A 57,035-nucleotide genomic window follows, 5' to 3' on the forward strand; every position below is an offset into this window, starting at 1 on the left:
CGTGGTCGCGTACTCCGACAACGCGAAGATGACGCTCCTTGGCGTGGAAGCGCCCACGTTGCAGCGATACGGCGCAGTCAGTGCGCGAACTGCCGAGGAGATGGCGGCCGGCGCATGTCGCGCGCTCGGGGCGGATGTCGCGATCGCCACGACCGGCATCGCTGGTCCCAACGGCGGCTCGGAGGAGAAGCCTGTGGGGCTCGTGTGGTTCGCGATCGCGGGCGCCGAAGGCGCGACATCGTGGAGTCTCAACCTGTTCGGCGACCGCCACGGTGTGCGCACGCGTGCAACGCTGGCGGCACTCGATGGGCTTCGACGCCACCTCAGGGGTCGCTGACCGTGCGCGCGTTCTTCGCGGTGGAGCTGTCTGACGCCGTTCGCGAGGCACTCGCAGGAGTACGCGACAGCGTGATCTCGGCAGACCCGCAGTGGCGCAGCGCTACCTGGGTAGCGTCCGAGAACCTGCACGTAACGGTGAAGTTCCTTGGCGACATCGACGAGGCGACAGCGAGCGGCCTCTGCGACTCGCTCGCCTGGCAGCTTGCCTGCGAGCTCCCTCCTCGGCTGACGTTCACGGGCCTGCGCGCGGTTCCCGGGGCGCGTCGCGCGCGGATGCTGTGGGCCACCCTCGACGACGAGGACGGTCTCCTGGCGCGCGTTGCGGCCGTCGTGGAGGTGGCGTCTCCCGCAACGGATGTCGAGTCGGGCCGACGCCCTTTCTCTCCGCACGTCACGCTCGTTCGTGCACGACGCCCGATGTCAATGTCCGAAGAGCCGCTCAAGCTCGCCGAGAATCATCTCTTCACGATGCTCTCCGCAGGTAGGAGAGCAATGTCAGTGCCGTCGATTACGCTTGTCCGCAGTACGTTGACGCGAAACGGGCCGATCTACGAGACCATCTCGTCGATTGCAGTCGGCAGCGATTGACATCGAACACCTGTTCGTGTACGTTCGCGTCAGCCCCGCAGGATCGCCCGATGATCAGCGAAGGAGCACGGGAGCATGGATTCGGACAAGGCCAAGATTCTCGAAGTCACAAGGGAGCAGATCGACCGCAAGTTCGGCAAGGGCTCGCTCATGAAGCTCGGCGAGCACCCCGCCGTCGCGGCCATCCAGGCCATACCGACCGGGTCCCTGGCGCTTGATGCAGCCCTCGGGATCGGGGGAGTGCCGCGAGGCCGGGTCGTCGAGATCTACGGCCCGGAGGCGGGGGGCAAGACCACGCTAGCACTGCAGATCATCGCCGAGGCACAGGCGCTCGGCGGAGTAGCGGCCTTCATCGATGCCGAGCACGCACTCGACCCGGCCTACGCCGCGCGTCTGGGCGTCGATATCGAAGAGATACTCATCAGTCAGCCTGACACCGGAGAACAGGCCCTTGAGATCGCGGACATGCTCGTTCGCAGCGGTGCCGTCGATGTCATCGTCATCGATTCGGTCGCCGCGCTCGTACCTCGCGCGGAACTCGAGGGCGAGATGGGCGACGTCTCCGTCGGCCTCCAGGCCCGGCTCATGAGCCAGGCTCTGCGCAAACTCGCCGGCTCCCTCAGCAAGTCCAACACGACCTGTATCTTCATCAACCAGCTCCGCGAGAAGATCGGCGTCATGTTCGGCAGCCCCGAGGTCACACCCGGAGGCCGCGCCCTCAAGTTCTTTTCCTCGATTCGCATCGACATCCGGCGGATCGACTCGATCAAGCAGGGTACGGATATCGTCGGCAACCGGGTCCGCGCGAAGGTCGTCAAGAACAAAGTCGCACCACCCTTCCGTCAGGCTGAGTTCGACCTCATGTATGGCCAGGGCATATCCAAGGAAGGTGGTCTCGTCGACCTCGGCGTCGAAGAGGGCATCGTGGCCAAGTCCGGCGCCTGGTACACGTACGGCGAGGAACGCCTTGGCCAAGGACGCGAAGCGGCGAAGGAGTTCCTCAAGGAACACATCGAACTGCGCAACGAGATCGAGACGCGCATCCGAGAGGCACTCGGGTTGCCACTACCCGGTACTGCACCAGTCGACCCCGAACCTGCGGACGACGGCGACTGACGGGGAGACCCGCCGATGCTCCGATGATCGAGATCCGCGACACCAAACCGGGTTCGAAGAGGCGAGAGCTTTGGGTCGACGACGAACTCGTGCGAGCTATCCCTGTAGATGTCCTCAGGGCATCCGGCATACGAGACGGCCATGCCGTCGAGCCGGATGCCCTGCGCGACGCAATCGAGGCTGTAGAGAAGTCCTGCGCCCACGAACGTGCCCTGAGACTCATCGGCTATCGGGAGCGCTCGGTGCACGAGATCAGGACGCGCCTCCTCGATGACGGCTACGAAGCCGGTGTCGTCGTCGCTATGGTCGAGCGCTTCGCAGATGTCGGGTTGCTCGACGACGCACGTTACGCCGGAGTCTATGTCCGGACCAAGCGCAGCGCCGGATGGGGGAGCCGCCGAATCGCCCGCGCCCTTGCCGACGCTGGTATCGATGAGCCCATAGCACTTGACGCGATCACCCAAGAGCTTCCCCCAGAGGAGGAGCTCGGGCGTGCCGTCGCCATCCTTTCGAACCTCCGTCTGGACACCGTTTCCGGCCGACAACGCGCTCTTCGCAGACTCGTCGCGAGGGGTTTCGACTACCAAGTCGCACGAGAGGCGGTCAGGGCCGCCTCAGACCGGTTTCCGTCCGGAGACGCAACTACCTGCGATTCTTGACGCTTTGCGCTGGTAGGACGTACTATTGCGTCGGCAAGTGTGATTCTCCGCCACGGGATGCGCGCCATGCATAACGGCGGTTTTGTGTGTTAGTGATATGAACTCGATAAGTCGAACCGGGAGTCCGGTTCGGCTTATGGCGTCCCGTATGACGCACAGCCACACCGTGGCGACATCACATCTGCCGGGCGCATGTCGTCCGGTTTTCGCATGTCACGGGCTCGGTGAACGGACTCATGCGAACTCGGAAGCAACAGTAGCGCGCGCCCAAACAACGATGCACCGCGACTGAAAGGAGGGCGCGCACCATGCAGGTATTCGGCATCATCATCGCCGTCGTAGTAGGCGTCGCCCTCGGCTTCGCTATCCAGAAGTACCTGGTTCAGGACAGAAGCACACGCTCACGCGAAGGTGCCCAGCGAATAGTCCAGGACGCGGAGAAGCAGGCCGAGACGCTCAAGAGAGAAGCCTTGATAGAGGCGAAGGACCAGAACTTCCGCATGAAGGCCGAGGCGGAAGAGGAGCAGAAGGAACGCCGCAAGGAGCTGACCGCACTCGAGAACCGGCTCGGTCAGCGCGAAGAGACCATCGACCGTCGCGCCGAGTCCCTCGACAAGAGGGAGCACCAACTGTCCAGCATGCAAGGGCAGATCCAGAAGAGCGAGAAGGAACTCGAAACGCTGATCGCCGAGGAACGCGAGCGCCTGCAGGCGCTTGCCGGCATGACCACTGACGAGGCCAAGGCCGTACTGATGTCCCGCGTCGAGGACGAGGTCAAGCGCGATGCCGCGGCCTACATCCGCGAGGCGGAGACCCGTGCCCGTGAAGAGGCCGACAAGAAAGCACGCAACATCGTCGGAATCGCCATACAGCGCGTCGCCGCGGACCATACGGCTGAGTCGACCGTATCCGTCGTGCACATCCCGAGCGACGACATGAAGGGCCGCATCATCGGCCGCGAGGGGCGCAATATCCGCGCCTTCGAGGCGCTCACGGGGATCAATCTGATCATCGACGACACCCCCGAGGCAGTCATCCTGTCCAGCTTCGATCCCGTTCGCAGAGAGATCGGCCGACTCACGCTTGAGAGCTGCATTCAGGACGGTCGCATCCATCCGGCCCGCATCGAAGAGATGTTCAACAAGGCCGAGGGTATCGTCTCTCAGCAGGTGCAGGAGGCCGGCGAGCAAGCGGCATTCGATTCGGGCATCCACGGCCTGCATGCCGAGCTGGTACGCACGCTTGGTCGCCTCAAGTACCGCACCAGCTACGGCCAGAACGTGCTGAAGCATTCGCTCGAAGTCTCGCATCTTGCCGGTGTCATGGCCGCGGAACTTGGCGTCGACGTCAAGCTGTGCAAACGCGCTGGTCTGCTACACGACCTCGGCAAGGCGATCGACCACGAGATCGAAGGACCGCACGCGGTCATCGGTGCCGACCTTGCGCGCCGCATGAACGAACCCAAGACGATTCTTCACTGCATCGAGGCACACCACGGCGATGTCGAGGCCTCCACCGTGGAAGCCGTCCTGGTGCAGGCTGCGGACGCCATTTCGGCCGCTAGGCCGGGAGCTCGTCGCGAGACCCTCGAGAGCTACATCAAGCGCCTTGAGAAGCTCGAGGCTGTCGCAGAGTCTCATCAGGGCGTCGAGAAGTGCTACGCGATGCAGGCCGGGCGCGAGATCAGGGTCATGGTCAAGCCCGACCAGATCAAGGACAGCGATGCAGTCGTGCTCGCGCGCGACATAGCCAAGCAGATCGAAGAGGAGCTTGAGTATCCCGGTCAGATCAAGGTGATGGTCATCCGCGAGAGCCGGGCGATCGACTACGCCAAGTAGGCATTGCGCGATACACTCATAGGTGGCTACCAGCCATGCAGGAAGGCCGCTGTCAGCGGCCTTCCTTGGTAAGGGGACCAAAGTGGCAGACCACGATTCACTCATAGACTTCGTCTCGGCTGTCTCGGGCGATTCATTCCTCAAGGTCGAGGAGAACCTGGGGGATGGGTTCGTTCGCCTCCGGATAGCCGAGGCAGAGCGCAGGCAGGCCAAACACGACATCCGCAACTTCGAGGACATCGTCGTAGAGCTGCTGCGAAATGCCCGTGACGCTCATGCACAGCGCATCTTCATTGCCAGCTCCCGCGAGGGCGACACTCGGACGTTCACGATGATCGACGATGGCATCGGAGTGCCCGAACAGATGCAGGAAGCGATCTTCGAGCCCCGCGTCACTTCCAAGCTCGAGACGATGGTCATGGACCGTTGGGGAGTCCACGGGCGCGGCATGGCGCTGTTTTCGGTACGCTCTAATGTCTCCTCGGCACGGGTCGCCGCGTCAGGACCTCACAAGGGCACTTCCGTGCAGGTCGTGGCATCAGCCCACGAGCTCTCCGAACGCAGCGATCAGTCAACATGGCCGCTCGTGGAACGTGGAGAGGCCGGGTTGTTGGTTGTGAGCAAGGGGCCGCACAACATCATCCGCCGTATCCTGGAGTTCGCATGCGAGCATCCCGAAGTCGACATCTACCTCGGCTCTCAGGTCGAGGTGCTTGCCACTCTCCACGAGCTTGCCCGGGACACGCTCGAGAGTTCGGATCTTCTGTTCTGCGACGATGTCGACCGGCTCGCGGTGTGGCAGAGACCTGCCGCTGCGTCTGACGCCTCGGACCTTGTCTGTATCGCCGATCGGATCGGACTCAGTATCTCCGAACGCACCGCCCACCGGGTCTTCGCTTCCAATCTGGCCCCGCTCGAGCCCGTCCTGAACCAGGTTCTTGTCGAGGACGAGCCTACTCCGGCGCCGACTCCCGATATCTACAAAGACCGCCGAGGACTTCGCATCCATCACACAGACGTCACCGAGTTCAAGCGCGATCTCACGGCTTCATTCGATACGCTGGCAGACAAGTACTACCTGCATCTCAAGGGAGAACCTCGCATACACGTCGGTCGCAACGAGATCCGTGTCCGCTTCGAGGTCGAGAAGGAGGAGTAGCCGTGGGCGACCGCACGTGAGCTTCTGCGCTATAATCCGGAGCGAAGAATCTGACACACCAACGCCCCAACCACATCGCAACGCTTCGTGCGATGACGCAGCAGTGAATCCGCACACAGGGAGTAGCAGTGGAAGTGCTCAAAGTCTCCAGCAAGTCCAACCCCAACGCCGTCGCCGGAGCGCTCGCGGGCATCATCCGCGAACAGGGAGCCGTTGAAGTCCAGACTGTCGGCGCCGGCGCCCTGAACCAGGCAGTCAAAGCCATTGCGATCGCCCGCGGGTTCGTCGCTCCGTCGGGCCTCGAATTGACCTGCATCCCCGCGTTCGCGGACATTGAGATCAACGGCGAGGAGCGCACGGCTATCCGCCTTCTGATCGAACCCCGCGACATGCATCGCTAGCCATCCCCGCACTGGAGGTCAGGTGACCTTCGACCTCCACATACACAGCACCGCCTCCGACGGGTCGCTCTCTCCGGAGGAGATCGTGCGCGTCGCCGCGCATGGCGGAATGGCGGCAATCGCGATCACGGACCACGACTCGGTAGCCGGTATCCCCTCGGCCCTCACGGCCTCTGCCGCGGCCGGTATCCGGCTGATTCCCGGTGTCGAGCTTTCGGCGGTGCACGAAGGGTTGGATGTTCACATCCTTGGCTATTTCGTGGACCACAATGACCTTCGGTTGGCCGAACGCCTGAGCGAACTGCGCGAGCTGCGCCGGGCCCGCGCTGCGGACATCGTAGGCGCACTGTACGCCGCCGGATACCATCTCGCCATCGACGAGGTGCTTATGCTCGCCGAAGGTGGAAGCGTCGGTCGGTCGCATGTTGCGCGTGCACTCGTCGAACGCGGTCACGCGGCCGACGTCGCTGACGCCTTCGAGAGGTTCATCGGCAGGGGAAGGCCATTCTACGTCCCAAAGCCGGTAGCCCGGCCGGCGCACGTCGTGAAGACCATACGTGATGCCGGCGGCCTGGCGGTTCTTGCACACCCCGGCATCACGGGGATAGATGATGCCATCGACGAACTCGTGGCCGCAGGCCTTTCGGGCCTGGAGGCGTACCACGCCGAGCACACTCAGGAGCAGCGCGACCACTACGCTCGTCTCGCGGCGCAACGCGGACTGCTCGTGACGGGAGGCTCTGACTACCACGGGCCCAAAGCGCCAGGGGCTGAGATCGGATCTGTCGCCATACCTGACGAGGCGCTCGAAGCGCTGCTCGCAGCCGCTCCCTCGGGCCCGTCGGCAGCGCCTCCCACCGTGCTACACTAGCGCGGCCATGACGACGTTTGCCGTACGCACTTTCGGGTGCCAGATGAACAAGCACGATTCCGAGAGGGTCACCGGGCTTCTCGAATCGTCCGGCATGACTCCAGTCGAAACCACCGACGACGCGGACGTTGTCGTGTTCCTGACCTGCTGCGTTCGCGACAAGGCCGACGAGCGTCTGCGCGGACAGGTCGCATCGCTCAAGGCCCTCAAGACCATACGTCCTGACGCGCTCATCGCGGTTGGCGGCTGCATCGGTCAGCGTGACGGCGAGATGCTCCTGCGCCAGCTGCCCCACGTGGATGTCGTGTTCGGCACCCACAACGTCGGACGGCTCCCGGCTTTGCTCGATACGGCACGCACGTCCCGAACTCCAGTCGTTGAAGTCCTCCAGTCCTCGGACGACTTCACGAGCGACCTGCCGGGCAAACGCGAGCACGCCTGGCACGCCTGGGTGCCGATCACCGTCGGTTGCGACAACTTCTGTTCCTACTGCATCGTGCCTCACGTCCGCGGCCGCGAGCGCAGCCGCGCGCTCGATGACGTGGTCGACGAGTGCCGCAGGCTGGTCGAGGACGGCGTGCTCGAAGTGACCCTCCTTGGCCAGAACGTCAACTCGTACGGGCGCGACCTGTACGGATCGCCCCGGTTCGCCGAAGCGCTCGCCCGCGTCGCCGAGACCGGTATCGCCCGGATCAGATTCGCAACCAGCCACCCGAAGGATCTTTCCGAGGAGACCATAGCGGTGATGGCGTCGACACCGGCGGTCTGCCACTCGCTGCATCTGCCCGTGCAGTCCGGCTCCGATCGCGTGTTGACGGCCATGAACCGCCGCTATACGGCCGCCGACTACCTCGCGCTGGTGGAGCGCCTCTACGCTGCCATGCCCGACCTTGCACTTTCGACCGACATCATCGTCGGCTTCCCGGGTGAGACCGAGCAGGATTTCCTCGGCACGCTTGAAGTCGTTCGTACCGCCCGCTTCGATCAGGCCTTCACGTTCATCTACTCGCCGCGCGAGGGAACACCCGCGGCGAAGATGGGGGACCGTGTGCCGCGCGAAGTCGCCCAGGAGCGCTTCGCCCGGCTGGTTGCCGAGGTTCATGCGTCCGCGCTCGCGAAGAACGTGCTGCTTGAAGGTTCCGTGCAGCGCGTGCTCCTCGAAGGCACGTCCCGGCGCAACGACTCGATGCTCGCAGGCCGTACCGAAGGCAACAAGGTCGTCCATGCTCCGGTTCCCCCTGCAACCCCCGTCCCGCAACTCGCGGGCACGATGCGCGACGTGGAGATAGTCCGTGCGCAGACGTGGTTCCTCGAGGGCCGTCTGACGGGGTAAGTAACCAGGAGGAACTATTTCTGAGGAGGGGAGGTAGACGGTGGCTTCCGGGATCTTTGGCATAATCGCGCCGCATCCGCCGATCATGGTGCCCGCAGTCGGCGGGGCCGACGCCGATGTCACTCGCGCATCCGCAGATTCGATGGAGGTCGCAGCGAGGCTTCTGGCTTCGTACGACCCGGACACGGTCGTGGTCATGTCGCCTCACAGCCCCGCGGTCGCGGGCTCCTTCGCCATCGACACTGCCGCCCGAACATCCGGCTCACTCGGGCAGTTCGGCGCCGCCCAGACCGCCATCACCTGCCAAGGAGACCCCGCGCTCGCCGCCGCGCTCCTCGAACGACTCGAACGACGCGGCATTTCGGCCGTCGACCGGGCGTCCAACGCCGCCCTGCGCTCGGGTGAGCTCGACCACGGCGTCGTCGTCCCGATGAGCTTTCTCGATCCCGCCGGACGCTGGCCATTGCTGGTGCTCTCGCTGTCATACCTCCCGCTGGGGACACACGTTGCGCTCGGCGAGGAACTCGCCTCTGCTGCTGACGATCTCGGACGCCGCATCGCCTTCGTGGCGAGCGGGGATTGCAGCCACCGCCTGACACACGATGCGCCCGCCGGCTACTCGCTCCGCGGCGCAGAACTCGACGCGACACTTGTCGAACTCATCGGCGCGTCGGATTTCGACGGTCTGACGCACATCGATCCCGGCCTCGCGGAAGCCGGAGGGGAGTGCGGCTTGCGCTCGTTCGTCACCCTTGGCGGCGTCGCACGTCCGGCGCACGCTCGCGTCCTGTCCTACGAGGGGCCATGGGGCGTCGGCTACCTGACCGCAATCGTGAACGAAGAGGCCGTCACGGCCGAGTCCGGCGCCAAACACGGCGCAGCCGGGTTCGACGAGTCGGAGATCGTCGTCCTGGCCCGCGCCGCCATCGAAGCGTTCGTCCGGACTCGCGAGGTGCTGGAGCCCGACCCGCTCGTCGACCCCGTCTTCCCGCCGCGCGCCGGCGCGTTCGTGTCCCTGCACCGGGGCGGCGCGCTCCGTGGCTGCATCGGCACCATCGCCCCGACCCGTGACACGCTGGCCGAGGAGGTCGTCAACAACGCCGTCGAAGCCGCGACCCGCGACCCCAGATTCCCCCCGCTCACCATCCCTGAGCTCGACGCCCTCGACATCAAAGTGGACGTCCTGCACGAGCCCGAGAAGTGCGAATTCGAGGATCTGCACCCCCGCGACTATGGGGTCATCGTCACCGACGGATTCCGCCGCGGCCTTCTCCTGCCCGACCTCGAAGGCGTCGACACCCCGGATCAGCAGGTAGATATCGCATGCCACAAGGCAGGCATCTCCCCGCACGAACGCATAAGCCTCGAGCGGTTCAAGGTCGACCGCTATGCCTGACCGCGCGCGCGGTCCCGGCGACGAAGACCCGGCGCCCGGCGATCCCCGGCTCGAAGTCGTGGCGGTCGTCGGGCCGACAGCGGTGGGGAAGACCCGGCTGGCCGAGGATCTTGCGCGCGAACTCGACGGCGAGATCGTCACCGCTGATTCGATGCAGGTCTACCGCGGCCTCGACATCGGCACCGCGAAGACCCCTGCGGACCACCGCACCGTCCCTCATCACTGTATCGACCTCATCGATCCGGGTACTGACTTCTCTGCGGCCCTGTACCAGGCCATCGCACGCGCAGCCATCGATGACATCGCTTCGCGCGGACATCTCCCGCTCGTCGCGGGTGGCACGGGACTCTACGTCCGCGCCGCACTCGACGACATGTGTTTCCCGGGAGGGGAGACCTCCAGCCCTTCGCGCGACCGGCTCGAGGCCGAAGCTGCCGCTGTTGGTGCGCACGCGATGCACTCACGCCTCGCCACCCTCGATCCCGCCTCGGCGGCCCTCATACACCCGAACAACGTGCGCAGGACCATACGGGCCCTTGAGATGGCCGAGGAGGGTGTTTCCTATGCCGGGCAGGCAGCTGGCTTCAGAGCGCGCACAAGCGTCTACAGCGCCTCCTTCCTTGGCCTGACCATGCGCAGGGACGTTCTGTACGACCGCATAGACGAGCGCGTCGACGTGATGCGCGACGCCGGCCTTCTCGACGAGGTGCGCTCGCTGCTTGCGTCGGACTTTCGAGCGGCGCTGACCGCGGCGCAGGCCATCGGCTACAAGGAACTCGTACCGGTCGTTGAGTCCGAGGCGGACCTGGGGGAGGCTCTCGACAGCGTCAAGCTGGCGACTCGCCGCTACGCGAAGCGTCAACTCACCTGGTTCCGTGGCGATCCTCGTGTCAGTTGGATCGACGTAACCGACCTGTCACAGGACGAGACGCTGACGCGCGCGCTCGAACTGCTAGAATCGGGCAACCCGGCGACCTATCCGGAGAGTTGCTAGCCAAGGCGACAGAAAGGATCTTCATGCAGCTCGCCTTCACCAAGATGCACGGCCTGGGCAACGACTTCGTCGTCATCGAAGACCTGGCGTCGGAGATCGACTTCTCTCCTGAGGCCATCCAATGGTTCTGCGACCGCAACTTCGGAGTCGGCGCAGACGGGCTCATCCTCATCCGCCCGGCCACGACACCAGAGGCCGACTACCTCATGCTGTATTTCAACGCTGACGGCTCGGCCGCAAAGATGTGCGGAAACGGTATCCGTTGCTTCACGAAGTATCTCGTGGACCACGGGATCCTGTCCGCCAAAGTGGATTCGCTCTTGGTTGAGACACTCGGCGGCCCCAAGCCGATAACCTTCTCGCGCGACCACGACGGCACCATGCACATGGCGACCGTCGATATGGGCGCACCGGCGCTCTCTCCGGACGAGATCCCGACGACCCTATCGGGAGAGCAGGTCTTCGAGTGCCCCTTCGAGACTCCATATGGCACCTTCCAGATAACCGCGGTATCGATGGGCAATCCCCACGTCGTGATCTGGGTCGACGACATCGATGACGCTCCGGTCGATACGGTCGGCCCCTACATCGAGACCCACGAGGCGTTTCCCGCGAAAACCAACGTGGAGTTCGCTCAGTTCCTTGGCGACGACACTATCGCACTCCGCGTGTGGGAGCGCGGGGTGGGGGAGACGCTCGCCTGCGGAACCGGTGCTTGCGCCACCCTCGTGGCGGCATCGCTGTCCTGTTTGGTGGGTCGTGCCGCCACCGTCCGACTGCCCGGTGGCGAGCTCCGCATCCATTGGGACGAAGACGGACACGTGTACATGACGGGACCTGCGACGCAGACGTTCCTTGGAACAATCGAACTACCCGAGGACGACGCCTAGATTCTGCTACCATGTTCCGAACGATGCGCCGGATCCACGCGAGACCATGACGCCATCGAGCGAGAATGCGTACCGAGACACCCAGACGAAAGGGATGTTCGCACCGTGAGAACTGCGAAGCGCATGGCCAACCTGCCTCCGTACCTGTTCGCCGAGATCGATCGCAAGAAGGAGGCGAAGGTCGCGCAGGGCATCGACGTCATCTCGCTCGGAATAGGCGACCCCGACATGTCGACTCCCGACAACGTCGTCGACGCCATGGCGAAGGCCATCCGCAATCCCAAGAACCATCAGTATCCGGCCTACGCCGGCTCAAAGCCGTACCGCGCCGCGTGCGCGCAGTGGATGAAGAACCGCTTCTATGTCGATGTCGATCCCGATGCCGAGGTCCTCGCGCTCATCGGCAGCAAGGAAGGCATCGCGCACCTGTTCCCCGCCTTCGTCGATCAGGGCGAGTACACCCTCGTGCCCGGTTGCGGCTACCCGGTCTACCACACGGGCGGCATCCTCGTCGGCGGTCTCTCGCATTTCATGCCTATGACCGAGGAGAACGACTTCCTGGCCGACTTCGAGAGCACGCCCGCCGAGGTGCTCGCCCGGGCCAAGATGATGTTCATCTCGTATCCGAACAACCCGACCTCGGCGATCGCCACCGAAGAGTACTTCGACCACGCCATCGCCTTCGCACGCGAGCACGACATCCTACTCATCCACGACAACGCGTACTCGGAGATAGGTTTCGACGGGTATCGTCCGCCAAGTCTCATGCAGCGCCCCGGCGCTCGTGACGTGGCGATAGAGCTCTTCAGCTGCTCCAAGGCCTACAACATGACCGGCTGGCGTGCCGCGTTCGCGACCGGCAACGCCGAAGCCATCAAGGCGCTCGGCACGGTGAAGTCCAACATCGACTCCGGAATCTTCACGGCGGTCCAAGAGGCCGCCATGGAGGCGATGCTCGGCCCGCAGGACATCACCTCGGAGATGTCCGTGATCTACCAGCGCCGGCGCGACATCGTCATGGACGCGCTCGGCAGCATCGGAATGCGCGCCCGCACGCCCAAGGGCACGATCTACATCTGGGCCCGCGTGCCCGATGGGTACGACTCCGCCGGGTTCGCGACCAAGGTACTCGAGGAAGCGAACGTCATCGTGGCGCCCGGCAACGCGTACGGGCCGAGCGGCGAGGGCTACATTCGCATCTCACTCGCTACCCCCGATGAGCGCCTCGCCGAGGCCATCGAGCGCATCAAGAACACACTCTAGGGGGCGGCACCGTGTGCGCGCGGAATCGCCATTATCCCGAGACTGGCCAGGACATCGCAGGTCACACTGACCGCGCTGTCCTCGTCGGGGTCGATCGTGCCGAGACCGACTGGCCTGTCGAGGAGTCACTTGCGGAACTTGAGCGGCTCGCGCACACCGCAGGCGCCGAGGTAGTTGCCTCGGTCACCCAGCGTCTCGACAAGCCAAACCCCCGTACCTTCATCGGTGCGGGGAAGGCCGAGGAAGTCGCGGCGATTGCCCACGACACCGACGCCAACCTCGTTGTGCTCGATGACGAACTCTCTCCTCGGCAGCAGGTCAACATCGAGGACCTGCTGCCTGAGACCCGCGTGATGGACCGCACGGCTCTCATTCTCGACATCTTCGCCCTCCACGCAACAAGCCGTGAGGGTAAACTTCAGGTCGAGCTCGCGCAGCTGGAATACATGCTTCCACGGCTCCGGGGCATGTGGGGCCACCTGGACCGCGAACGGCTTGGCGGCGGACGCGGCACGCTATTCGGCGCGGGAGAATCTCAGCTCGAGGTTGACAGGCGCATGGCGCGCAAACGCATCGCAAGTCTCAAACGCGAGCTCAAGCACGTCAGCGGCGAACGGAAGCTGCAGCGCAAGCGTCGCGCACGCAGCGGTGTGTTCAGAATCTCGCTTGTGGGCTACACGAACGCGGGCAAGTCCACGCTCCTCAACGCTCTGACAGGCGAGCATGTCCTCGCCGAGGACATGCTCTTTGCGACACTGGACTCGACGACACGGCGCCTTGCGCTGCAGGAAGGCCGCGAGCTCACCCTCACCGACACCGTCGGCTTCATCCACAAACTGCCTCACGGGCTCGTGGAAGCCTTCAAGTCCACTCTCGACGAGGTCGCCGAGGCCGACTTGCTCCTGCATGTCGCCGACGCGTCCACGCCCCAGCGCGAGGCCCAGATGCAGGCGGTCCGCGAGGTACTCCACGAGATCGATGCACACCGTACGCCCGCGCTTGTGGTCTTCAACAAGATCGACCTGCTCTCTGCCGAGGAATGCTCGCAACTCGCTCGTCGCTATCCCAATGCCGTCATGCTTTCCGCCGCAACCAGGACCGGCCTAGACGCGTTGCTCGAGCGAATCGCCGACGAAGGCGCGCGCGACAGTGTGACACTGACGTTGCTCGTGCCCTACACGCGAGGAGACCTCGTCAAGCTCGCTCACGAGCGAACACACTTGGTGTCGGAGAAGCATACGGCCGAGGGCACCGCACTCGTGATTCGCACCCCGAGATCACTTGCGGGAGCATTCGCGGAGTTCACGATCGAACAGGACTAGGCGCTCGTTCGTGGTCTAGGCTACAACGAGTTGCCGCGACCGGCGAGGGAGCGGCTGGCGTCGAGGTCACCGGCGCTCAGACTCGCCTGAACAGCGCGACCACCTTGCCGAGGACCTCCACGTCACGCGCGTAGATTGGCTCAAGCGCGGGATTCTCCGGCTGCAGCCTGATGCGGTCCGGCTCCCGGAAGAACCGCTTCACCGTGGACTCGTCCTCCAGAAGCGCGACAACGATGTCACCGTCGCTCGCGGTGGTCTGCTGGCGCACGACGACGAAGTCCCCGTCCAGTATCCCGGCGCCGACCATGCTGTCACCACGGACGCGCAAGATGAAGTTGGCCTCTTCGGCCAGCTCGGGGGGGAGAGTGATCGTCGCTTCGATGTTCTCAGCGGCGAGGATCGGCGAGCCCGCAGCGACCTGCCCAACCAGCGGAACCGCGTGGAGCTGCCCGTAGTCGATCGCGCGGTCAGTGTCCCGGTAGTCGAGCACCTCGAGCGCGCGCGGTTTCGATGGATCACGACGCAGAAACCCCTTGGTCTCGAGAGCCGCAAGGTGAGAGTGGACGGTTGACGACGACGAAAGCCCCACAGCCTCGCCAATCTCCCGTACCGAAGGCGGGAAACCACGACGGTGGATCTCCCCGCGGATGAAATCGAGTATCTGGTGTTGCCTGTTCGTCAGTTCGCGCTTGTAGGCCATCGTGACCCCCTCGAACCGAAAGTCTGTTCGTATCGAGTCTAGAGTACCGACGCCAACCGTGCAAACACGTGTTCGCTTTCCACTTGCAATCGAACACGTGTTTGGTATGATGTTGACGAACACATGTTCGATGCGAAGCGATGTCAGACCCGAGAAGTATCTTCGTCGTATCACGTCGGACGGAAACTCAACTGGAGGATGCGATGCACTGCACGACAGGCACTGTGGGGCAGATTCTCCCCATGCAGGCTTCAGCAGACGACACACCAGCGCCGGTCAGGTATCGTCGCAGGGCCTCGGTGGGGGAAGCGCTGCTCCTCGTCCTTACGTGCGCTCTCGTGTTCGTGGCCCTCGTCGCAGTCCGCCCGGGAGTCGCATCCTCCGACTTGCCCACTCGTGCTATCCGCGTCCGCGCCTCAGACACCCTTTGGGACATCGCATCCGAGAACCGGACCGAGGGCCTTTCCACTGCCCAGACGGTCGAGGTTCTCAAGACGTTGAACCGCCTCGACCATTCACGGATCGCCGTCGGCCAGAGCCTGTTGATCCCGAATACCGAGGAACCCGTTCTGACGCTAGCCAACCCATAGCCGCGCCGCAACGCCTTCTCGAAGACGCCTCATTGGGGATTCTCTGTTCATGGCAATGCGGTCGTTGTAACCCCATATATTGTGTGCTAGGCTCCCAGAAGGCCTAGATATAGGGGTGGAACGATGCGCTGCCCGTTCTGTGGTCACGATGAGACCAAGGTAGTCGATTCGCGTGTTTCCGAAGGCCAGGACGCCATACGGAGACGTCGCGAGTGCCTCAATTGCCAGCAACGCTTCACCACGTACGAACGGCGCGAAGAGATGCCGCTCATGGTCTCAAAGAAGGATGGGGCCACCGAGCCGTTCGATCGGGGCAAGCTGCTCCGGGGTCTTGTCGTGGCGACGGCGCGTCGCAACGTTTCGACGGAGCGCCTGGAAGCCCTCATCGACGACATCGCAGCTGAGCTGTACAACTCCTTCAAGTACGAGATTCAGTCGAAGCAGCTCGGAGACATGGTTCTCAAGCGCCTCAAGGAACTGGACAAGGTGGCCTACATCCGGTTTGCCTCGGTCTACAAATCCTTTCAGGACCTCGATGAATTCACGTCCGAACTCAAGAATCTCAAATAGCGAAACGGACCTCGCCAGTGGCGCCAATGCCGCTAGCGTGACATGAGGGCGGGAGGCCTACGGTGGTTATGGAGCGCATCGTCAACGTGATTCGGCCTGCAACAGGGGGCGGGACCGCGGACTCCACCGACATCGCGCTCCTTGTCTCCACCAACTCCCGCCAGGAGATCGACTCGTGGGACAGACGCAAGATCGCCGACTCGCTAGTCAAGGAGGCCGGTGTTTCCTCGGCTGTTGCCGGAGAGATCGCATCCGCCGTTGAGGACCGCATCGACCGCACGAACATGATGACGGTCACGACAGCCATCATCCGCGAGATAGTCGACCTTGAACTCCTCGAGCGTGGCATGACGATCGCCCACAAGAAGCACAGCCACCTCGGTCTTCCGATGTGGGATGTGGAGCAGATCATCAACAACGCCAACAAGGAGAACTCCAACACCACACACAACCCCGAGTCCATCAACCTCACCATAGCCGAGACGATTCTCAAGGAGTTCGCGCTGCGCCGTGTCTTCACCGAGGACGTGGCGGAGGCTCACTACGTCGGAGACATGCACCTCCATGACCTCGGCTTCATCATCCGACCGTATTGCGGCGGACACTCGCTCGAGTACATCAAGAAGTTCGGGCTCAACCTGCCCAACATCACGAGCGTGTCCAAGCCCGCGAAGCATCCAGAGGTTCTCATCGGCCACATGGTGAAGATGGCCTCCGCTCTCCAGGCTCACTATGCAGGCGCGGTAGGGTGGGAGGCCGTCAACGTCTTCTTCGCCCCCTACCTGGTCGACAAGACCGACGAGCAGATCGAACAGCTGGCAGAGATGCTCATCTTCGAGTTCAACCAGCTCGCGGGTGCACGCGGTAGCCAGGTCGTGTTCACGGACTTCAATCTCTACTACAACATCCCGCGCCACTTTGCCGACACTCCCGCCATCGGCCCGGGCGGCCAGTACACGGGCAAGACCTACAGCGAATACGAGCGCGAGGCGCAGGCATTCATCACGGCGATGTTCAACGTCTACATGCGCGGGGACGCCACCGGCAAGACGTTCGTGTTCCCCAAGCCCCTACTACACATCAGCGAGGACTTCTTCCAGACTTCCGGCCACAAGGAGTTCTTTGATCTCGCATGTACGGTTGCGTCGAAGCAGGGCATTACCTACTTCGTCTTCGACCGGGGAGATGAGATCACCGTCTCCCAGTGCTGTAGGCTCAAGCTCAAGTTGAGCCAGGAACAGCTCAGTGACACCAAGACCCCCGAACGCATGCGTTTCTCGGCACTCCAGAATGTCACCATCAACCTTCCACGCATCGCCTACAAGGCCAGAGGGAACGACTCCGCATTGTTCATGGAGCTCAACAAGGCTCTCGAACTCGTGGCCAAGGCGCACGTGCAGAAGCGCGAGTTCATTCAGACGCTCGTCGACCTCGGCGAGACAGGGCCGCTTGGCCTGCTCACGCAGCGACTTGACGACGAGCCGTACCTCAAGATGGAAGAGCTGACCTACCTGGCCGGCCTGATCGGCCTGAACGAACTCGTTCAGGTCCACACCGGTTCTCAGCTCCACGAATCGGATGAGGCCCTCAGGTTCGGGTTGAAGGTCATATCAGCAATGAGCCTCAAGTCCAAGGAACTGTCCGAGAGGTACGGAATCAATCTCGTTCTCGAGGAGAGCCCGGCCGAGTCCGCTGGATACCGTCTGGCCAAGCTCGACATGAAGTACTGGCCCGAGCAGGCCGTCCACGTTGTCAAGGGCGACCTGACCGCCGGGAACTTCTACTACACCAACTCGGTTCATATCGCCGTGGACGCAGACGTCAACTACATCGATCGAGTCGAGAAGCAGTCTCGCTTCCACCCGCTGATCGAAGCCGGAGCGATCGTGCACGTGTGGCTCGGCGAGAGCGAGCCACACCCGGGCGCCATACGTTCCTTCGTCGAGAAGACATTCCGGAACACTCAGTGTTCCCAGATAGCCTTCAGTCCCGAGTTCACCGTCTGCGAATCCTGTCGCCGCACGTCGCGCGGCCTGAAGGCGCAGTGCCCGCTGTGTGGTTCGATGGACGTCTACGGCGTGACCCGCATCGTCGGCTACTACTCAAAGATCCAGACATGGAATCGCAGCAAGGTCGGAGAGCTCTACGACCGGGTCCGCACCGACTTGCATGACATCGACCCGGCGGCCTAGGTCCTCGTGAGCCACGGCACAGCCTAGAGAGAAAGGGAGACCGAAGTGCACGTCAAGCTCTTCATGAAAGAGGACTGCCCAAAGTGTCCAGCGGCGAAGCGTGCCGTTGAGGGTCTCGAGTGCGTAGAGGTCTTTGACGTAGCGAGTCTAGACGGACTTGCAGAAGCGTCCTTCTACAGCGTACTCGCTACGCCCTCGATACTCGTTGTTGACTCCAGCGGCAACGAGATCGAGAGCTGGCGAGGGGTCGTGCCGGATCCCGAAAGCCTGCGCAACGTCCTCGCCCAATGACACGTCGATGACCACGCGACTGGCGGACGCCGACCCGTGCTTGACGCGCGCGCCCTCAGAGAGGGTTGCGGCATGGATGCCGGCGGGCATGCTCGACTGGCCAGGAAGAGTCGCGACCACGGTGTTCATAGCCGGCTGCAATTTCCGTTGCCCCTACTGCCATAACTCTTCCCTGGTCCAGGGCTCGGGCAGCCCGGAAGCCTGGCAGACTCTCGCATCGCACATTCGCACCCGTAGAGACTGGATCGACGGGGTGGTCATCACCGGTGGCGAACCGACTACGGACCCGGGACTCCTCGGTCTCCTGAACGAGTTCGCATCGTGGTCTGTGCCCGTGAAGTTGGACACCAATGGCACCAACCCGCGTCTGCTCTCCGATATCCTTGACTCCGGACTGGTCGCACATGTCGCCCTCGACATCAAGTCGTCTCCGGAGCGCTACTCATCGGCGTGTGGGGTTGCATCCGCCTGGCCTGCGGTATCCGAAAGCATCAGCGCGGTCATAGATAGTGGGATTCCACACGAGTTCCGAACGACCGCGTACCCCTTGGTCGTTACCCGTGACGACCTGACCTCGATCGCGGCGATCCTCTCCGAGGGGAACCTGTACGTCCTTCAGCAGTTCCGACCGGGCGAAACGCTTCTGCCTGAGGCTTCATCGGTGGAGCCGTACTCTCCTGACGTCCTTCTCGACATCGCACAAGCATGCTCATCCTGGATCCCGACCGTGACCCGGGGAGTGTGAGGGACATGCGGATGGAGATACGCCGGCTCGATCCGGACCTCCCGCTGCCGCGCTACGCGCACATGGGCGACGCGGGACTCGACCTGTTTGCCGCAAGCGATATCACCCTTGAGCCCTTCCAGCGAGCCCTCGTTCCGACAGGCATCGCCGTGGCCATTCCGGAAGGTTTCGCGGGGTTCGTTCAGCCGAGAAGCGGTCTGGCGATCAAGCAGGGACTCAGCCTTGTGAACACACCCGGGCTGATAGACAGCCACTACCGGGGGGAGATCAAGGCGATTGCCATCAACCTCGACCCGACAACGCCCATCACCATCCGGCGTGGCGACAAGATAGCCCAACTGGTCATCCAGCCGATCACCTCTGCAGAGCTCACCGAAGTCGCCGACCTGGATGAAACCGTCAGGGGGGAGGGGGGCTTTGGCAGCACAGGCCTCTAGGATGCCACGTGTGCGCGTCGCCGCCCTGCTCCTGTTGGGCGATTCTGTCGTCACCGTCCGCCATCGGGCGGGCAACGCAACCTATCATCTGCTCCCGGGCGGCGGCGTCGATTGGGGAGAGTCTCTCGGACAGGCCCTCATCCGTGAGGTCGCCGAGGAGACCGGGCTCACCTGCGCTGTCGGTCGTCCGGTGGTCGTCAACGACACCATCGCACCGGACGGGAGCCGGCACATCATCAACATCACTTTCGAGTGCTCGGTGACCGGTGGAGCAATCACGGACGAACCTCTGGATCCTCGCGTTGAGGCTGTTGATCTTGTCGCACCGTCGGCCCTCGGCGGCCTGGATCTGAGGCCGCCGATCGCGTCACATCTGCTCGAGGCGCTTGACCGCAAGGCTTCCCACGGAGCGATCTACGTCGGCAGCATCTACACTCCAGATGCCTAGCGTACTGTACATAAGTCTACCGTCGACTCGTGGAAAGCAGCATCCACTACAGCCACACCCGCAACCTGATCCTATCGAGCATTGTCCTGGTCGTGGACATCGGGATGGAGTCAACCACACGACTATCCCGATCGGCACGGACTACGTGCTACCGGGCCTTGGAGGAGAACCGGCCATGGAGGCGCCTGCAGACTAGTCGAACACCGTCGCGCGTCGGTTCGCCCAGAAGCGACGCGCGACGTGTTCAATGTCGGCCCCGGACTGCGAGCTCAGCGCGGTCCGGGGCCGCAGCTCCTACGCTTCAACGTGCGGCGCGGTACAACCATCCTGCCGCATTACCACTGCGGGCGGCATCTCTCATAGCCCGCACAGGCGCACTACGCACACATGTATGTCGGATAATCTATCTTATGGTAAGTCACTACTTCGGGTTCCTCCGTGGTGCTCCTCGCCCGCCGGAACCGGTCCCTGGGTCCGGGCGTCCTGCCGCTCGTGCGGCGACAGTCGCGACGAAGAGTCGATCAGCCGGTGGCGAGAAAGGCTTCCTCGAATTGGGACTTGGTGAGAGTCTCGAGTTCCTCCTGAAGCGTCTCGAGCGCGTCGTGTGCGCCTTCGGCGTCCTCGTACTTCGCAACGAGCCGCACGTCGTCCTCATCGTCCACATTGACAGCTTCGACCCGCCATACCTCGCGTTCCGGTACGGTTTGCTGCGGCGGCTCGCGATAGAGAATGTCGTCACGCCACTCCAGATCGAGCGCGCCGCTGTCGTCGAGCCGGGTGACGCGCAGCCGGTAGAAGTCCGAGGCTGCGCCGATGGTGCTTCCCATCCTCCCCCTACCCCCCTCTGCTACTGGAGTTCCGTGTACTTGTCGCTGGACGTCACATAGCCCTCCGTGCCGTCGGAAGCGCGTACCTTGAACCAATCCCCGTCCGTTTCCAGGTATGCAAGCTCGTCACCCTTCTTGAGTCCGCGGATGAGCTTCCCGTTCTTTTCGGGTGACTTCCGGAAGTTGAGACCGTCAGTGAGTACGAGCACGGTCTGCGAATCCGCCTCGCCGTTGCCCGCCTCACCTGGTTCGTCCCCACCGGTGCTCTCCGATGAGCCTGCTGTCGCGGTTGTCTCGCGAGAGGGCCCCGTGGCCTCACGGTAGTGGCCCCAGTAGCTCGTCACGAACATCGCGACGAGTGCGAGCGCCGCAACCGCGGCAACAGCGCGCAGGAGTCTACCCGTAAGGTTCATATGTACAGTCCTCCGCCGTATACAGACGCCTCTTCGACATCATAGTGCTCGCACGCCTGGTTCACGATCATGTCAGCGGCTTCTGTGTCCACCAGCGCTCGCCCGAGATCGACCTTGCCAAGCGCAGCGAGAGCGTCACCAGGCGACATGTCCTCCTTGACCCTGCCCGCTTCCTCGGAGATGGCCGTCGCCGCATCCCCAAGTGCCTCTCCCGCCGGCCAAAGCCCCTTCGGGAGCGGCATCGTGTACAGCTCATCGGCAAGAACAGCAGCGCGCTGGGCCACTTCCTGGAAAGCTTTGCGATCGAGTGAGTGCTCGTCGGTGGCGAACTCCTCAAGCGTTGCATCGGACGTGCCTGCGAGATGGCGAACGACCTCATCGAGCGACTTCAGCGCCGCACGCACGCTCTCACGCCGGCCAATGAGGGTCACCAGATACCGCCTGGATACGCGAAACCACGCCCACTTCCAGCCGAAATACCCACCGGCGCCGACAACAACCACGACGGCAACGATGGCCACGACCCAGGTCCCCGTCGGAACCGATGCGAGATCAGACACGCATGTCCTCCGTTGCAGATTTCGGGAGGGTCTAGCAGCCCTCCCGCTTGTCCAGCACCCGCTGCGCCTTCCCAGCGGTCCGCTCGATCGTACCCGGCTCCACCAGCGTGACTTTGACCTGGAGTCCAAGGACCGCCTGGAGGCGTTCCGAGACATGCTTGGTGAACGCCACCATGTCAGCCATGATATCCGAAAACACCTCTTCGGCGACCTCGATGCGCAGTTCTACGTCGTCAAGGCCGTGCTTGCGGTCCACGACGATGAGGTAGTGAGGACGGATTCCCTCTATCTTGAAGAGCACGTCTTCGACCTGGCTGGGAAAGACATTCACGCCGCGGATTATGAGCATGTCGTCGGTGCGCTCGCGAACCTTCTCCATGCGTGAAAGCGTTCGACCGCACTCGCACCGATCCGTGTGGAGACGGGTGAGATCGTGGGTGCGATAGCGCAGCACCGGGAACGCCTCCTTGGTCAGCGGCGTGATCACGAGCTCACCCTCGCGGCCGTCAGGCAACGACTCACCGCTAGTCGGATCCACGATCTCCACAAGGAAATGATCCTCGTTGATGTGCAGCCCCGCCTGAGCTTCACACTCGCCCGAAACACCGGGACCCATGACCTCGGAGAGACCGTAGTTGTCCGTGGCGACGATGTGTAGCTTCTCTTCGATCTCGCGACGGGCCGCCTCGCTACAAGGCTCCGCGCCAAACAGGCCTAGCCGAAGACGAAGCTGGGCGAAGTCGATGCCGATCTGCTCTGCGACCTCGGCGATGTACAGCGCGTACGAGGGGGTCGATACCAACACCGTCGTGCCGAAGTCCTGCATCATCATCAGGTGACGCTCCGTGTTTCCGGCGCTTGCAGGGATGACGGTTGCGCCAACCCGCTCGAGCCCGTAGTGCATTCCGAAACCCCCGGTGAACATGCCGTACCCGAACGCCATCTGCGCACGGTCGGTGTGGACCACACCGGCCGCACTCGCCACGCGAGCGGTGAGCTCCGTCCACGTAGAGATGTCGCCACGCGTGTAGCCGACCACGGTCGGCTTGCCGGTGGTTCCCGAGGAGGAGTGGATGCGCACGACCTCATCGAGGTCGACCGCAAACAGCCCGAAGGGATATGTGTCGCGCAGCGTTATCTTGTCCGTGAACGGCAACTTCGCAACATCCGCAAGCGACTTGATGTCCCGCGGCCTAACTCCCCTGCTCTCGAGTGCACTCCGGTAGTACGGAACGCGTTCGTAGACCCACGCGACCATCGCCTGGAGTCGTCTCAGCTGCAGATCGCGCAGCGCGGCGCGCTCCATGGTTTCGTATTCGGCATTCCAGATAGGCATCGTCACTACTCCCCTACTCCGGCGGCGCTGCCGCGCCGGTCTTCTCGTCCCCGTGCCAACCGCCAAGGTAGATAAGCCGCACGTCATCGTTGGCAAGCAGCTCCTCGGCAGTACCCGAGAGAGCGACGCTTCCGGTCCGCATGACGTACCCGCGATCCGCGTGTTTGAGCGCCAATCGCGCATCCTGCTCGACAAGCAGAATCGTCATCCCGCTCGACCGCAGGACATCGAGAGCTGCGAAGATCTCCGCAACCACCTTCGGTGCCAGGCCCAGCGACGGCTCGTCGAGCAGAAGCATCCTCGGGGAGGCCATCAATGCACGGCCGACGGCCAGCATCTGCTGCTCGCCACCGGAAAGGGTCTCGGCAGACTGATCGGCACGCTCTCCGAGAACCGGGAACAGTCCGTGGACACGGTCCCACGCCGCCGCGACATCCGACGCATCCGACAGTGAATACGCACCCAATTCCAGGTTCTCGGCCACCGACATCGAACCGAAGAGCAGCCGACCCTCGGGCACCAGCGCCATGCCGAGACGCACGGCACGCTCGGGAGTGACCTTCGTGATGTCACTGCCCTCAAACGTCACGGTGCCGCATGTCGAACCGATCATCCCGACGATCGTCTTGAGTAGCGTCGACTTCCCTGCCCCGTTGCTTCCGATAAGCGTGACAAGCTCGCCGCGTCCTACCGCCAGCGAGACATCCTCGAGTACTCCGACCTTCCCGTACCCGCTGCAAAGACCGTCCACGCTCAGGACGACATCGAGTTCAGCCATCGCCCGGCTCCTCCTCTCCGAGGTACGCCGTGACGACTTTCGGATCCTTCTGGATAAGCCGAGGAGGGCCTTGAGCGATGCGCGCGCCGCGGTCCAACACGATGATCTCGTCACTGATCTCCATGACGAGCCCCATGTCGTGCTCGACCACGACAAGAGTCACACCGTGATCTCGAATCCTGAATAGCGTTTCCGCAAGCAACGCGGTCTCTGTGGTGTTGAGGCCGGCAGCCGGCTCGTCGAGGAGCATGAGCCTCGGCTTCGTGGCCAGCGCGCGGGCGATCTCAAGCGAACGCCTCAGCCCATTGGGCAGGTCCGTGGCGGGCGCTGGCTTCCACGCCTCCAATCCGACCAGCCGAAGAAGCCGCATCGCCTCTTCCTCGGCGAGCCGCTCTTCCCTGAGCGTCCAGGGAAGCCTCAGCGCGGCGGCAGCGAAGCCCGCTTTCGTGGTGGCGTGGCACCCGACCATGACGTTGTCCAGCGCCGACATCTCCTCGAAGAGCTGCGTATTCTGGAAGGTGCGCGCCACCCCGGCTCGCACGATGCGGTCGGGTCGCATTCCAGTTATGTCCTCATCGGCGAACAGCACGTGCCCCGAATCCGCACCATCGAAGCCGGTCACGACATTGAAGAGGGTGGTCTTGCCCGCCCCATTCGGGCCGATGACAGCTTTGATCTCGCCTTCGAACACATCGAAGGAGACCGAATCGACGGCCGTGAGCCCACCGAACCTCCTCGATATGTCCCGAACCGAAAGGAGGCTCATGCCCGCTCACCTCGACCGGAACGCATCTTCCGCAAGACGCCGGAGACCCCATCCGGCAGGAACAGCATCACAACGATGATGATGAGACCATACACATCGGCCTCCCACTCCTGCATGACCGCGAGCGCTCCTCGCGAAAGGCCGGGCAGCACGGCATCGGCGTAGGGTATCAGCGAAAGCAGCGCTGCTGCAGCTGCCGGGCCCAGCAACGACCGTGTCCCGCCAAGGACCGCCATCGCGAGAAGCACAACGGAGAGGTGAAGCGTGAACGTCGACGGGGAAACGAAGCCCACCGCGTGGGCGTAGAGAGAACCGGCCACGCCAGCGAAGACGGCAGAGATCGTGAACACGCGGACCTTCAGGCCGACGACGCTCACGCCCGAAGCCATCGCGCCGAGCTCCGACCCGTGCAAAGCGAGCATCGAGCGACCGGGACGGCCCCGGACGATATTGGCCGATACCCACAGAACAACGCCCGCAGCGGCCCACACCAACCAGTAGTTCAGCTGAGGCGTATCGAACCGCAGAGCGCCGATCGAGGCATACGGGATGCCCGACAGCCCATCAGGTCCCCCTGTGATCGCCCGGACCTCGACGAAGCCGACTCGCATGATCTCGCCAAACCCAAGTGTCGCCATCGCCAGATAGTGCCCTTTGAGTCGCAGGCTCGGCAAAGCGAGCGTCACGCCTCCCAGTGCCGTCACGGCGACCGCACCCGCGAGACCGACCAGCCAGGGCAAGCCAAGGGCGGTGGTCAGGTACGCCGATGTGTAGGCCCCAAGGCCGAAGAAGCCCGCGTGACCCAGCGACACCTGGCCCGCGTGTCCGAAGAGCAAAGCAAGCCCGGTGACGATGATGACGTTGATTCCGACGAAACTCAGCACCTTGAGCACGTACCGGGCGTCGGAGCCCACCACAAGAAACGGGACGACGCCGATAACCAGGCAGGCCGAAGCTACGCCGAGACTCTTCCAGGTAGTGTGGGCGGGAGTCCTCATACCTTCTGCCTCCCGCCGCGCCCCAGCAACCCCTGGGGCCGCACGAACAGCATGATCAGAAGGACCGCCAGGGATATCGCATCCTTGTATGACGACGAGATGAACGCGATCGACATCGACTCGAGCATGCCAAGCACAAGCCCGCCGACGACAGCCGCCATGGGGTTCCCGAGACCGCCAAGAATCGCTGCTGCGAAGCCCTTCACGCCGAATGAAGGTCCGATGTTGAACGCTGTCTGCGTTAGCGGCGTCGTGACCAATCCCGCCAGACCGCCAAGTGCAGCAGCCAGGGCGAACGACATCGTCACCATGACCTTGGGGTCGATACCTACGAGACGTGCAGCCGAGCGGTTGATGGAGCACGCTCTCATCGCCTTGCCCAATTTGGTGTAGCGATACATCACCATGAGCACGGCGACTGCAACGCCCGTCAGCCCGAGGATCCACAGAGACTGCCTGTCAAGTGAGGCTCCCAGAAGGCGGACGGAGTCGCCCGGCGTGAATGACGGCAGGGCTCGCTCTGTGGGCCCCAAGAAGTGCCGGGCCAACGACGAGAGCAACATGGATCCACCCACCGTGATGATGATCAGCGCGAGTGGGTCCCCGTCCTTCCTGGGGCGGATGGCGAGAAGCTCAAAGACGACGCCCACAATCGCAGTAGCCGCGATGCCGAAGACTCCCGCCAGTGCGAGCGGCAACCCAAGGGCCGTGTACGCCCATACAGAAAGCATTCCGCCGAGCATCACGAACTCGCCCTGCGCGAAGTTCACCACGCCGGTCGATGCGTAGACGATCGTGAAGCCGAGTGCCACAAGTGCGTAGATGGAACCGTTCTTGAGGCCAGCCAGCGCGAATTGCAGCAACTCGGCAGCGCCCACGGGCTACTTGTCCCCCTCAGCGAACGTCCCTTTCCCACAGGAGATCTGGTACATCACGAAATCGTTCTCCCTCAAGCCGCTGTGGTCAGCGGCCGAATGGGTGAATGCCCTACCCATCCCGGTATCGCCGCTCGTCTTCTCTATCTTGCCTCGCACCGCAACTGGCACACCGATACCCGCATAGGGACCGATCAGTGAAGACCCGGCCCCTATGCGGATAGGCTCGGCGCTAGTAGCTACTTGGCCTCGGTCCATGCACCGTTCTTGACCTCGTACATGACAATGTCGTTCTCGGTCATACCGTTGTGGTCTGTCTCCGAGAAGGTGAACGTGCCGCCGATCCCAACGAACCCGCTCGTGGCTTCGATGGCATCGCGTAGTGCCGCGCTATCGAATCCCTCGTCCAGCGTCTTCATCGCGTTGACGGTGAGATAGAGCGCGTCATAGGCGTGACCCGCGAACGTATCTGGGGCCTTCCCGTACTCCGCCGTGTAGCGCTCGATGAAGTCGGTGGCAACCTCATAGTTCTCAGTGTCTGCACCGTACAGTTCCGGAATGAGGACCTTGCCGGCCGCGAAGCGGAACCCCTCCGCTGCAGGACCAGCGCCCTCGATGAACTCCTTGCGGGCATTGCCGTGTGTACCGAACAGCGGAACATCCATACCCAGATCCATCATGTTCTTCGCAACGATGGCGGCTTCCTTGCCTGCGGAGACCATGAGAACCGCCTGAACATCGGTGCCCTTGATCTTCGTCAGCTGCGCGGTCATGTCGGTGTCGCCAGCGTTGAAGGTCTCTTCCGCTACGACGGTGATTCCGGCCGCCGTGGCCGCTTCCTTCGCGACTGCGGCGCCGTCAGCACCGAACCCGCCACTGTCCGAGATCAGCCCGATCTTTGAGATGCCCTGCTTCTCCATGTGCGCGAACGTATACGGCATCACGAGCGAGTTCGACCACGGGGTCTGGAAGACCAGCGCGTCGAACGTTGAAGTGATAACCGTTCCACCGGCGATGGAGACCTGCGGAATCCCAGCACGGTCGATTTCCTGCCGCATGGCCATCGACTGGCCTGTGCCCGTGGCACCGATGATCGCAAGGACACCCTCCTTGTCGATCAGCCGTGTTGTGGCCGCAACAGCTGTGTCGGCATCGGTCGCGTCGTCCTCGTAGACGATCTCGATCAGATGTCCGTTGACGCCCCCAGCGTCGTTGATGCGTGCTACTTCCAGTTCGAGCGTGTTCTTCTCTGGCTCTCCCAAACCCGCGTACGTGCCGCTAAGCGACAGTACCGCCCCAATGCGGTAGGGTTCCTTCGTCTCGTCAGCCTTCTCGGTCGTCTCCCCGCTGTCGGACGTACATCCCGTGAGCGGTACCACGCCGAGCGCCACGACGAGCACCAGTGCGAGCCAGAAGTACCGGCTTCCTGCTCTCATGACTCCCCACCCTCCTATTCAACAAGCCTCCTAGACACTAGCAATCTCATCTTGAGATACCAGCTGCACAGGTTGGTCTGAAAGCAGCTGGAGTGCCCTGCCCACGTCCGCCACGTTGATCACCACGTACGTCGATATCAGTGAGTAGACGTACTCGATGTTCACCCCCGCGTCGGACACAACCTTGAGAACACCGGCAAGCCCACCGGGCTCATCCGGGAGATTGATGCAGATGACGTCGCTCTCCTTGACAGTGAAGCCCTCCCCTTTCAGGGCGACAAGACCCGCCTCGGGCTTGTCCACCACAAGCCGCAGAATCCCGTAGTCCGCGGTGTCGGACACTGAGAATCCGCGGATGTTCACGCCGTGTTCACCAAGGATCTCTGTTACCTCGCTGACCCTGCCCGCCTTGTTCTCGATGAATACCGAGAGCTGGGAGACCTTCATCGCATGCACTCCTTCTCCCGGCAAGTTGTCCGTCCCAGTTCAAACGCGCGCAGATTCGTGTCGACCGTCTTGGCGGGAACGCGTGCGCGGATCACCTCTCGCCAGAGGTCCTCGGCGAAATCGAGTCCCGTGGACAACGCACCCATCAGCACGATGTTAGCCGACTTGGGGCTTCCAGCCTCACACGCGAGCGCCTCAGCGTCCAGGAACACCGCCTCTTCGGCATCCAGCCGCGGCTCCAGACCTTCGGGCGCATCGACCAGGCCGATGAGAACGGGTAGGGGCTGAATCGTCCGGGCGTTGACGAGCAGGCGCCCGCTGGGCTTCACATAGTGAAGGCGCCTGGCGGCCTCGATCATCTCGAAAGCCACGAGATGATCTGCGCACCCGGGATCGGTGGTAGAGCCGTGAACGCACTCTCCGAAGCGAACCACCGTATCGACCGATCCGCCTCTCTGGGCCATGCCGTGAACCTCGGAGAGCTTCACGTCGAGCCCAGCACCTACCGCGACCTTGGCCAGGACATCGGCTGCCAGGATCGTGCCTTGGCCGCCGACTCCGCAAAGCATGACGGTAACGACTCCCATCACACGCCCCCGATGTCGCACGCCGGGCCGGTAGCCTCGATAGCATCGAACTTGCACACCTGAACGCAGTCCGCACATCCAACGCACACGGTCACGTCTATCTCAGCCTGCTTGTCAGCGCGCATCCCGATTGCGGGACAGCCGAGCTTCACACATGCACCGCACGCCGTGCATGCCTCGTCGTCGACAGCATAGGGTTGCTCCCTCTCGCGAAGAAGCAATGCGCAAGGGCTGCGGAACACGATCACACTAAGCTCGTCGCGAGCGACTTCCTCTTTCAGAACGGACTCTGTCAGGTCGAGATCGTGCGGATCCACTACCCGAACGGCTGAGATACCGAGTGCTTCACATAGCTTCTCTACATCGATCTCCGCGCCCATCTCACCGTCCAGCGTCCGGCCCATCATCGGGTTGCCCTGATGCCCGGTCATGGCGGTGATACGGTTGTCGAGGATGGCGATAGTCCCTACGCCGCGGTTGTAGGACATGTGCGCAAGGCCGGTGATACCGCTGTGGGCAAAGGTCGAATCGCCAATGACAGCGACGATCGGACGCGTCTGGTCTCCATTCCCGATGGTCATCCCATGGGCCATGCCGATGCTCGCACCCATGCACACGCAGCTATCCATGGACGAAGTTGGCGGTAATGCTCCAAGCGTGTAGCAGCCGATATCGCCCGTCACGATCGCGCGCACCTTCCGAAGCGCATGAAACACCCCGCGGTGTGGGCATCCCGGACACATGAGCGGAGGACGCGCGGGAAGACCGCCCACGGGCTCCCGAACATCCGGACCGGGACGACCGAACGCCGCTCCGACACTCCCAGCTGACAGCTCGCCCGTTGCCGGAAGAGCGGATTCTCCGACCTCAAGGCCCATGGACCTCAACCTCGTCTTGAGGTATGGGTCGGCCTCCTCGACGACAGACAGTTGTCCCACTTGGGCAGCGAAATCAGCGAGTGCTAGCTCCGGAAGAGGCCACACCATGCCCAGCTTGAAGACCGAGACGTCCGGCAGGGCCTCGCGCACGTACTCGTAGCTGACTCCCGATGTGACGATCCCAAGGGATGCATCTCGCATTTCTACTCGATTGAAGTCGCAGGTTGCGGCATACGTTGTCAGGCGTCGCATGCGCTCCTCGAGATCCACCCGTCTGATGCGCGCGTTCGCAGGCATCATCACCCACTTGCCCGCGGACTTCTCGTAGACCACTCGCTCAGGGACGTCGCGCTCCCCTACCTCGACGAGTCCCTTGGAATGGGACACGCGAGTTGTTGACCGAACGATGACAGGAAGGTCGAACTCCTCGGAAAGCTCGAATGCACGCATGGTGAACTCGCGTGCCTCGACGCTGTTTGACGGCTCGAGAACGGGAACTCGCGCGAACGGACCCCAGTTTCGCGAGTCTTGTTCGTTCTGCGAAGAGTGCATGCCCGGATCATCGGCCACCAGGATGACAAGGCCGCCGCCAACGCCCGTGTAGGCCAGCGTGAATAGTGGGTCTGCAGCGACATTGGCGCCGACGTGCTTCATGGTCACAAGGGTCCGAACGCCGCTCATGCTCGAGCCCGCACCTACCTCAAGGGCGACCTTCTCGTTTGGGGCCCATTCGCACCGAACGTCGGGCATGCGCACGAGGTTCTCGAGTGTCTCAGTCGATGGAGTCCCGGGATATGCGACGCCCACTGCGACGCCAGCCTCCCACGCCCCGCGCGCGACGGCTTCATTGCCAGACAGTAGGGTAAGTCCCACCCGTGCCCCTTCCATTCAGCCGAACGAGCCGGAGGCCAAGGAATTGGCCGAATGATACCACAGGAAAATGCCTGAATGTGCAGGTGTCCTGCCGTCGGTACCCGCAGAAACGCGTACGGCGTACTGGTGTCGGCGTGCGGTCAGAATCGGACAGCGCCCACATAGTCACCGGAGGAAGCGATCCGGCCCGTCAGCGACGACACCTGGACGTTCTGGCCCGTCATCGGCGCATGCAAGTAGTTGCCGCTGCCCACATAGATCCCGACATGGTGCACGCGGTCAGGATCGCCACCATAACCGAAGAAGACGAGGTCCCCCGGCATCAGAAGGTCGAGCCGCTCCGGAGCGATGTACGCACCCTCCTTGAACTGAGCACGGCTGGACCGTGAGATGCTTATGCCGATCTGCGCGTACACGTAGTGCGTCAACCCGGAACAATCGAACCCGTCTGGGGAGGCTCCTCCCCAGACATACGGAACACCCACATACTTGAGCCCGACGTCGACCGCTTCAGGGTGGCCCGAACCGAGCCCGCCGGGGTCGGAAACACGGCCAGCACCGGTGCTACTGTTCGCCTTTGCCTTCGCCTTTGCCTTCGCTGCGGCTTCCGCAGCGGCTCGAGCCCGCTCCTCGGCGAGCTTCTCCTGACGTAGGCGCTCCTCTTCGACCAGCTTGGCGACCTCGGCGTTGAGGCCCCCCACGAACGCCTTCTGCGCGGCAAGTGCGTCTTCGACCTCGCGTCGCTTCGCAGCCGCCTTGTCACGCAGGACGATTTGCTCCTGCTCCCGTCTCTCCAAGCTGTTCTTGCTCTCGGTCACCCGTTGCCGCGCTTCCTTCACGCCGGCGACGAGACTCGCGTCGGACCGGCTCACCCTGCGCAACCAGTCCATGCGTGTGATGAAGTCCTCGAACGATGTGGTGCCAAGGAGAACTTCGAGCAGGTCGACCTGCCCGCCCCGGTAGATTCGCTCCGCGCGTTCGGAAAGCAAGGTCTGCGCTATCGCCAAGTCCCGATCTGCTCTGACAAGATCGGCCTTGACCTGCGAGATCTCGGCACGGGTGGACTGCAGTTGGGAGTCGATCACGGCGTGCTCTTCTCCCCGCAATTCGAGTTGTGTGGCGAGAGCATCCAGCTCTCGTTGAGCCCCGGCGGCCTCCGCCTTCTTGGCCTCGATGGTGGCCGAAGCGGGTGTCCCGATCGCTGGATTCGGAGTCAGCGCGACAACAGCGATCGACAGTGCGACCGCGACAACCTGTCGTGCGACTTTCGAGAGCACGGGCTGCACGCGACCTCCTGCTACGTCGTGTTCTGCGTTTCGAGGCAATCCGGACCCTCCCGGCACTGCCCGGCTCATCGTTCATGATATCATACGAGGTCCGCGTCGTCCCTGCTGAGAGCCCTCGCGCGGCCCCGAGGAAAGGCGCACGCAGAACGTGAGACGCGCCATATGCACAGCACTCTTCGCGGCAATCATGGCGCTGGCAGCGGCCAGCCCTTGCATGGCCGCTCCTTCGGAGACTACAGCGACGCCCACGCTCGACACCGCCACGCAACGCGCCCTCGAGCTCGAGCTTCAGATCGAGGAGAACCGGGCCGAGTCGATCTCCATCGAGGAACGCATCTCGGTCACCAACATCCGGATCTTCCAGCAGCAGGAGGCCCTGGCAGGGGCTCGCGAACGTCTCGACGCTGCACGGACCCAGTACCAGAGCCGTTTGGTGAGAATGTACAAGTCCAACGCACTGAACCCCTTGTCGATCCTGCTCACCGCCGAGACGGTGTCCGATTTCTACGCACGGGCACTCATGCTGGCGCGCATCGCAGAGCGTGACCACCAGTCCCTGGCGGACGCCTTGCTCGCCGCCGCGGAGGCCGAGTATCAGGCTGCTGTGCTCGATGACCTCAAAGCCCAGGACCTCGCTCTTCGGCAGATACAGAACGTCAGGCATCGCAGCCTCGAAGATGCCCTCCTCGAGCAGAACCAACTCGTGGCCAGACTCTCGGTCGAGGCGAAGAAGACGCTCGAAGCGGCACGTGCGGCAAACCGATCGACCCGCCAGCAGTGGCGCGATTCCTCCATACCCCTGGACAGCTCGATCCCTCTCAAGACAGCGGTCGTGCAGCCCTACACTGACCGTTCGTATCTTGTACCGGAGTATCAGCCATCCGACTACCGCTCACAGGGGAAGGTGATGAGCGCGGTGTGTTCGTGGTACGGCAATGAGTTCAACGGACGGCCGACGGCCTCCGGCCAGATATTCAACCAGGACGACTTCACCTGCGCGTCGAAAACGCTGCCATTCGGCACACGCCTGGCACTGACTCGCGGCGATCGGCGCATCATCGTGGTCGTCACCGATCGGGGTCCGTTCATCGCGGGACGCGATCTCGACCTCTCACGCGGAGCTGCCCGGGCTCTCGGCTTCTCGGGGGTAGCTACCGTCGAAGCCGAATTCGTCGAAGCGGCGCCGTAGCGCCAGTCCGGCCTCACGCGCGTGGAGCATCGTGCGAAGCGCTAGTCGATGTGGATGAGCGAGAACACCTTGCTGCCCTTGAGCTTCGAACGACCGCCAAGGAAGTCGAGCTCGATCAGAAACGCGAAGCCCGCCAGGGTGGCTCCTGTACTGGTCGCAAGCTGAGCCTTGGCTGCGGCCGTTCCTCCCGTCGCAAGAACGTCATCAACGATCAGGACGATGTCGTCGGTGTCGATGGCATCGAGATGCATCTCCAGGGAGTCGAACCCGTACTCGAGCGCGTACTCCGCCTTGGTGGTCTGCCACGGCAGCTTGCCCGGCTTGCGGGCGGGTATGAATCCTGCGTTCAACTTGTACGCTAGCGCTCCACCAAAGATGAAGCCACGCGCCTCGGCGCCGAGGACCTTCGTCACCCCTGCATCCGCGTATTCCTCGGCGATGGTATCGATCGCCTGGCAGAACCCCCCAGGGCTTGCGAGCAGCGGCGTGATGTCCTTGAAGATGATGCCTTCCTTCGGAAAGTCCGGAATGTCGCGAATGAAGGTGTTCAGATCCACAGTTCCTCCTAGTAGTAGGCCTGCCCGATAGCGTAGCGGTTCGTCACACAGACTGCATCACAGCCTGAATCTGGGCACCGGTGCCAAGGACGACCAGGCGGTCGCCCGCTCGCATCACGGTGTCCGGCGACGGGTTGGTGTTCGCGGAACCTCCAGGGGCCTGCACTGCGAGCACGTACGCGCCGGTGGAGTCTCGCACCTGCGCCTCACGGATGCTCTTTCCATCGAACGCAGAACCGGCTCGTATCTCGATGTCCTGGAGCCTGTACTCGACGCTGTCGCCGTGTGTGACCAGGTCCAGGTAGTCGGACACGGCCGGATGAAGAACCATCGAAGCCATACGACGTCCACCCACGACGTTCGGCGTCATGACCCGGTTCGCCCCCGCCCTGCGCAGCTTCTCCTCCGAGGATTCATGCGATGACCGCGCCACGATGAACACATCAGGGCTCAGAGAGCGCGCGGAAAAGGTCACGAAGAGGTTGTCGGCGTCGGTGTCCAGCGCCGTCACCAGAGACGCGGCACGCTCGATGCCTGCGGCAAGCAGCGTCGACTCCTCGGTCGCATCCGCGTTGACGACAGACCACCCCATCTCCACGGCCCAAGCTGCGTTGTCGTCCGCGTGTTCGATGACGACGAAGGGCGCGCCCTCGTCTGCCAGCGCGCGCGCCACGACTGACCCAACGCGACCGAGACCGGCCACAATGTGATGGCCCGTGAGGTTCTTGATGCGACTTTCCATGCGTCGACCCTCCAAAAAACCCCTGAGATGTCCTTCGACAACGAAATCCACGAACGTGCCAAATGCGAACAGCAGCGCACCGAACCCGGCGAGAATGAGTGCCATCGTGAAGGCTTCGCCTGCACGGCTGAGAGTCTGGACTTCGCGGAACCCGACCGTCCCCACCGTGATCACCGTCATATACAGCGCGTCGAACCACACCCAGCCTTCGATGACAACATAGCCGACCGTGCCGAGGACCAGAACGGCAACAAGAGCACCGAATGCCATGGCGACTCGCCTCAACACCCGGGAACCACCGCCTCATCGCGCAAGCTTGCCACGTACGGCAGGTTCCTCAGCAGGCCATGGTTGTCGAGTCCGTAGCCCACGACGAACCGGTCAGGAATCGAGAATCCGCAGTACGCCACCGGGATATCGACGATTCGTCTCACATCCTTGTCCAGAAGCGTGCACACCTCGAGGCTTTCCGGCTGCCGGCTGCGCAGGTTGTGCAAGACATAGTTCAACGTCATGCCGGTGTCGATGATGTCCTCCACCACGAGAACGGCCGCACCTTCTATGGCGTCGTCGAGGTCCTTGGTGATCCGGACTGCGCCCGGCATCCCGTCCGCGTAGGTAGAAACCGCCATGAAGTCCACCTCGAGAGGCATCGTGACGGCCCGGCAAAGATCGGCCAGAAAGAACAGCCCTCCTTTGAGGACTGTCACCAGCCTGAGATCGCGTCCGGCGTAGTCCTCGGCAATTGCGGCGCCCAGCTCCTGGACGCGCCGGGCGATCGTCTCCTCGGAAAGCAGGACCCTATCGATGCACTCGGGCACATATCGCGGGGACATCGGGCTATTCGTCCTCGTCCGGGTGTGCGATCAGTCCCCCGCCTTCGTCGTGCGGTTGCTCCCTCACCGGAATGCCATACTTGAGCAAGAGGCTCCTGAAATCCTTCTGGTAGAAGATCTTGATGTTGATGTCAGGATACAACTCCCTGAGCCGTCGGACCTTCCGGTTCTTCTTGGTTACGAGCTTCTGGCTCATCGTGGTGAGCTCGATGTAGAGGTCGAAGTCGGGAAGGTAGAAATCGGGTGTGAATGAGGCGATCACGTTTCCGCGCGAATCCCATTCGATCGGGAAGTTCGTCGGTTCGTAGTCCCACCGGATCCGGTAGAAATCCAGGATCTGAGCGGCAACCCTCTCACTCGGATGCGCGAACTCGATATCGAGCGCGTCTGCCTCGACTACCCCGTCGCGATGTTCTTCGGCCTCGGCCATCGTCCCCTACGACAAGTCGTCGAACTTGCGTCCAAGCGCACGACGCAGTAGGTGGCTCTTGAGATCGCCGGTGAGACCTTGCAGCTCACCGAGCGTCTCGACGAGCTTCTGGCGGGTTTCCGGCGTCCTGTGCCGAAACGTGGGCATGAGTATCTGAGAGAACAGCACCGCTTCCCGCTCTGCAAACGTCTCGTACATGCGCAGATGCCGAGGCTCGACACCGAATCGGCGAAGATCCCAGCATGCGTGAGCCACATGTACGTCTGTCCGCGAGATCTCTGCACCGTTCTCGCCACGCAAGATCTCCACAAGCCCGAAGTCCGCGAGCTCCTCGATGAACGAAGACGGTAGTCCCAAGGAGGACTGTGCGTCCTCGAGCCTCAGCGTCTCGGCATCCTCGAACGGAAGCGCGACCGGCTCGGCCACCGCCCCGCCCTGCGGGCGGAATTCGGACGGCAGCTTGCCTTTGTCGAAGTCCGCAAGCTTGTCACGGATGACGGCAAGAGGCAGGAAATGGTCCTTCTGTAGTCGCAGTATGAGTTCGACGCGCGCGACGTCAGCCTGCGTGAACTTCCTGTATCCACCTGCGGTACGTTCCGGGGACACAAGCCCCTCTTCTTCAAGGAATCGCACTTTGGAGATCGACAGGTCGGGATACGCGGGCGAAAGGCGCTCGACGACCTCGCCGATCGTCATGTAGTCGCGACTGGCCATGGCGCTACTCCCCCGCTCCGCTGAGAAACACCATCTGGAAGGTGCCCACCTGCACGGAGTCACCGTTGCGAAGCGGCGCCTTGTCGACACATACGCCGTTCACGTAGGTCCCGTTCAGCGACCCGGCATCCTCGATCGAGACCTCCGGGCCGGCAGAAGACAACACAGCGTGGTTCCGCGAGACCGTGACATCATTGAGGAAGATATCGCTGGAGGGATCTCGCCCGATGGACAGACGCGGCCTGTCGATGTAGAACCTCTCGCCGACATCGCGACCCTTTCGCACAACGAGCACCGGTCCGGTGTCGCTCGAAGCACCTGGTGTAGTCGCACCATCCTCGACACCCACCGGCTCGAACGACTCTGTCGCGCCCTCCAACCGCGCGCCGCAGTCAGCGCAGGTCTCAGCACCCGTTTCGACCGATCCACCACAACGCGGGCAAGTGGCCATAGCCATTGCTCCTCACATCTGACGAAAGCACACGCGCTACTCGGAGAACCCGAACTCCCGCTTCTGGAACGACGAGGCTATCTGCTCCTCCAGAGCCGAGATGATCTCGGGGTTCTCGAGAACCTGGGCCAACTTCTCGTCACTCAAGCGATTCTTCACATACGGATCGCGCAACGCCTCGCTAAGCCTGCGACCGTTGTGAACCTCCCGTACGACATACTCCACGACGCGCTCTTCAACCGCATCGGTCGCGAGATCGTCCATGAATTCCTGCAGTCTTTCCGTGATCGATGCCACGTGCCCTCCTCGTGCCGGTACGCGCGTTCGTGAGTCTAGAAGTCATCCTCGTCATCGGGCTCCGCGACATCCACATTCGATACTCCGCGAAGATCATTCGCGAGTATGTCTATGAGTCGGTCCACGTCACCAACCGAGATAACGTCCTCCCCTGCCTCGCGCTGCGCCTTGAGACGACGCACAAGCTCCGCTCGCAGGATGTCGATCTTGCCATGCAACACCCGGCGTCGATAGGAGATTCGCTGCTCCTCCGCGTATAGCTCGTTCAGGATCTCGCGCAGTTCATCGTTGGACTTCGAACCGAGGCCGAGAAGCGCATCCTCGATCCGATCATTGCGATCGGACATGACCCCTCCACTCTCACGCAACCGACCATCTTGCTGACCTGACCGATTGTACCAGACCCAGAGCCCCATTTACCCTCAGCCTGCACCCTACATCCAGGCACTGACATCGGGGGTGCTCGCTGGTGCTACACCACGCTCTCACCTGCGAGCCGTGCGGCCGTCATGTGCTCCCATTCGCTGAAACTGCCGCTATCAAGGCGCACTCCCAGCGAGTCACCGAAGCCCTTCACAAGGGCCTGTGCGATCTGCTCGAATGACGGCAATGTACCGAGAACGTCCTCGAGCGTGAATGCCGTCATGGCCAAGGACCGCTGCTCTGCGTCGTCTAGCCCAAACACCGCCGTCTCCCGCGAGATATCGCGAGACCGCGTGATCGAGCCATGCTGGAGGCACGTGTCACCCGCCCACACCTGCGCGCTGCCTGACAGTTTCGCCCGTCCGACTGACAAATCGGCCGGACTCGAATGCAGGTAGCACGCCGAAGAACCGCGAATCCCTCGTGGGCGGCCGACAAGTTCGGCATCGACCCCCAACGACGAGTACGCACGAACCAGACCCGAGCTGAGCACGCGGTAGCTCGAAGTGGTCGCCCTTGGAATGCCGTCGTCAGTGCTGGCGACAATGGAGTATGTCATCTCATCGTCGTGCAGGACACCGCGTCCGCCTGTGTGCCGCCGCACCACTTCGACGCCCAGGTCGCGGCAGACGTCCAGGTCGATGGAGCCCACGTCTTGAAAGCGCCCGAGCGACAAGGTTGGACGGGCCCACCGGTACAGCCGCACCGTTGCTGGAGACTCGCCAGCCTCCCGGGCGAGCTGCATCGCACGATCGAGCGCCATGTTCTCGATGCCGTCGCGCGCGTCGTCGATGACAAGTCGCCACACGCCTCGCATGAGACCGCCTACTCCGGATTCCAGCGCAGGTCGGGCTGGCGAACCGCACGGGCTTCATCGAGGCGTCTTACGGGGGCGGTATAGGGAGCGTTCTTGACGATCTCCGGATCGGACGCCGCTTCCTTGGCTATTGCACGCATCGCGTCGACGAAGGCGTCGAGGGACTCGAGTGACTCGGTCTCGGTCGGTTCGATCATCAGTGCCTCTTCGACCAGCAGCGGGAAGTAGACGGTCGGCGGGTGGAAGCCATAGTCCAGAAGGCGTTTCGCGATGTCGAGCGTGCGCACCCCGTGCTCGCGCTTCTGCCGCGCACCCGAGAGCACGAACTCGTGCATGCAGGTACGGTCGTAGGGCAGCTCGAACACGTTCTTGAGTCGCTCCTTGAGGTAGTTCGCCGACAAGACCGCCTGCTCGCTCGCCTCGCGAAGGCCCACGCCTCCGAGGGCGCGGATGTACGTGTACGCCCTGACGAGAACGCCGACATTGCCAAGGAACGACCGGACCCGCCCTATCGAGTGCTCCGGGTGTACAAGCACGTACTGTCCGTCTTCGAGCGCGACCAACGGTCCGGGCAGATACTGCGCGAGTTCCTCCGTGACACATACGGGTCCGGCACCGGGGCCGCCTCCGCCATGCGGGGTCGAGAATGTCTTGTGCAGGTTGATGTGCAGTCCGTCAAAACCCATGTCCCCCGGGCGCACCTTGCCCATGATGGCGTTGAGATTCGCTCCATCGCAGTAGGCGAGCGCCCCGACAGCGTGCACGGCATCGGTGATCTCGCAGATCTGGGGATCGAACAGGCCCACCGTGTTGGGGTTGGTGAGCATCAGGGCAGCGACATCGGTGTCGAGCACGCCCTTCAGCGCGTCGAGGTCCACCAGACCCTGTTCATTGCTGGGGATCGTGACCGTCTGATAGCCGCACATCGTCACGGTGGCCGGGTTCGTTCCGTGGGCCGTGTCGGGAATGATGACCTTCGCCCTTGGATTCCCCGATGAGGCGTGATAGGCGCGGAAGCACATCAGTGCAGCGAGTTCGCCGTGTGCGCCCGCTGCGGGTTGCAGGGTGACGCCTGCAAGCCCCGATACCTCGGCCAGCGCCTCCTGGAGGCCGTACATGAGCTCTAGAACGCCCTGGACGCTCTCGACCGGCTGGTACGGGTGAAGCCCGGCGAAGCCCGGCAAACGACATGTGTCTTCGTTGACGCGCGGGTTGTACTTCATGGTGCATGAGCCGAGCGGGTACGGGCCACTGTCCACGCCGAAGTTCATCGAGGCCAGGTGGGTGTAATGGCGCGCAATCTCCACCTCGGTCACATGCGGCAGGGCGGGCGGATCGAGGCGCACACGGTGCCCGAGTGCGCTTGACACCGTCGCACCCGCACCGTCAACGCCGGACACGACACCTCCGCCTGCGCCAGCCCCGCCCGTCTCGAGGATCAGAGAGCGCGGGCCCCTGGCCGGAGCACCGGCGGGTCGCCTGGTCGCGTGATCGCTCACAGGCTGCTCACCGCCTGAGTGAACGCGTCGATCTCCGACTCCGTCCGGCGTTCGGTGACCGCGAACAGAACGCAGTCGCTCACTACGTCCTCGAAACGCCCGAGGTCCAGACCCGCGACGAATCCCCTCTCAAACATCGCCGATCGCATCGACACGACATCCCCAAAGTACCTGAGAGCGAACTCGTGCGCAAAGGGAGCCGCGAACACGTCCTCGAACCGCCCTGTGGCGATAAGGGCGTCGTGCAGCCGATGTGCCTTGGCAATGCACGCTTCGCCCACGTCGCGCAGGCCGCCGGCGCCCATACACGACAGGTACACGCTTGCTGCAAGGGCGTTGAGAGCGTGGTTCGAACAGATGTTGCTGGTGGCCTTCTCCCGGCGAATGTGCTGCTCACGGGTCTGCATCGTGAGCACGAACGCAGTCGCACCGTCCGCATCCACAGTGCGCCCGACGATGCGGCCCGGCATCCGGCGAAGGTACTCGTCGCGGCAGGAGAACATCCCCAGCCCGGGACCGCCGTACGACATGGCATTCCCCAGGGGCTGGCCCTCCGCGACAACGACGTCCGCGCCGTATGCGGAAGGTGGTTCTAGCACGCCAAGGAGAATCGGGCTCACCGCCACGACGAGAAGAGCTCCGACCTCAGCAGCCACCTCCCGAATCGCCCGGACGTCTTCAAGACATCCGTAGAAGTTGGGATCTGCAATCATCACGGCAGCGGCATCGGCCGCAAGCCCGCGCAGTGCAGCGACGTCCGTCACGCCATCCAGTGTCGGCGCCTCGACAACCTCAAGGAGCCCGGCGCGCGCATACGTGCGCAGTGTCTCGCGCCACTCCGGGTGGACCGATGCCGAGACGACAACCCGGCTTCGCTTCGTCTGATGGACGGCCAGGTAGGCAGCCTCGACGAAAGCGGTGGCCCCGTCGTACATGGAGGCGTTGGCCACGTCCATGCCCGTAAGCGAACACACCATCGACTGGAACTCGTAGATCGCCTGCAGGGTACCCTGGCTGACTTCGGGCTGGTAGGGCGTGTACGCCGTAAAGAACTCGGGCTTTCGCAACACATGATCGACGATTGACGGGATGTAGTGGTCGTAGCAACCCGCACCCAGAAACGACACCAGCTCACCCGTATGCGCGTTGGCACGGGCGAGTCCATCGAGGTGTCCTGCGAGATCCATCTCGGACAGCCCACCCGGAATATCAAGCTCGCGACCGAGCCTGACGCATTCGGGGATGTCCGAGAACAGCTCGTCGACGCTCGACACGCCGACAGCGCGAAGCATGGTCTCCCGTTGAGCGTCCGTAACAGGTACGAATCGCATCGAGCCCTTACGCTTCCTCGGAGACGAAGGCCTCGTATTCCTCGGCGGACAGCATGTCGTCGACCTGGCTTGGGTCGGCCATCTTGACCTTGATCATCCAGCCCTCGCCGTAGGGATCTTCGTTCACGATCTCGGGCGCGTCGTCGAGCGCCACGTTCACTTCGACGATCTCGCCGGAAAGAGGAGAGTACAGCTCGGATACCGACTTGACCGACTCGATCTCGCCGAATGTCTCGCCGGCGATCGCAGCGTCGCCCTCGGAGGGCAGATCCACGTACACGACCTCGCCGAGCTGGTCCTGCGCAAAGTGAGAGATGCCAAGAGTGGCTACGTCGCCGTCCACCCGCACCCATTCATGCTCTTTGTCGTACTTCAGCTCGCTCGGATACATAGGTACTGACGCTCCTTTCGGGGTCGTGCTCACGCGGACAACGACGTTGTTACGAACGGCGGCCTCTTGACCGTCGCAGGAGCGGTCTTCTTGCGAATCGCAACCTCAAGGCGGGTCCCGGGAGTCGAAAGCTCCGCGGGGACGTATGCCGTCGCGATGCCCTTCTCCAGCGTCGGCGAGAACGTACCGCTTGCCACCTTACCGACCTCTTCCCCTTCACGCAACACGGCGAAACCTGGCCGAGGAATACCATCCTCGACAAGCAGGCCGACGAGCTTTCGCACCGGTCCCGCCTCGCGCACGCGCTCAATCGCCTCGCGGCCAACGTACTCGCCCTTGTCGCGCGCCACAACCCAACCCAAACCTGCGGAGATCGGATCCACTCCCCTGTCCATGTCGCTCCCGTACAGGGCGTATCCCATCTCCAATCTCAGAGTGTCGCGTGCACCAAGGCCACACGGCGTGACCTCGGGAAAGCTCAGCAGCGCACGCCACAGAGCGGCCGCCTGCGAGACATGGCACAGCACCTCTACGCCATCCTCGCCCGTGTAGCCCGTGCGCGCGACCAGCGCCGGCACGGTGTCCAGCACGGCTTCGCGGATCGCGAACCGCGCCGGCGGCGAGAATCCCTCGCCCGCGAGTTCCGAAAGCACCTCCAGCGCACGGGGGCCCTGAAGCGCTATCAGCGCCGTGCGATCGGACTCGTCGACGAGTTCGACGATGCCGTCTTCCGGCGAGTGCTCCGCAACCGTCTCGCAGGCAACCGTCGTACCCCGCGGAGCATGACCGCGCAGCCAGTCGAAGTCCGTGATCCGGTTGGCAGCGTTCGCGATGATCAGGTACTCGATGTCCCCGGTGTGATACACGATCAGGTCGTCGATTATGCCGCCGTCTTCGTCGCACATGAGCGTGTACTGGGCGGTACCGATCTCGCTGGCGCGCTCCAGGTCGTTGGTCAGCACACCCTGCAGAAAGGCCTTGGCTCCGAAGCCGAACACCCTGAACTGCGCCATGTGGCAGACATCGAACACACCCGCCGAGGAGCGAACCGCCCGATGCTCCTCGATGATTCCTGCGTATTGGACCGGCATCTCCCATCCGGCAAAGGGCGCCATCCGCGCCCCGAGGGCGATATGCTCCTCGTACAGCGGCGTGCGTCGCAGATCTTCGGCCATGATGCTCCTCCCAAACGCGGCCAGATGCCAACCTGGCGGTTCCTTCACGATACTGCAGGCTCGCCCGCAATGGAGCGCCACGCCCTGACGAGCCCGATCCAGATTCTCTCGAAGAACCCCGGAGCCGGGACGTCGGACGTCGAGATGATCGGCACCTGCACGAGAAGCCGCTCCCCCTGCGTGACACTAAGGGTGCCGATCCGCTGGCCAACTGCTACTGGAGCATCGACCGACTCGGGCAGAGCGACGGTTCGCCCCACCTCCCCGTCCAGGTCAAAGACCGGAACCACCGCATCGGAGGCGACCACTGCGGCTATCGAGCGGTCGAGGTAGTCGGCGACCGGCACGGTGCCGATGCTTTCCTCGGCAGATGCGAGCCGCTTCATCCCGTAGTGATCGAACCCCCAATCGAGCAGCCGCCTAGCATGGCGAAAGCGCGCGGACTCCGCTTCGATCCCAAGAACGACCGCGATGAGCTCGACGCCATCGCGCTTCGCACTGGCAACGAGACAGTATCCCGCGTCATTGGTCCAGCCGGTCTTGACGCCGGTCGCATCGGGATAGTCGCCGATGAGCAGGTTGGAATTCTCGAGCTTGTCGCGGCCCTGCGACCCCGTGATCGTGACATCGTCAAGCCCGACGATTCTTCTGAACTCGGGATTCTCCATCGCCACGCGCGTGACAGTTGCGAGATCAGCGGCTGATGTGCGATGCCCCGGGGCGTCCAGTCCGTGCGGGTTCGCGAAGCGCGTTGCTGTCAGACCGAGCTCCTCCGCCCGCCTGTTCATCAGCTCGACGAACCCGGGCTCGGTACCCGCGACATGCTCTGCCAGGGCGATGGCTGCGTCGTTTCCGGATTTCACCAGCATGGCCTCGAGAAGCTCACCGACCGCGTAACGGTCGCCCTCCTTCAGGTCCACGCCTGACTCACCGATGTGCGCGGCGTACCCCGAGACCTTGACCGTGCTGTCGAGATCCGCGCGCTCGAGAACGAGCAGGGCGGTCATGATCTTGGTGGTGCTCGCCATCGCGCGGGACTCATCGGCCTTGCGCGACCACAGCTCCCGTCCGTCCGGAGCAACGAGAACGCCCGCAGCCATCTCGACATCGGGAGCCGCGTCCTTGACGCGCGACGGCGCATTCGATACGCGCGTTCCTCCCACGAAGTCCGAGCCCGGCCGAGAAGCGACGACGACCCCCGGAACGCCAAGAACGGACAGCGCGAAGCACAGCACGACGATCGCACGTATGCTGCGGTCTCTCAAGTCTGCCTAATCCGTCCCGATACTATGGAATAATGAGGTGTGGTTCAGTGAACCATAGGGTGAGGCGAGACGCCAGGAGCTGAAGATGCGGCGGCGGATCAGGCGTGACGAGGGGTTCTCGATGCTCGAGTTGATGGTCGTTGTCGCCATCCTCGGCATACTCGTGATGATCGCAGTTGCTTCATACCGCATGTCGACCAGCACGGCGCGCCGGGTCACCTGCAAGGAGAACCAGCGCAACCTGACGACGTCCGTCTCACTCTACGAACAAGATCATGACGGTGCCAGACCGGCCGTCCTTGTCGACCTGACCCCGTACGTCACGAACTACGCCAGCGCGTCCAAGTGCCCCAACGGCGACGGCACGCTACTCGTGTACGACCCTGTGGGGAATCGCGTGACATGTCCCAATCATCCATGATGCTGTCGTGAGCACGATCGGAATGGAGGCTTGATGAAGTACTCGCGCTTCGAGGCGCTCGTCCTGGTGGTCGGTGTCGGGGCCGTCGCGGGAAGCATCTTGTTCTCGTTCGATGGTGTACCCGTCGCCGAGGAAGTCTTCGCCCAGGTCCTGCTCCTTGGCGTACTGCTCGGAGCCGTGCACTGGGGCCGGAGCGGCGGCTCGCTCGCGGCACTTGCCGCTGCCGCGCTCTACATCGTGATGCGCCTACCGCTGGTCTTGAGTGCTCAAGGCCTGTCCCTCGATATCGCAACACTCGTCATCGTACGGATTCTGACCTATGGACTCATCGGCATCGTCGGCGGCGAACTGTGCACCCGCATCAAGTACATCTTTGCCCGGTTGGAGAGATCCAGCAGTATCGATGACTGGAGTCAGGTCTACAACCAGCGCTTCATCCTTCGCACACTGACTGCAGCAGGCGGACAGTATGCACGCTATGACACGCCGTATACGGTGGTACTCATCAAAGTCGCGCCAGCGATCATGGACGGCCTCCGCGTCTCGAAACAGCGCTCGCTCGTCCGCGGTATCGCCTCCCACATCCGTGGAGACATACGCCTTGTGGACGAGGCTGGCAGGCTTGAGGATGGTACGTTCATCGCGGTGTTGCCTCACACTCCCAAGGCGGGAGGGGCTGTAGTTGCCGAGAGGCTCCGGGCCGGAGTGATGCGCGTCCTGGGCGCCCGCGAGGAATCCGTTACCGCAACCCTTCTGGGCGCACCCGAGGACTCGCAGGAGCTCGACGTGCTCAGAGAGAGCCTCGGCTCCGGTGAACCGTCTCAGGCGAGCGCATCCTTCTCGTAGAGCCGTTCGGGCTCGATGACCGTGATCCCCGCGCTCGCTAGAACGCGAACGGCGCGCTCGTCGTCGACTTTGAAGATGTCCACCGCAGCCTCGGCTCCGGGCTCAACGAATGCGTAGGCGTACTCGACGTTGACTCCCGCATCGCCAAGTACGTCGAGGACGTCGGCCAGACCACCGGGCCTGTCGGGAATCTCCACGGCGATGACCCGCGTGATCGAGACTCCGAAACCCTCGCCTTCGAGTACCTCCTTGGCCACGTTGGGGGTGTCGCAGATAATGCGCACGACGCCAAAGTTCTCGGTGTCGGCCACCATGAGTGCGCGCATGTTGATGCTCGCGTTGGCGAGCGTGCGCGTGAGACGGGCCAGATGGCCGGGGCTGTTCTCGAGAAACACCGACACTTGTTCTATCACGATGTTCACACTCCCCCTTGCTCGGCGCGAAGATCCACGACTCGCTTCGCCTTGCCTTCGCTCCGCGCGATCGACTTGGGCTCAACGAGCTTCACCCCGATCGACACGGCCAATGCAGATTCGATCTCACCCTTCACGCGACGCTGAAGCGCCTCGAGTTCCCGGATCTCGTCGAAGTTCGTGTCTGCAGCAACCTCGACGTTGACGTCCACGGTGTCCATCGCACCCCGCTTGCCAAGGATGACCTGGTAGTGCGGCGCCACTCCTGCTATCCCCGCGAGGACCTGTTCGATCTGGCTCGGGAAGACATTCACCCCTCGCACGATGATCATGTCGTCGGAACGGCCCGTGATGCGCTCCATCCGGCGGAAGGTCCGCCCGCAGGAGCACTCGCCGGGGATGATCCGGGAGATGTCGCGGGTTCGGTAGCGGATGACAGGGATGCCTTCCTTGGTCAGCGTTGTGAACACGACCTCGCCGATCTCACCGTCCGGCACCGGGCGCAGAGTTTCGGGATCGACTATCTCGATGAGGAAGTGGTCCTCGTTCACATGGAGTCCGTGCTGAGCGCTGCACTCGGATGCGACGCCCGGGCCGAGGACCTCCGATAGACCGTAGATGTCGAGGGCGGTGATGCCCATCATCTCCTCGATCTGCTTGCGCATGTTGTCGCTCCACGGCTCGGCCCCGAAGATGCCTGCCTTGAGAGACAGACTGCGGATGTCGATACCCATGTCCGCGGCGGTCTCGGCGATGAGAATGGCATACGAGGGCGTGCACGCAAGGATGGTCGTGCCAAAGTCCTGGAGCACCTGCACCTGGCGCTTGGTGTTGCCGCCGGAGATGGGAATCGTGATCGCGCCGAGACGCTCAGATCCGTAGTGGACGCCGAGCCCGCCTGTGAACAGCCCGTATCCGTAGGTGACCTGAACGACATCGTCGGGTCCGCCGCCGGCCGCAGCGATCGTGCGCGCCATGAGATCTGCCCAGTTGCTGATGTCGTTGGCGGTGTAGCCGACGACGGTGATCTGGCCGGTCGTACCCGAAGACGAATGCACGCGCACGATATCGCGCAGCGGAACCGCGAACATGCCGTATGGGAATACGGAGCGCATGTCGTCTTTGACGGTGAACGGGAACTTTGCGAACTCCCCGAACGAGGAAACCTCGGGTGCGAGACCCGCCTCATCGAACTTGCGCCTGTACAAGTCAACGTTGTCGTAGACGCGTCTCAGCACGGTGTTGAGTCGCTCAATCTGAAGACCTTCGAGAGAATCCCTCGTCAGAGCCTCGTACTCCGGCTGGAACATCCCCCCACCCCTCCCTCTCCGTCCGCCCTCAGTCGGCGCTAGCCGTCGCCTCCTTGGACGTCGTCTTCTTCGTGCCCAACCTGACGACCTCCACCTTCGGTTTGTACACCGAAGTGAATGAGTCCGTGCGAACGAGTTCGCCATCCTTCTCAACGATGCGCTTGACGACGATGCTGCGCCCGTCGATACCTGTGTCTTCCACAACACGGGCGCCCTTTGGCATCGTCGGGTCCTTTACCTCCTCGACACCATGCGGCTTGATGCTGGTCCATGCGCCTATCTCGGCGGTCACATCGTAGCCGGGATCGGTGCCGTACAAACTGACGGTCAGAGAGGAACTCGAGAAACCGGTGGCCACGAGCACCCAGTCCTCGGTGTCGTTCTTGAACTTGAAGTCAGGTCCGCCCCAAGACACAGTCGCATCCCGTCCGCGAGGATAGTGAGAGATGTAGAAGGAGTGGTTCCGGCGTTCAACGACCGGCAGGCCGGACTCGAACACAGTGTTGAATATCGTCGTCCCTACCTGGCAGATACCTCCACCGAGCTGGGGAACGAGTTTGCCGTTCACGATGGCTGGAGCCTCTTGATAGCCCTTCGCGGCTGTTCGGGGCCCCACTGCCTCGTTGAACGAGAACGTGCCGCCCGGGGGAATGAGCGTGCCATCAAGTGCATCAGCCAGAGTATGGATGTTGTTCACGCGGGGCGTGTTCGAAGCGTCGAATGTGGTCGTATACGTGGAGATCCTCTCCTCGATCCCCATCTTCTCGGCATCTTCGGTCGTGACCTCGGGTTCGACCTTCATCGTCCGAAGCTCGACAACCCGGCGCTCTTCCGAGACAAGAACGCGCGTGAGCTGTTGCGCAAGTGCCTCGATGTCCGGCCCGATGCCCACCTTGGAGGGGACGATCGTGACTGTGCCGCCCGATACCCTGAAGGTTGCGTCTTGCGCAGGACGACCGGTCTCCCCCACCTTGGGACCCACGGTCTCCGACGTCTTGTCGGCATCGATGAATGCTTCGAGGCTCATCCGCTTGGGGCCGGGGGTGGCGCTTGCTTCCGCCGCTACCGCGCTGGAACCGTCGCTCGACTCCGAGGGGGTGCCGGTGTTCTCCTCGGCCGGCACTTTCCTGAAGTCTATCCACCCAGAGATGTCGCTCGGCTTGAACTCCCAGCTCTTGGACTCGTACGTCACCGTAGCGGGCGCAGACATCATCTTCCCGGCAGCGGCCAGGGCGGCATCCGCGTCGGAATCGCTGACGCTTACCGGTACGAAGTCCACCGGAACCGGAACCTCACGCGATTCCTCGGCAAATGCAGTCAGGAGGTCCTGCTCGAATTGGGAGGCACGCACGGCGAGACCCACGACAGCCGGCTCGATCCGGGCGTCCGTACCATCGATGACTACCCGGGCATCCTTGGGTTTGCGCCCGACCGCGTCCTCGATCGTCAGCACTACCTCGGCCAGCGCCTCGGCCTCCCCGATGACGGCAGGTCTTATCTCGATCGGGCGGAACCACGCCAGGAAACGTTCCTTGGCCCTCTCGGTGAAGCTACCGGTCCTGCCGACGGCCATCGCCTGTGCGACCACGGTCTCGGTATCGAGCCGTGCAGAGACGCTCGCGGCCTCCACCGGCCAAGTGTGATTCTCGAACACGACGGACACCGGGGTCTGCATGCGCTGTTCGATGCCCTCGGCGATCGCTCGTACCGCTGACTTCGAACCCTTCCCGCCCACAGGGACGCCGGCCACATGAACGCCGGGATGTATCCTCCCGACGCTGGCGGCTGCTTCGATAGCTCCAGCCGCAACTACGATCGCGATCAAGGCCGCCGGGATCCCGATCACAACGCGCTGCCAGACGGGACGGAGGAGGAACCATTGCACCAGCGCTCCGCCGAGACGAGGGCGGGTCTCCGGCCGGCGCGTACGGCGTGGCGTGCGGGTCTCGAATGCGTCGTCCACTCTCTGAATCAGTCTCCTTCAACGGGTCGCCCGAGGGTCAGACCCGGGTCTTGTGCAGCAGCGAGTTCCAGCTCATCCGCAAGATCGATCTCCACGGTCACCCCTGGGAAGGCGGACAGCGTCGATTTCAGACCTCCGGGTAGTGTAAGCGATTGCTGGAGCGCCGTCGGCTCGCCTATCGCCTGGATCACGTACCCGCGTTTCAGCGCGGTGGTGCCCAGCGTCAAGTGGCCATCGGTCGCGGAAAACCCCGTCGTGGCAGAGACACGCCTGCCGTTGACCGCGATCGCCTCGGCTCCTCCCGCCCGCAACTCATGGATCAACGCAACGAAGTCTTGCGGGAGCAAGACGCTATCGGGATCCTCGATCCGGATGGTCACGCCCGGACCGGACGCAGGTTCGAGCCCGCTCATGACGCGGATTGCGTTGAGCTCCTTGGCGGCCTCGTTGAGGACTTCGCCCCTGTCCTTGGTCTGCCTCTCGGCCTCAAGGATTCGCAGCTGCAAACGCATGACCTCGCCTCTGAGTGCGACATTCTCTGTTGTGAGCTGTTGAACGATTATGGCAAGGCTCTGATCGCTCTGCCGATCGAGCTGGGTAGACACCGTCGCGTTGCCCTTCCACTGTGCAACGAGCAAGAACCCGACCAAGAGCACACCCACGGCCAGGCTCATCATCAGCCGGGCTTCGTGGAATCTGCGCTCGACCGCCTTCTCGGACTGGACGATGCGACGAATCGACTCGTTCCGAAGGTGGATCAGGGTCTCCTTCGGCTTGCGTTGAGACGGCATCACTCCCACCCCCGGCGCTGGAATACCAGTCGCCGCACGGTGGCAAGATTCTCAAAGACGCGCATCCCGAAGGCGACCACGGCGGCAAGATAGAGCTCCCGAACACCGATCCGGTCTCCAATGAAGACGATGAACGCTGCCATCAGAGTATTCGTCAGAAAGCCGAACACGAAGGCCTTGTCGTCGAATGTCTGCTCTAGCGCGGCCCTCACACCACCGAGACACGAGTCGATCGCGGCCAGCACCGCTACGCCGAGGTACGTCAGCAGGCCCGCGGGAACGCCGAAGTTTGTGAGGAGCCCCAAAGTGACACCGAGCGCGAGCGCGAGAAGCAAGACCAGCATCAGGGCGCACCTCCCGAGGCAAGCTCGGCGTACTTCGGCCTGAGCGAGCCCTTGAATGCAGCCACGTTCGTCTCGCTCATACGTGTGATAGAAACCTGAAGCCCATACTGGGTTTTGTACGTCGTGAACAGCAGCGAAGCCATGTCGTCCTGCATCACCGCACCCTCAAGGGCGAGCGGCTCTCCTATCGCACGCACGGTGTACGGGCTGCCCAGCCGGCTGGAGTTCACCAGAATGGTCGTGCCCGCACACCGGATCGGAGTGGTCGCAACAACCCGCTCGCCATTCACGTCGACCGCCTCGGCTCCGCCGGCAAACAAAGCGTTGACGACCGCGGCAATATCCGTGTCGTGTATCAGGAAGTCGTTTGGGTCGCCCACGGGCGCCGCCTCGCTGCCATCACCGAGAACCACCTGTACGCCGGGACCGGTGACACCTGTCAATCCGGCGGCTTCACGCGCAACATCGAGTTCCCGCGAGAACGATTCACGCACTCCCGAGTCCTCTGCGGCCTCTCGTTCAAGTCCGTCCATCTGCGTCCTGAGTTCCGCCAGACGACCCTGCAACTCATCGCGCTGATTCTCCATGTCCTCGACGACGCCCACCAGATCGCTCACCCGACTCGGTTGCGCGTCAGCGAACCTATGGGTGCTGTTGAAGGCGATCGCAACGACAAACCCAAGAACGCCGATGACGGCGATCAGAGCAGGACGATACTGGACGTTGTTCATCGAGGCACGCTCCACGAGGGGACTGAGGCCTGGATTATAGCAGCTGAACGGCGGTCTCGACAGCAGCGGAGACCGGCGTGCGGAGACCGCTACTCCCCGGCCCCGACGTCCTCGGCTTCCAAGTCCATCGCTACCTGGATGATCTCAGTCCACCGCGAGACGAGTGCGTCCGCAGTCTCGCCATCCGAACCCTCGGCAATGAGCATCACGCTCGGGTCACTTGCGTGCGGCAGTACGAGAACCCACCCATCATCGAATGACGCACGAACCCCCTCGGTAAGATCGGTCTCCATGGTGGCCGTTGCCCGCGTGACCTCCCGCATCACCGCTCCCTTGCGGTGGATAGGACAGAAGACGTTCACAGTACGCTTGTGGAACTCCGGAATCGCATCGACGATCTCCTCGAACGTCGTCCCCGTCTCCGAGAGCATTCTGCTTATCATCCCAAGACTCATGACAGCATCGTAGCCGGCCAGGAACTCGGAGAAGATGAAGCCCCCGGTGGTGTTCCCTGCGAAACCGACCACTCCCTCGAGCGCCACAGCAGCGAGGGCACGGCTGGTGCGGCCGGGGCGCAGCACCTTGTGCCCGGTGCGGCCCGCGACCCGCTCGACGGCACTGGTCGCGGCGAGCGGGACCGCGATCGGTATGTTGGACGCATCAGTCCTGCACCACAGGTCGACGACAGCGAGCAACGCTTCCTCTCCGCTAAGCACGCGCCCAGCGCGCGTGACGAGCGTCAACCGCTCGCCGGCAGAGTCGAAACGCACCCCGAAGTCCGCCTGGAAGAAGCCCAGGGCATTCTGCAATTCACCGCTTGACCCTGACTCGAACGCACCGGGAACCGTCGTCCGCTCAGCGTCGAGGAACGGGTTCAGTGACACGAGATTGAGCTGCCACGATGACGAGACCTGCGGTAGGACGACCGAGGCAACACCATGGTTCAGGTCAGCAACCACCTTCAGCCAGCGACCCTCAGGCACCCGACGGCGCTCAAGCGCGTACGTGAGACCCGCAGCATAGTAGTCCATCGCCCGCGGCGGGTAGATGATATCGCCCACCTCATCGAGAAACGCGCGACGGAACTCCCCCCTGAAGTACAGGCGCTCGATCTTCTTCTCTTCCCATGGCGCGATATCAAGCCCTGACTTCTCGTAGAAGTGGATTTCGAGTGTCTGGGGATCACGTGCTGACTGGCAGACATGGACGCCGCCCACGCAACGGGTGTCCCGGGTCGTGAACCGGTTGATGGCCGAGGATGCAACGCGCAGGTCCCTGACCGTACATGTGGCGGAGTTGAGGCCTGCCACCATCGCCCGCTTGACCATCCGGGCGGCCCGACTCGAGTCGCGACTCACCACAACGTGCGTGCCCTTTGGAAGAAGCGACCCGAACGCCTGCGCCGCCTTCAGCGCAAGCTCCGGAGTGATGTCCACACCGATCAGCCCGGAGATGCCGTCTTGCCCGAAGATCGAGCGCGATCCCGTGCTCTCCCAGATCAGGGAGTCCGTTACTACAGCGGCCGGCTCTACCCTCTTGTAGGGGTAGATCTGCACGTCAGCGCGCACCTGGGCATCGTGACCGATCATCGTCTCATCCCCGACGACAGCGCCGACATCCACGCGGGCACGGGAACGCACGTCCACCTTTCTGCACAGAACGGCGCCTCGCACCGAGGAGTTCTTGCCAACGAAAGTGTCGTTCCACAGAACGGAGTGGCTGACCCGGGCGTCGGCACCGATGACGCAGTTGTCACCGAGTACGCAGTAGTCGCCAACATTGACTCCAGCCCGGATGGTCACGTTCTTCCCGATGACCACCTTGTTGCCCAGCACCGCGTCCTGATGAATCTTGGCACCTTCACCCACCCACAGACTGTCACGAGCCTGCACGCCCGGTGTGAAGATCCTCGCCTTGCCGTCGAGTATGTCCCGGTGTACCTGCATGTAGGACTCGAAGCTGCCGACATCGCACCAGTACCCGTCGACCACGCAGCCGTACAGCGGGTAGCCCATCTCCATAAGCTTGGGAAAGAGCTGTGATGAGAAGTCGTATGGCTGCTTGTCCGGGATATGGTCGAGTACCTCTCGTTCGATCACGTAGATGCCCGTGTTGATCGTGTCCGAGAACACCTGACCCCAGGTCGGCTTCTCCAAGAACCGCTCGATCTTGCCGTCCTCGTCGGTGATCACGACGCCGAACTCAAGGGGGTCAGGCACGCTCTTCAAGGCAATCGTCACTGCCGCGCCGCGCCGCTTGTGGAAATCGATGACCGCCGTGAGGTCGATGTCGGTGAGCGCATCGCCGGAGATCACCAGTAGACCGTCGTCGCCAAGGAGTGGCTCGGCGTTCTTCACCGATCCGGCCGTCCCAAGCGGTACCTCCTCGAGGGCGTAGGCCATGCTCATGTCCCATTCGTCGCCTTCGCCGAAGTAGTCCTCGATGACCTGCGGCATGAACGCCAGAGTAGCCACGGCCTCGGTTATGCCGTGGTGCTTCACCAGACCGAGGATGTGCTCCATCACCGGCTGGTTCACGATAGGAACCATCGGCTTTGGCCTCAGGCTCGTGAGCGGTCGCAGGCGAGTACCTTCCCCGCCCGCCATGATGACGGCTCGCATGGCGATGCACCTCCCCCAGTGTCTGTTGCGCCCGTCCTACCCGGCGCGATCCGACCGTCCAGCCCGGGCGACCATGGCTCTGGCCTTGAATGTGTACTGCACTGCAGTGGATACCGATAGGACAATGCCCGCGTACATGAAGAACAGGCCGACGAGAACCCCCCGGCCACCGACCACGACCGTCGGCCAGTTCAAAATCATGAGCGAGAATCCCGACAGAAGCACCGCCGTGGTCATCTTGCCCATGTAGGTGACGGGCATTCTCAGACGGTAGTGCTCAAGACGCCAGGCGCCCCAGAGAAGATAGACATCGCGCGCCACGAGCAGGACCAGAACCCAAAGCGGCAACCGCTTCGCGATGTATAGACCGATCACCCCGGAGGCGATGAGGAGCCTGTCGACAAGCGGATCGATCGCCTTCCCGATGGCGGTCACAGTGCCGGTGCGCCGTGCGATCTGACCGTCGAGCCAGTCGGTCGACGCCGCCGTGGCGAAGAGCGCGAACGCCAGAACATCAGAACGGTCGGAGATGAGAGTAGAGAAGAAGATGGGGATAAGAACCAGTCTCAGGACCGTGATGATATTGGCAACGGTCCAGATATCGTGTCCGTGCTCTCCCGCGTCCTCGTGTTGCGAGATCTCCCTGCCGTCGTCTACCACCAGTCTCTCCTCTTGAAGAACACGAGCATCACGACCGTTATGACCAGCATAGCCGCAATGACCGCCGGGTAGGCGTATGTCATGCGCAGCTCAGGCATGTGCTGGAAGTTCATACCATATATACCCGTTATCAGCTGCAGCGGCAGGATGATCGCAGCGACGATCGTGAGCTGCTTCATGATCTGGTTCATGCGATTCGAAACCGCCGACAAGTAGACGTCCATCGCAGATGCCGCGACCTCTCGGTATGTGTCCACCGCATCTCCCACCTGGGTGAGATGGTCGGCCACGTCCTGGAAGTAGCGGTATGCCTCCTGGCTGACCAGCTCGGTCTCACGAGTCAGCGAACGCAGTCCGTCACGCTCGGGCGCGATGATCTTGTGAAGCGCCAGCAGCTCACGACGGCTTTCGTAGAGTTCCTGGAGGTGCCGCCGTTCGGCCCGCTCGATCATCCGGTCCTGCAGGTCTTCGAGACGGTCGCCGAGTGCATCAACCACAGGGAAGACCGCGTCAACGAGCCGGTCGACGATCGAATGGAACACCCACTCTTCACCCAGCGCCAGTTGTGCGCCGGCTTCTGCGGCCACTTCGTCAATCGCTTTGAGCGGCTCCCGGTGAACCGTCACGAGCCATCCTTCGCCGAGGAAGATGTCGACCTCACGCATCTCGAGCGCGCCCGGTCCGCCGGTAGCCGTCACCCACACGACAAACAAAGAGCCGTTGTCCCGCTCGATCTTGGGTCGTTGCGGGAAGTGGAGACAATCCTCCAGGGAAAGCGGATGAAGCCCGAAGACCTTGCCAACGCTGGCCAGAAGATGCTCATCGGGACCGAAGACATCGACCCATGTGCACGACGAGGGTGTCAGCTTCTCGAGCTCGTCGAGCCCTCCGATCGTGAGCTTTCCCGCGTCGAGCCGTCTCACGCTGACAGCCGCAGTCATCGTCGCCCCTCCCTCTCCCGCATCGGCCTCAGCATATCCTGCGCGGAGAGCTTGCGGAAGAAGGGAGCAGTGACCGCTGCGACTAGCAGCGTCCCGGTTCGCTCATCGCTCCGCACCCCTGTGCTTGCCGAGTTCTCGCAGCAGCGAATCAGCCGCGTCGCCGACTGTCGGCACCTTCTCCACGACGATCTGCCAGATTCGCGCGCGATCAATCGTGGCGTAGCCGTGCACGACGATATTGCGCGCCGAACGCATGCCGGGTGGGTCGAGTTCGGGGTGCGCCTCAACGTAGTCTCCGTGCCGATTGCGTAGTTGAGAAGCGATCTCGCCGAGCTGGATGATCCCGCGCTCGATCGCCCACGAGCCCGTGTGTGTGGTCATGAATGTCTCACGGTCCGTCTCAGCGACGAGACGACCCACGCCATCGACCGTGTCGCGCATGTCGTGCAGGAACTGCTCGATTGTGCGGTCCTGGCTCATCACAGGGGCACCGACTCTCTCTCAACGCTCTCCCGCACGTGGGGCTTCAGGCACTTGCGCTCACCGAGATCGACCTTCCGGCCGAGTGCTGCGCTCATCGCTTCCTCGATCACGGCAACAGCGAACAGGTCAAGACTCTCAGGTATGTCGGCCACAAGGTCCAGGTCGCTGTCAGGGGTGTCTGTCCCATGCGCGACCGAACCGAACACGACGACATGCTCAAGACCGTATTCCTCGGCAATCCTCGTGAGTTCGTCGCGATGGCGCTCCAAGAGCACCGAAGGTCGCTCAGGTGCAAGCGACACGGCCGGCTCACGCCCGAGGGCTGCGGCCGCGCGCGACAGTGTGGAGAGCGTCACGGACTCGTCAGCTGGGTCTAGAACGCGGGCGACAGTCGAGCGGCTGGTGTGCATGCGCCTCGCAAGTTCGGCGCGGCTCACACCGTCGCGCTCCATGACTGCGGTCAGCTCAGCGGCGTAGGCCGTCTTGGTCGCGGGCATCGGACCTGCTCCCTTCTGGTAGGGTGTCTCACATATGATACACCATCGATTCCCGCCGGTAGACGAAACGAGACACCCGAAGGTGCCCCGTCAAATCCGCTGGTCGGGCTTGGTGGACGCGTTTGTGACTGCTGCACTACCTCGGTAGATCCCACCCCACCGACATGACACGGCAGGTATCCTGTGTGCTGATGCAATGCAATGGTGTTGTTCGTGCACACAAACTCTGCGAGGATTGAGGTTCGCGCTCGTGGCATATCTGCTTGGATGTGAGAACGTCCACCTGGAATACCCGACGAAGAAGGTCTTCGACTCGGTCACGCTCGGCATCAATGAGGGCGACCGCATCGGCATCGTCGGCGGCAACGGCGATGGCAAGTCGACGCTCCTTTCGCTACTTGCGGGTTCGGTTGAGCCGGACGACGGCCGCATCATGCGGCGCCGCGGAACCACTGTACGTATGCTCGAGCAGACCGATTCCCTCGATCCGGAAGCGACTGTCTCCCATACGGTCGTCGGGGACGCGCCCGAGTACACATGGGCGTCAGATCCCCGGATCCGCAACATCATTCGCGGGCTCATCGCGGATATCCCCTGGGATGGCCGCATCGGCGAACTCTCCGGCGGGCAGCGGCGTCGCGTGGATCTTGCTCGCGTGCTGATTGCGGACTGCGATGTGCTCATGCTCGACGAGC

The 57,035-nt window shown here is 63.0% G+C and carries 64 protein-coding genes (1 of these 64 running past the window's edge); 25 read left to right on the forward strand and 39 right to left on the reverse strand.

Annotated elements, in window-relative coordinates; translation table 11 throughout:
• The 14 genes from Q8K99_10070 to hflX all read left to right on the forward strand — a co-directional run.
• Positions 1–337, forward strand: a 337-nt coding sequence (locus tag Q8K99_10070) for a nicotinamide-nucleotide amidohydrolase family protein (GenBank protein MDP2182896.1), incomplete at its 5' end; no start/stop codon positions are given.
• Between the two features lie 2 nt (positions 338–339).
• Entirely contained in the window at positions 340–927 is a 588-nt protein-coding gene (thpR, locus tag Q8K99_10075) for an RNA 2',3'-cyclic phosphodiesterase (GenBank protein MDP2182897.1), read from the forward strand.
• Positions 928–1,002: 75 nt separating this feature from the next.
• Positions 1,003–2,043, forward strand: coding sequence for a recombinase RecA (recA, locus tag Q8K99_10080; GenBank protein MDP2182898.1), 1,041 nt, complete (start codon positions 1,003–1,005; stop codon positions 2,041–2,043).
• Positions 2,044–2,066: 23 nt separating this feature from the next.
• Entirely contained in the window at positions 2,067–2,702 is a 636-nt protein-coding gene (locus Q8K99_10085; protein ID MDP2182899.1) for a RecX family transcriptional regulator, read from the forward strand.
• Between the two features lie 308 nt (positions 2,703–3,010).
• Positions 3,011–4,540 (forward strand): ribonuclease Y, encoded by a 1,530-nt coding sequence (rny, locus tag Q8K99_10090; protein MDP2182900.1) that lies wholly within the window; start codon positions 3,011–3,013, stop codon positions 4,538–4,540.
• 82 nt (positions 4,541–4,622) lie between these two features.
• On the forward strand, positions 4,623–5,699 hold the full coding sequence (locus Q8K99_10095) for an ATP-binding protein (protein ID MDP2182901.1): 1,077 nt from the start codon (positions 4,623–4,625) through the stop codon (positions 5,697–5,699).
• Between the two features lie 128 nt (positions 5,700–5,827).
• Positions 5,828–6,100, forward strand: a complete 273-nt coding sequence (locus Q8K99_10100; GenBank protein ID MDP2182902.1) for a stage V sporulation protein S — start codon at positions 5,828–5,830, stop codon at positions 6,098–6,100.
• A 22-nt stretch (positions 6,101–6,122) separates the two neighbouring features.
• On the forward strand, positions 6,123–6,971 hold the full coding sequence (locus tag Q8K99_10105) for a PHP domain-containing protein (protein MDP2182903.1): 849 nt from the start codon (positions 6,123–6,125) through the stop codon (positions 6,969–6,971).
• Positions 6,972–6,978: 7 nt separating this feature from the next.
• Positions 6,979–8,304 (forward strand): tRNA (N6-isopentenyl adenosine(37)-C2)-methylthiotransferase MiaB, encoded by a 1,326-nt coding sequence (miaB, locus tag Q8K99_10110; GenBank protein MDP2182904.1) that lies wholly within the window; start codon positions 6,979–6,981, stop codon positions 8,302–8,304.
• 40 nt (positions 8,305–8,344) lie between these two features.
• Entirely contained in the window at positions 8,345–9,700 is a 1,356-nt protein-coding gene (amrA, locus tag Q8K99_10115; protein MDP2182905.1) for an AmmeMemoRadiSam system protein A, read from the forward strand.
• Positions 9,693–10,694, forward strand: coding sequence for a tRNA (adenosine(37)-N6)-dimethylallyltransferase MiaA (gene miaA, locus Q8K99_10120; GenBank protein MDP2182906.1), 1,002 nt, complete (start codon positions 9,693–9,695; stop codon positions 10,692–10,694). Before amrA ends, miaA begins: the two co-directional genes overlap by 8 nt.
• Positions 10,695–10,717: 23 nt before the next feature.
• A complete protein-coding gene (dapF, locus tag Q8K99_10125; GenBank protein ID MDP2182907.1) occupies positions 10,718–11,584 on the forward strand; it encodes a diaminopimelate epimerase in 867 nt (288 codons plus the stop codon).
• Between the two features lie 105 nt (positions 11,585–11,689).
• Positions 11,690–12,847, forward strand: a complete 1,158-nt coding sequence (locus tag Q8K99_10130) for an LL-diaminopimelate aminotransferase (GenBank protein MDP2182908.1) — start codon at positions 11,690–11,692, stop codon at positions 12,845–12,847.
• A gap of 11 nt (positions 12,848–12,858) precedes the next feature.
• The gene (hflX, locus tag Q8K99_10135) at positions 12,859–14,169 is read left to right on the forward strand and encodes a GTPase HflX (GenBank protein ID MDP2182909.1); all 1,311 of its coding nucleotides are present in this window, start codon (positions 12,859–12,861) and stop codon (positions 14,167–14,169) included.
• A gap of 76 nt (positions 14,170–14,245) precedes the next feature.
• Here hflX and lexA read toward each other — a convergent pair whose 3' ends face one another.
• On the reverse strand, positions 14,246–14,869 hold the full coding sequence (gene lexA, locus Q8K99_10140) for a transcriptional repressor LexA (GenBank protein ID MDP2182910.1): 624 nt from the start codon (positions 14,867–14,869) through the stop codon (positions 14,246–14,248).
• A 203-nt stretch (positions 14,870–15,072) separates the two neighbouring features.
• On the opposite strand from lexA, the gene Q8K99_10145 reads away from it, so the two are divergent.
• The 7 genes from Q8K99_10145 to Q8K99_10175 all read left to right on the forward strand — a co-directional run bounded on the left by Q8K99_10145 (position 15,073) and on the right by Q8K99_10175 (position 20,142).
• Entirely contained in the window at positions 15,073–15,459 is a 387-nt protein-coding gene (locus Q8K99_10145) for a LysM peptidoglycan-binding domain-containing protein (protein ID MDP2182911.1), read from the forward strand.
• A 123-nt stretch (positions 15,460–15,582) separates the two neighbouring features.
• Positions 15,583–16,029, forward strand: a complete 447-nt coding sequence (gene nrdR / locus Q8K99_10150; GenBank protein ID MDP2182912.1) for a transcriptional regulator NrdR — start codon at positions 15,583–15,585, stop codon at positions 16,027–16,029.
• Positions 16,030–16,097: 68 nt separating this feature from the next.
• A complete protein-coding gene (gene nrdD, locus Q8K99_10155) occupies positions 16,098–18,221 on the forward strand; it encodes an anaerobic ribonucleoside-triphosphate reductase (protein ID MDP2182913.1) in 2,124 nt (707 codons plus the stop codon).
• 45 nt (positions 18,222–18,266) lie between these two features.
• Positions 18,267–18,512: a thioredoxin family protein gene (locus tag Q8K99_10160; GenBank protein MDP2182914.1), complete on the forward strand. Its 246-nt coding sequence runs from the start codon at positions 18,267–18,269 to the stop codon at positions 18,510–18,512.
• A gap of 7 nt (positions 18,513–18,519) precedes the next feature.
• The gene (locus Q8K99_10165; protein MDP2182915.1) at positions 18,520–19,257 is read left to right on the forward strand and encodes an anaerobic ribonucleoside-triphosphate reductase activating protein; all 738 of its coding nucleotides are present in this window, start codon (positions 18,520–18,522) and stop codon (positions 19,255–19,257) included.
• Entirely contained in the window at positions 19,254–19,694 is a 441-nt protein-coding gene (dut, locus tag Q8K99_10170) for a dUTP diphosphatase (GenBank protein ID MDP2182916.1), read from the forward strand. Before Q8K99_10165 ends, dut begins: the two co-directional genes overlap by 4 nt.
• Positions 19,695–19,704: 10 nt before the next feature.
• A complete protein-coding gene (locus tag Q8K99_10175; protein MDP2182917.1) occupies positions 19,705–20,142 on the forward strand; it encodes an NUDIX hydrolase in 438 nt (145 codons plus the stop codon).
• A 521-nt stretch (positions 20,143–20,663) separates the two neighbouring features.
• Here Q8K99_10175 and Q8K99_10180 read toward each other — a convergent pair.
• From Q8K99_10180 to Q8K99_10240, 13 genes are all read right to left on the reverse strand, one after another.
• Complete coding sequence (locus Q8K99_10180) at positions 20,664–20,969, reverse strand: hypothetical protein (protein ID MDP2182918.1); 306 nt, start codon at positions 20,967–20,969, stop codon at positions 20,664–20,666.
• A 20-nt stretch (positions 20,970–20,989) separates the two neighbouring features.
• Positions 20,990–21,382 (reverse strand): SH3 domain-containing protein, encoded by a 393-nt coding sequence (locus Q8K99_10185; protein MDP2182919.1) that lies wholly within the window; start codon positions 21,380–21,382, stop codon positions 20,990–20,992.
• Positions 21,379–21,942, reverse strand: a complete 564-nt coding sequence (locus Q8K99_10190) for a hypothetical protein (protein MDP2182920.1) — start codon at positions 21,940–21,942, stop codon at positions 21,379–21,381. The genes Q8K99_10185 and Q8K99_10190 overlap by 4 nt, the downstream gene beginning before the upstream one ends.
• Before the next feature lie 31 nt (positions 21,943–21,973).
• The gene (locus Q8K99_10195; protein MDP2182921.1) at positions 21,974–23,278 is read right to left on the reverse strand and encodes a phenylacetate--CoA ligase; all 1,305 of its coding nucleotides are present in this window, start codon (positions 23,276–23,278) and stop codon (positions 21,974–21,976) included.
• Positions 23,279–23,291: 13 nt separating this feature from the next.
• Complete coding sequence (locus tag Q8K99_10200) at positions 23,292–24,056, reverse strand: ABC transporter ATP-binding protein (GenBank protein ID MDP2182922.1); 765 nt, start codon at positions 24,054–24,056, stop codon at positions 23,292–23,294.
• On the reverse strand, positions 24,049–24,822 hold the full coding sequence (locus tag Q8K99_10205) for an ABC transporter ATP-binding protein (protein ID MDP2182923.1): 774 nt from the start codon (positions 24,820–24,822) through the stop codon (positions 24,049–24,051). Before Q8K99_10205 ends, Q8K99_10200 begins: the two co-directional genes overlap by 8 nt.
• Positions 24,819–25,820, reverse strand: a complete 1,002-nt coding sequence (locus tag Q8K99_10210; protein MDP2182924.1) for a branched-chain amino acid ABC transporter permease — start codon at positions 25,818–25,820, stop codon at positions 24,819–24,821. Before Q8K99_10210 ends, Q8K99_10205 begins: the two co-directional genes overlap by 4 nt.
• Positions 25,817–26,698, reverse strand: coding sequence for a branched-chain amino acid ABC transporter permease (locus Q8K99_10215; GenBank protein MDP2182925.1), 882 nt, complete (start codon positions 26,696–26,698; stop codon positions 25,817–25,819). Before Q8K99_10215 ends, Q8K99_10210 begins: the two co-directional genes overlap by 4 nt.
• Before the next feature lie 236 nt (positions 26,699–26,934).
• Positions 26,935–28,131: an ABC transporter substrate-binding protein gene (locus tag Q8K99_10220; protein ID MDP2182926.1), complete on the reverse strand. Its 1,197-nt coding sequence runs from the start codon at positions 28,129–28,131 to the stop codon at positions 26,935–26,937.
• A 30-nt stretch (positions 28,132–28,161) separates the two neighbouring features.
• On the reverse strand, positions 28,162–28,578 hold the full coding sequence (locus Q8K99_10225) for an ACT domain-containing protein (protein ID MDP2182927.1): 417 nt from the start codon (positions 28,576–28,578) through the stop codon (positions 28,162–28,164).
• Complete coding sequence (locus Q8K99_10230; protein ID MDP2182928.1) at positions 28,575–29,165, reverse strand: indolepyruvate oxidoreductase subunit beta; 591 nt, start codon at positions 29,163–29,165, stop codon at positions 28,575–28,577. The genes Q8K99_10225 and Q8K99_10230 overlap by 4 nt, the downstream gene beginning before the upstream one ends.
• A complete protein-coding gene (gene iorA, locus Q8K99_10235) occupies positions 29,165–30,916 on the reverse strand; it encodes an indolepyruvate ferredoxin oxidoreductase subunit alpha (GenBank protein ID MDP2182929.1) in 1,752 nt (583 codons plus the stop codon). Before iorA ends, Q8K99_10230 begins: the two co-directional genes overlap by 1 nt.
• Positions 30,917–31,056: 140 nt before the next feature.
• Positions 31,057–32,202, reverse strand: a complete 1,146-nt coding sequence (locus tag Q8K99_10240; protein MDP2182930.1) for an NlpC/P60 family protein — start codon at positions 32,200–32,202, stop codon at positions 31,057–31,059.
• 148 nt (positions 32,203–32,350) lie between these two features.
• Between Q8K99_10240 and Q8K99_10245 the strand changes: the two genes are divergently transcribed.
• The gene (locus Q8K99_10245) at positions 32,351–33,391 is read left to right on the forward strand and encodes a septal ring lytic transglycosylase RlpA family protein (GenBank protein MDP2182931.1); all 1,041 of its coding nucleotides are present in this window, start codon (positions 32,351–32,353) and stop codon (positions 33,389–33,391) included.
• Positions 33,392–33,432: 41 nt separating this feature from the next.
• Here Q8K99_10245 and Q8K99_10250 read toward each other — a convergent pair whose 3' ends face one another.
• The 14 genes from Q8K99_10250 to Q8K99_10315 form a co-directional block, all read right to left on the reverse strand.
• Positions 33,433–33,948 carry an adenine phosphoribosyltransferase gene (locus Q8K99_10250; GenBank protein ID MDP2182932.1) on the reverse strand — a complete coding sequence of 172 codons (516 nt, stop codon included), beginning with the start codon at positions 33,946–33,948 and terminating at the stop codon, positions 33,433–33,435.
• 43 nt (positions 33,949–33,991) lie between these two features.
• Entirely contained in the window at positions 33,992–34,960 is a 969-nt protein-coding gene (locus Q8K99_10255) for a potassium channel protein (protein ID MDP2182933.1), read from the reverse strand.
• Positions 34,961–34,971: 11 nt separating this feature from the next.
• On the reverse strand, positions 34,972–35,526 hold the full coding sequence (gene hpt, locus Q8K99_10260) for a hypoxanthine phosphoribosyltransferase (protein MDP2182934.1): 555 nt from the start codon (positions 35,524–35,526) through the stop codon (positions 34,972–34,974).
• A gap of 4 nt (positions 35,527–35,530) precedes the next feature.
• The gene (locus tag Q8K99_10265; GenBank protein ID MDP2182935.1) at positions 35,531–35,956 is read right to left on the reverse strand and encodes a hypothetical protein; all 426 of its coding nucleotides are present in this window, start codon (positions 35,954–35,956) and stop codon (positions 35,531–35,533) included.
• A 6-nt stretch (positions 35,957–35,962) separates the two neighbouring features.
• The gene (locus Q8K99_10270; protein MDP2182936.1) at positions 35,963–36,670 is read right to left on the reverse strand and encodes a MerR family transcriptional regulator; all 708 of its coding nucleotides are present in this window, start codon (positions 36,668–36,670) and stop codon (positions 35,963–35,965) included.
• Positions 36,671–36,674: 4 nt separating this feature from the next.
• Complete coding sequence (locus tag Q8K99_10275; GenBank protein MDP2182937.1) at positions 36,675–37,121, reverse strand: FHA domain-containing protein; 447 nt, start codon at positions 37,119–37,121, stop codon at positions 36,675–36,677.
• A 36-nt stretch (positions 37,122–37,157) separates the two neighbouring features.
• Entirely contained in the window at positions 37,158–37,418 is a 261-nt protein-coding gene (locus tag Q8K99_10280) for a hypothetical protein (GenBank protein ID MDP2182938.1), read from the reverse strand.
• A gap of 35 nt (positions 37,419–37,453) precedes the next feature.
• Positions 37,454–37,765 carry a hypothetical protein gene (locus Q8K99_10285; protein MDP2182939.1) on the reverse strand — a complete coding sequence of 104 codons (312 nt, stop codon included), beginning with the start codon at positions 37,763–37,765 and terminating at the stop codon, positions 37,454–37,456.
• A gap of 125 nt (positions 37,766–37,890) precedes the next feature.
• Positions 37,891–38,658: a lipoate--protein ligase family protein gene (locus tag Q8K99_10290; GenBank protein MDP2182940.1), complete on the reverse strand. Its 768-nt coding sequence runs from the start codon at positions 38,656–38,658 to the stop codon at positions 37,891–37,893.
• A gap of 8 nt (positions 38,659–38,666) precedes the next feature.
• Positions 38,667–40,058 (reverse strand): aminomethyl-transferring glycine dehydrogenase subunit GcvPB, encoded by a 1,392-nt coding sequence (gene gcvPB / locus Q8K99_10295; GenBank protein ID MDP2182941.1) that lies wholly within the window; start codon positions 40,056–40,058, stop codon positions 38,667–38,669.
• 95 nt (positions 40,059–40,153) lie between these two features.
• On the reverse strand, positions 40,154–41,488 hold the full coding sequence (gcvPA, locus tag Q8K99_10300; GenBank protein ID MDP2182942.1) for an aminomethyl-transferring glycine dehydrogenase subunit GcvPA: 1,335 nt from the start codon (positions 41,486–41,488) through the stop codon (positions 40,154–40,156).
• A 7-nt stretch (positions 41,489–41,495) separates the two neighbouring features.
• Entirely contained in the window at positions 41,496–41,879 is a 384-nt protein-coding gene (gene gcvH / locus Q8K99_10305) for a glycine cleavage system protein GcvH (protein ID MDP2182943.1), read from the reverse strand.
• Positions 41,880–41,908: 29 nt separating this feature from the next.
• A complete protein-coding gene (gene gcvT, locus Q8K99_10310; protein MDP2182944.1) occupies positions 41,909–43,054 on the reverse strand; it encodes a glycine cleavage system aminomethyltransferase GcvT in 1,146 nt (381 codons plus the stop codon).
• Positions 43,055–43,098: 44 nt separating this feature from the next.
• Complete coding sequence (locus tag Q8K99_10315) at positions 43,099–44,319, reverse strand: D-alanyl-D-alanine carboxypeptidase family protein (protein ID MDP2182945.1); 1,221 nt, start codon at positions 44,317–44,319, stop codon at positions 43,099–43,101.
• Positions 44,320–44,404: 85 nt separating this feature from the next.
• On the opposite strand from Q8K99_10315, the gene Q8K99_10320 reads away from it, so the two are divergent.
• Together Q8K99_10320 and Q8K99_10325 are read left to right on the forward strand one after the other, a co-directional pair.
• Positions 44,405–44,740 (forward strand): prepilin-type N-terminal cleavage/methylation domain-containing protein, encoded by a 336-nt coding sequence (locus Q8K99_10320; GenBank protein ID MDP2182946.1) that lies wholly within the window; start codon positions 44,405–44,407, stop codon positions 44,738–44,740.
• 33 nt (positions 44,741–44,773) lie between these two features.
• Complete coding sequence (locus Q8K99_10325; protein ID MDP2182947.1) at positions 44,774–45,586, forward strand: hypothetical protein; 813 nt, start codon at positions 44,774–44,776, stop codon at positions 45,584–45,586.
• Here Q8K99_10325 and Q8K99_10330 read toward each other — a convergent pair.
• From Q8K99_10330 to Q8K99_10380, 11 genes are all read right to left on the reverse strand, one after another.
• On the reverse strand, positions 45,562–46,002 hold the full coding sequence (locus Q8K99_10330) for an ACT domain-containing protein (protein MDP2182948.1): 441 nt from the start codon (positions 46,000–46,002) through the stop codon (positions 45,562–45,564). The two genes, Q8K99_10325 and Q8K99_10330, sit on opposite strands and share 25 nt — an antisense overlap.
• Before the next feature lie 2 nt (positions 46,003–46,004).
• Positions 46,005–47,309 carry a phenylacetate--CoA ligase gene (locus tag Q8K99_10335; GenBank protein ID MDP2182949.1) on the reverse strand — a complete coding sequence of 435 codons (1,305 nt, stop codon included), beginning with the start codon at positions 47,307–47,309 and terminating at the stop codon, positions 46,005–46,007.
• A gap of 28 nt (positions 47,310–47,337) precedes the next feature.
• The gene (locus tag Q8K99_10340) at positions 47,338–49,272 is read right to left on the reverse strand and encodes a VanW family protein (GenBank protein ID MDP2182950.1); all 1,935 of its coding nucleotides are present in this window, start codon (positions 49,270–49,272) and stop codon (positions 47,338–47,340) included.
• Between the two features lie 8 nt (positions 49,273–49,280).
• On the reverse strand, positions 49,281–50,063 hold the full coding sequence (locus Q8K99_10345; GenBank protein MDP2182951.1) for a DUF881 domain-containing protein: 783 nt from the start codon (positions 50,061–50,063) through the stop codon (positions 49,281–49,283).
• Entirely contained in the window at positions 50,063–50,407 is a 345-nt protein-coding gene (locus tag Q8K99_10350) for a small basic family protein (GenBank protein MDP2182952.1), read from the reverse strand. The genes Q8K99_10345 and Q8K99_10350 overlap by 1 nt, the downstream gene beginning before the upstream one ends.
• Entirely contained in the window at positions 50,407–51,138 is a 732-nt protein-coding gene (locus Q8K99_10355) for a DUF881 domain-containing protein (protein MDP2182953.1), read from the reverse strand. Before Q8K99_10355 ends, Q8K99_10350 begins: the two co-directional genes overlap by 1 nt.
• Positions 51,139–51,227: 89 nt before the next feature.
• Positions 51,228–53,759: a sugar phosphate nucleotidyltransferase gene (locus Q8K99_10360; protein ID MDP2182954.1), complete on the reverse strand. Its 2,532-nt coding sequence runs from the start codon at positions 53,757–53,759 to the stop codon at positions 51,228–51,230.
• 36 nt (positions 53,760–53,795) lie between these two features.
• Positions 53,796–54,419 carry a CDP-alcohol phosphatidyltransferase family protein gene (locus Q8K99_10365; protein ID MDP2182955.1) on the reverse strand — a complete coding sequence of 208 codons (624 nt, stop codon included), beginning with the start codon at positions 54,417–54,419 and terminating at the stop codon, positions 53,796–53,798.
• On the reverse strand, positions 54,413–55,360 hold the full coding sequence (gene corA / locus Q8K99_10370) for a magnesium/cobalt transporter CorA (GenBank protein MDP2182956.1): 948 nt from the start codon (positions 55,358–55,360) through the stop codon (positions 54,413–54,415). The genes Q8K99_10365 and corA overlap by 7 nt, the downstream gene beginning before the upstream one ends.
• Before the next feature lie 102 nt (positions 55,361–55,462).
• The gene (locus Q8K99_10375; protein ID MDP2182957.1) at positions 55,463–55,840 is read right to left on the reverse strand and encodes a DUF86 domain-containing protein; all 378 of its coding nucleotides are present in this window, start codon (positions 55,838–55,840) and stop codon (positions 55,463–55,465) included.
• Positions 55,840–56,340 carry a nucleotidyltransferase domain-containing protein gene (locus Q8K99_10380; protein ID MDP2182958.1) on the reverse strand — a complete coding sequence of 167 codons (501 nt, stop codon included), beginning with the start codon at positions 56,338–56,340 and terminating at the stop codon, positions 55,840–55,842. The genes Q8K99_10375 and Q8K99_10380 overlap by 1 nt, the downstream gene beginning before the upstream one ends.
• A 250-nt stretch (positions 56,341–56,590) precedes the next feature.
• Between Q8K99_10380 and Q8K99_10385 the strand changes: the two genes are divergently transcribed.
• Positions 56,591–57,035: the start of an ABC-F family ATP-binding cassette domain-containing protein gene (locus Q8K99_10385; protein MDP2182959.1), read on the forward strand. The gene runs 1,382 nt beyond the window's last position; the window shows 445 of its 1,827 coding nt (coding positions 1–445); it begins with the start codon at positions 56,591–56,593; its stop codon lies beyond the right edge, outside the window.

It is taken from the genome of Actinomycetota bacterium, assembly GCA_030682655.1.
In the GTDB taxonomy this organism is placed as follows: domain Bacteria; phylum Actinomycetota; class Coriobacteriia; order Anaerosomatales; family JAUXNU01; genus JAUXNU01.

Excerpts from the sequence above, each read along its gene's own strand:
- recA (MDP2182898.1), top strand. The coding sequence starts at position 1,003 with ATGGATTCGGACAAGGCCAAGATTCTCGAAGTCACAAGGGAGCAGATC.
- Q8K99_10085 (MDP2182899.1), top strand. The coding sequence starts at position 2,067 with ATGATCGAGATCCGCGACACCAAACCGGGTTCGAAGAGGCGAGAGCTT.
- rny (MDP2182900.1), top strand. The coding sequence starts at position 3,011 with ATGCAGGTATTCGGCATCATCATCGCCGTCGTAGTAGGCGTCGCCCTC.
- miaB (MDP2182904.1), top strand. The coding sequence starts at position 6,979 with ATGACGACGTTTGCCGTACGCACTTTCGGGTGCCAGATGAACAAGCAC.
- miaA (MDP2182906.1), top strand. The coding sequence starts at position 9,693 with ATGCCTGACCGCGCGCGCGGTCCCGGCGACGAAGACCCGGCGCCCGGC.
- dapF (MDP2182907.1), top strand. The coding sequence starts at position 10,718 with ATGCAGCTCGCCTTCACCAAGATGCACGGCCTGGGCAACGACTTCGTC.
- lexA (MDP2182910.1), bottom strand. The coding sequence starts at position 14,869 with ATGGCCTACAAGCGCGAACTGACGAACAGGCAACACCAGATACTCGAT.
- Q8K99_10145 (MDP2182911.1), top strand. The coding sequence starts at position 15,073 with ATGCACTGCACGACAGGCACTGTGGGGCAGATTCTCCCCATGCAGGCT.
- nrdR (MDP2182912.1), top strand. The coding sequence starts at position 15,583 with ATGCGCTGCCCGTTCTGTGGTCACGATGAGACCAAGGTAGTCGATTCG.
- nrdD (MDP2182913.1), top strand. The coding sequence starts at position 16,098 with ATGGAGCGCATCGTCAACGTGATTCGGCCTGCAACAGGGGGCGGGACC.
- Q8K99_10165 (MDP2182915.1), top strand. The coding sequence starts at position 18,520 with ATGACCACGCGACTGGCGGACGCCGACCCGTGCTTGACGCGCGCGCCC.
- Q8K99_10180 (MDP2182918.1), bottom strand. The coding sequence starts at position 20,969 with ATGGGAAGCACCATCGGCGCAGCCTCGGACTTCTACCGGCTGCGCGTC.
- Q8K99_10185 (MDP2182919.1), bottom strand. The coding sequence starts at position 21,382 with ATGAACCTTACGGGTAGACTCCTGCGCGCTGTTGCCGCGGTTGCGGCG.
- Q8K99_10195 (MDP2182921.1), bottom strand. The coding sequence starts at position 23,278 with ATGCCTATCTGGAATGCCGAATACGAAACCATGGAGCGCGCCGCGCTG.
- Q8K99_10200 (MDP2182922.1), bottom strand. The coding sequence starts at position 24,056 with ATGGCTGAACTCGATGTCGTCCTGAGCGTGGACGGTCTTTGCAGCGGG.
- Q8K99_10205 (MDP2182923.1), bottom strand. The coding sequence starts at position 24,822 with ATGAGCCTCCTTTCGGTTCGGGACATATCGAGGAGGTTCGGTGGGCTC.
- Q8K99_10210 (MDP2182924.1), bottom strand. The coding sequence starts at position 25,820 with ATGAGGACTCCCGCCCACACTACCTGGAAGAGTCTCGGCGTAGCTTCG.
- Q8K99_10220 (MDP2182926.1), bottom strand. The coding sequence starts at position 28,131 with ATGAGAGCAGGAAGCCGGTACTTCTGGCTCGCACTGGTGCTCGTCGTG.
- Q8K99_10225 (MDP2182927.1), bottom strand. The coding sequence starts at position 28,578 with ATGAAGGTCTCCCAGCTCTCGGTATTCATCGAGAACAAGGCGGGCAGG.
- Q8K99_10230 (MDP2182928.1), bottom strand. The coding sequence starts at position 29,165 with ATGGGAGTCGTTACCGTCATGCTTTGCGGAGTCGGCGGCCAAGGCACG.
- Q8K99_10255 (MDP2182933.1), bottom strand. The coding sequence starts at position 34,960 with ATGGCATTCGGTGCTCTTGTTGCCGTTCTGGTCCTCGGCACGGTCGGC.
- hpt (MDP2182934.1), bottom strand. The coding sequence starts at position 35,526 with ATGTCCCCGCGATATGTGCCCGAGTGCATCGATAGGGTCCTGCTTTCC.
- Q8K99_10265 (MDP2182935.1), bottom strand. The coding sequence starts at position 35,956 with ATGGCCGAGGCCGAAGAACATCGCGACGGGGTAGTCGAGGCAGACGCG.
- Q8K99_10270 (MDP2182936.1), bottom strand. The coding sequence starts at position 36,670 with ATGGCCAGTCGCGACTACATGACGATCGGCGAGGTCGTCGAGCGCCTT.
- Q8K99_10275 (MDP2182937.1), bottom strand. The coding sequence starts at position 37,121 with ATGGCCACTTGCCCGCGTTGTGGTGGATCGGTCGAAACGGGTGCTGAG.
- Q8K99_10285 (MDP2182939.1), bottom strand. The coding sequence starts at position 37,765 with ATGTCCGATCGCAATGATCGGATCGAGGATGCGCTTCTCGGCCTCGGT.
- Q8K99_10290 (MDP2182940.1), bottom strand. The coding sequence starts at position 38,658 with ATGCGAGGCGTGTGGCGACTTGTCATCGACGACGCGCGCGACGGCATC.
- gcvPA (MDP2182942.1), bottom strand. The coding sequence starts at position 41,488 with ATGCGATTCGTACCTGTTACGGACGCTCAACGGGAGACCATGCTTCGC.
- gcvH (MDP2182943.1), bottom strand. The coding sequence starts at position 41,879 with ATGTATCCGAGCGAGCTGAAGTACGACAAAGAGCATGAATGGGTGCGG.
- gcvT (MDP2182944.1), bottom strand. The coding sequence starts at position 43,054 with ATGGCCGAAGATCTGCGACGCACGCCGCTGTACGAGGAGCATATCGCC.
- Q8K99_10320 (MDP2182946.1), top strand. The coding sequence starts at position 44,405 with ATGCGGCGGCGGATCAGGCGTGACGAGGGGTTCTCGATGCTCGAGTTG.
- Q8K99_10325 (MDP2182947.1), top strand. The coding sequence starts at position 44,774 with ATGAAGTACTCGCGCTTCGAGGCGCTCGTCCTGGTGGTCGGTGTCGGG.
- Q8K99_10335 (MDP2182949.1), bottom strand. The coding sequence starts at position 47,309 with ATGTTCCAGCCGGAGTACGAGGCTCTGACGAGGGATTCTCTCGAAGGT.
- Q8K99_10345 (MDP2182951.1), bottom strand. The coding sequence starts at position 50,063 with ATGCCGTCTCAACGCAAGCCGAAGGAGACCCTGATCCACCTTCGGAAC.
- Q8K99_10350 (MDP2182952.1), bottom strand. The coding sequence starts at position 50,407 with ATGCTGGTCTTGCTTCTCGCGCTCGCGCTCGGTGTCACTTTGGGGCTC.
- Q8K99_10355 (MDP2182953.1), bottom strand. The coding sequence starts at position 51,138 with ATGAACAACGTCCAGTATCGTCCTGCTCTGATCGCCGTCATCGGCGTT.
- Q8K99_10360 (MDP2182954.1), bottom strand. The coding sequence starts at position 53,759 with ATGCGAGCCGTCATCATGGCGGGCGGGGAAGGTACTCGCCTGCGACCG.
- corA (MDP2182956.1), bottom strand. The coding sequence starts at position 55,360 with ATGACTGCGGCTGTCAGCGTGAGACGGCTCGACGCGGGAAAGCTCACG.
- Q8K99_10375 (MDP2182957.1), bottom strand. The coding sequence starts at position 55,840 with ATGAGCCAGGACCGCACAATCGAGCAGTTCCTGCACGACATGCGCGAC.
- Q8K99_10380 (MDP2182958.1), bottom strand. The coding sequence starts at position 56,340 with ATGCCCGCGACCAAGACGGCCTACGCCGCTGAGCTGACCGCAGTCATG.